The following is a 55452-nucleotide window of genomic DNA, read 5'->3' as shown; positions in this document are numbered from 1 at the left end:
ACCTCGCGGTCGGTCTCCACGTCCTGACAGGCGTAGATCAGGTCGAATCCGCCGATCCAGACACCCACCGCGAGCCCGAGGATCACGGCCTGCCACGACCACTCGCCGGTGATCGCGATCCACGCGCCGACCGGGCCCATCGCCTGGGCGAGGCCGAGGATCGCCTGCGGGAAGTTCGTGAACCGCTTGCCGTACGGATAGACGACCATCGGGATCACCGCGACGGGCGCGAGCGCCAGGCACAGCGGGTTGAGCAGGGCGGCCGCGCCGAGGAACACGGCGAGCGCGATCAGCGCGCCCGTCCACGCGGACTTCACGGACACCGCGCCCGTCACCAGCTCGCGGTGGGCGGTGCGCGGGTTACGGGCGTCGATCTCGCGGTCGATGATGCGGTTCGCCGCCATGGCGAACGTCCGCAGCCCCACCATGCAGATGGTGACCAGGAGCAGCCGCCCCCAGTGGATGTTCTTGTCCAGCTGGAACATCGCGGAGAGGGAGGCGATGTAGGCGAAGGGCAGCGCGAAGACGGAGTGCTCGATCATGACGAGCCTGAGGAACGCTTTGGTGCGCCCCGGCTGGGGGATCGCGGCGGAGGCGCTGCTCACAGTCCGTACTCCTTCCAGCGGCGGTCGACCTTCGAGGCGGTCTCCGGATCGGACACCACCATCTCGGGCCAGCCCCCGTCGCGTGTGTAGCCCTCCTCGGGCAGCTTCCGCGTGGCGTCGATGCCCGCCTTGCCGCCCCAGAACTGCTGGTAGGAGGCGTGGTCGAGGTGGTCGACCGGGCCCTCGACGACGGTGAGGTCGCGGGCGTAGTCGGTGTTGCCGAGGGCCCGCCAGGACACCTCGTGCAGATCGTGGACGTCACAGTCCTTGTCCACGACGACGATCAGCTTCGTCAGGGACATCATGTGCGCGCCCCAGATGGCGTGCATGACCTTCTGCGCGTGCTTCGGGTACTTCTTGTCGATCGAGACGATCGCGCAGTTGTGGAAGCCGCCCGACTCCGGAAGGTGGTAGTCGACGATGTCCGGCACGATCACCTTGAGGAGGGGGAGGAAGAACCTCTCCGTCGCGCGGCCCAGCGGGCCGTCCTCCGTCGGCGGGCGGCCGACCACGATCGACTGGAGCAGCGGCCGCCGCCGCATCGTCACGCAGTCGATCTTCAGAGCGGGAAACGGCTCCTGCGGCGTGTAGAAGCCGGTGTGGTCGCCGAAGGGGCCCTCGGGGAGCATTTCGCCGGGCTCCAGCCAGCCCTCGATGACGACCTCGGCGTGCGCGGGCACCTGGAGCGGGACCGTCTTGCAGTCGACCATCTCGACGCGCTTGCCCTGGATGAACCCGGCCAGCATGTACTCGTCCATGTCACCGGGCAGCGGCGCCGTCGAGGCGTACGTGACGGCCGGCGGGCAGCCGAAGGCGATCGCGACGGGCAGCTTCTCGCCCCTGCGGGCGGCCACCTGGTAGTGGTTGCGGCTGTCCTTGTGGATCTGCCAGTGCATGCCGATGGTGCGCTTGTCGTGGCGCTGGAGGCGGTACAGGCCGAGGTTGCGCACCCCGGTGTCGGGGTCCTTGGTGTGGGTCAGACCGAGGTTGAAGAAGGAGCCGCCGTCCTCGGGCCAGGTGAAGAGCGCGGGCAGCTGCTCCAGGTCGACGTCGTCGCCGGTCAGGACCACCTCCTGGACGGGGGCGCTCTCCGGCTTCACCTTCTTCGGCGGTACGTGCGTCATCGCGCCGAGCTTGCCGAACGCCTCGCGGATGCCGACGAAGCCGTGCGGCAGCTCCGGCTTGAGCAGACCGCCGATCTTCTCGCTGATCTCGCCGTACGACTTCAGGCCGAGCGCCTTCAGCAGGCGCCGGTCCGTCCCGTACACGTTCATCGCCAGGGGCATCGCGGAGCCCTTGACGTTCTCGAAGAGGAGCGCGGGGCCGCCGGCCTTCTGCACCCGGTCGACGATCTCACCGACCTCCAGGTACGGGTCGACCTCGGCCTTGATGCGCTTGAGATCGCCCTCGCGCTCCAGTGCACGGAGCAGGGAGCGAAGATCGTCGTAAGCCATGCGTTCCAGTATCCGGCACCGGCTACCCTGGCCCCGTCACCGGGGGCTCGCTCGCCTCCCGCCGTCACCGCTTGGGGGATCGCGCCACCATGCTCAGGTATCTGCCGTTCCTGCTGGTCCTGGCAGTGTGGATCTACGCCTTCATCGATGTCCTGAACACTCCCGAGAAGGAGGTCAGGCATCTGCCCAAGGTGGTGTGGGTCATCATCGTGCTGCTCTTCGGCGAGGTGCTGCTCGGCCCGATCGCCTGGTTCGTCACGGGCAAGGAGCGGCACGCCCCGGGCTCCGGTACCGCGCGGGGCCGTACGCGCTGGGTCGCGCCCGACGACAACCCCGAGTTCCTGAAGTCCCTGCGGGACGAGGACAAGGACCCGGGCGAGGACAAGAAGGACAAGGGCACCGACGGCTGATGGAGCTACGGCTGCTCGTGACCTTCGAGAAGGTCGCCACCGTCCTCAGCTTCACCCAGGCCGCCACCGAACTGGCGTACGCGCAGTCCAGCGTGACCAGTCAGATCCGCTCCCTGGAGTCCTCCCTCGGCACGGAACTCTTCGACCGGCTCGGCAGCCGCATCCGGCTGACCGAGGCGGGGACGCGCCTGCTGCCCTACGCCCGGCAGATCATCGAGCTGACCGACGAGGCGCGGGCCGCGGTCGTCGGCGCCGGGGAACCGTCCGGGGCGATCGCGGTCGGCACCATGGAGTCCCTGACCTCCTACCGGCTGCCGCCGCTCCTCGAACTCTTCCACCACCGCTACCCGAAGGTGCGGCTCTCGCTGCGCCCCACGCTGGGCGACGAGACCCGGCAGGCGCTGCGGCAGGGGACGTACGACGTGGGCTTCCTGATGGAGCCGGGGACCGAGCACCAGGGCCTGGAGAGCGAGGTCCTCGCCGAGGAGCCGCTGGTCCTGGTCTGCGCCCCCGGTCATCCGCTGGCGGCGCGCGCGGCGGGCGCGCTCGCCACGGCCGATCTGACGGCGGTGCAGCTCGTCGGCACCGAGCCGGGCTGCCCCTACCGGGATCTGTTCGAGGCGGAGCTGCGGGAGCGGACCGGTCAGCCCCCGCCGTTCATGGAGTTCGGCACGATCGAGGCGACCAAGCAGGGCGTGGCGGGCGGGCTCGGGGTGGCGCTGCTGCCGGCCGTGGCGGTGGCGCGGGAGCTGGCGGCGCGCGCCCTCGTACGGCTGCCCTGGGAGCCGCCGTTCACGTTGTGGACGCAGCTCGCGTGGCGGTCGGGGAAGCGGCTTCCGGCGCATGTCCGGCTGTTCGTGGAGCAGGCCGTGCGGCTTGTGCGGGAGCAGAGCGCGTCCCCGGCGCCAGGGTCACCTTGAGGCTCGCCAGGACGATCAGCGGGACGCCGAGCGCCTGGACGAGCCCGATGTGGTGGCCGTAGACCGCCCAGTCGGCGACCATCGCGACCGCCGGGTAGGTGAAGGCGAGTACGGCGATCTTGGGCGTGGGGAGCTTCGCGTACGCCGCGTACATCAGGACGTACATCAGACCGGTGTGGATCACGCCGAGGCCGACGAGCCAGGCCCAGCCGGTGCCGGTGCCGCGCATCGCGCCGAAGTCCGTGAAGGGCAGCAGCAGCGGGATGCCGACCAGGACCTGGACCAGGGCGATCAGATGGGGGCGTACGCCCGTGACGCGCTTGGTGACGAGGGTGGACAGGGCGTAGAGGACGGCGGCGAGGAGCGCGAGCCCGATGCCCGCGAGGGAACCGGTGTCGCCGGGGCGCACCCCCGAGACCAGCACGAGCCCGGCGAACGCGGCGGCCAGCCAGCCCAGTTGGGACCGCGTCAGGCGCTCGCGCAGGACGACGGCGCTGAGCAGCACCAGGAAGAAGGGCTGCGTGTGGTAGACGACGGTGGCCAGGGAGATCGAGGTGGCCTCGTACGCCTTGAAGAGGAACACCCAGTTGAAGACGATGAACAGGCCGCCGAGCGCGGCGAGTCCGAGCCTCTTGGGCGTGAGCCCGTGGTCGCGGAAGTAGCCGCGGGCGAGGGCGTACGCGCCGAGGGCGAGGGCGCCGAACAGGACGCGGAAGAAGACGACGTTGAAGACGTCGGCGCCGGACTCGACGACGAAGACGCCGAGGGTGCCGGAGAGCATCATGGCGGCGGTGAGCTGGGCCGTGCCCTTGTTCTCAGAAGCGTTCCTTGAGGTCATGGCAGGAACGTACGAGCGGGCGAAGGCGCAGGTCCACGCGCTGCTGGGGCGTCCTTCCGATGGGCCGATCGGCGCTGTCGATGACGCCTGACCGGCGGCTCGCGTGGGCACGATGGGAGTCATGAGCAGCGCATCGGGCACCCCCCGCATCCCCACCGTCGACCTGCGGCCCTGGCTGTCCGGCGACCCCGAGGCCCGCGCGCGCACGGCACGGACCGTCGACGCGGCCCTGCGCACCGCCGGTTTCCTCCTGGTGACCGGGCACGGCGTCGACCCCGGCCTGCGTACGGCGATCAGGGAGTCGGCCCGCGGCTTCTTCCGGCTGCCCGCCGAGGTGAAGCGGCCCTACGCGGTCAAGGTCGGCGGGCGCGGCTGGCTCGGGCCCGGCGCGGAGGCCAACAGCTACGCGGAGGGCACGGCCGCTCCCCCGGACCTCAAGGAGTCGCTGTCCTTCGCCGCCGACGAGCCGACCGGGGACGCGCGAGTCGACGCCGAGTGGTTCGCGCCGAACACCTGGCCGGGCGAGGTCCCCGGGCTGCGGGGTCTCGTGGAGACGTACCTGCGGCAGACGCGAACGCTCGCCGACCGCCTCCTCGAACTGCTCGCCGTCGCGCTCGGCGAGGACGGGGACTTCTTCACCCGGCACACCGGGCACCCGACCTGGGGCTTCAACATCAACTGGTATCCGGGGCGGGACACCGTGGGCGCGCCCGAGCCGGGCCAGTTCCGCATCGGCCCGCACACCGACTTCGGGACGGTGACGGTCCTCGACCGGCAGGCGGGCCGGGGCGGGCTCCAGGTGTTCACGGACGAGGGCGGCTGGCAGGACGCGCCGTTCGACCCGGCGGCGCTCACGGTCAACATCGGCGACCTGATGGCGCGCTGGACCGGCGGCCGCTGGCAGTCCGGCCGGCACCGGGTACTGCCGCCGCCCGCCGAGGCGCCCGCCGAGGAGCTGATGTCCCTCGTGTACTTCTACGAGTGCGACCCGGGCACGGACGTCCGGGGCATCGACTCGCACACGTATCTGCGCAAGCAGCTCGACGCGATCGCTGTGGAGGACGGCACGGGGGCCAATCCCTAGCCGGGGGCGCCCTCCGCGGCGGCGTAGCCCTCGCGCAGCTCACGCCAGCGGTCCGGGGTCCACTTCGACCAGTCCTCGGGGCGGCCCCGGAGCGCCTCGACGAGCAACTCGAAGTGGTCGTGCCAGCCGGCCAGGCAGTCGAGGCGCAGCGCGTCGTCGCCGTCGAACTCGTTGGTGAAGCGCAGTGTGGTGCCTTCGTGTCCGGCCGTCGGTTCGAGGTGGAAGCGGCACCGGCCGTGCAGGTCGATCGTGTACTCGGCGACGACGTCCGGGTCCCAGGCCGTGATGTGCCCGGAGTGCACGGACTGCTCCGGGTCCTGGGCGCCGTTCAGCCAGCGCAGCGTGATGGCGCCGCCGAGCCGGGGCTCGAACACGTCGGCGGCGGCCAGCCACCCCGGCAGTCCTTCGGGGGTGGCCACCGCCGCCCAGACCTTGTCCACAGGGTGGGGAAGGTGCAGCTCGTAGTGCAGGTGCTGGGTGGAGCCCTCGGCCCGTCCTGTGCCCTGCCCGATCGTCTCGGTCATGGCTCCAGCGTGGCCCGGTAGGACCCATTCCGCACCCCTTGTGCGCGCGGCGGGGTGCGGAACGTGTCTCAGACCCCGGCGTACGAGTGCTTGCCGGTGACGAAGATGTTCACGCCGTAGTAGTTGAAGAGCCAGCACGCGAAGGCGATCAGGGCCAGGTAGGCGGCCTTGCGGCCCTTCCAGCCGGCCGTCGCGCGGGCGTGCAGGTAGCCGGCGTAGGCGACCCAGGTGATGAAGGACCAGACCTCCTTGGGGTCCCAGCCCCAGTAGCGGCCCCAGGCGTCGCCCGCCCAGATCGCGCCCGCGATGATCGTGAACGTCCACAGCGGGAAGATCGCCGCGTTCAGTCGGTAGGAGAACTTGTCGAGCGAGGCCGCGGCGGGCAGCCGCTCCAGCACGGACGTGGCGAACTTGCCGGGCTGTCCGCCGCTCTGGAGCTTGGCCTCGTAGCTGTCGCGGAAGAGGTAGAGCATCGTCGCGACGAAGCCGACGTAGAAGACCGCGCCGCAGAAGATCGCCGTGGAGACGTGGATCCACAGCCAGTACGAGTGCAGGGCCGGGACCAGCTGGTCGCTGGAGGTGTACAGGACGGTGACGGCGAGACCGAGGTCGAGCAGGATCGTCGTCACCAGGGGCAGGCCGAGCCAGGCGATGTTCTTCTTCAGCGCCATCAGCACCAGGTAGACGCCGACGGCGACCGTAGAGAAGGTGATGCTGAACTCGTACATGTTGCCCCACGGGGCCCGCTGCACCGACAGGGCGCGGGTGAGCACACCGCCGAACTCCAGCAGGAACGCGAGGACGGTGAGGGACACCGCGATACGGCCGTACAGGTCGCCCTTCTCGTCGCCCGCCGCGGCGCCGGGCCCGTCCGGCACGTCGCGCGCACCGGTGACCGACCGCGTGACGACCTGGGGGCGCTCCAGGGTGGCGGTACCGCCCTTGGCCCTGGTGGTCACCGCGGGCGCCGCCGCCGCGGCCTTGCTCGGGGTGAGCGCGGCCGCGGTGCGGGCGACCTTGCTGCGGCTGCCGAAGAGCCACTCCGCCATGTGTGCGAAGAAGGCCAGGAGGTAGACGGCCATCGCGGAGTAGATCAGCACATTGCTGATGTGCGCGAGGTCCTCGTTCGGTTCGGCGGCCAGGGTGGTGGCGAGATTCACTTCTCAGCCCCTTCGGCAGGAACAACATCGGGGTCGGCGTCGGAGGCGGCTTCCGCGTCCGGGTCTGGGTCCGCATCGGGCGCGCTCGGCGCCTTCTCGTGCAGGTGGGCGGCGAGGTCGGACAGTTCCTCGGGGAGTTTGGAGGACTCGCTGCGGCCGAGGCCCGCCATCTCCACGACGGTGACGCCGTCGGCGCCCCGCACCGCGCGCACCCACACGCGGCGGCGCTGGATGAACAGCGATCCGGCGAGGCCCGCGATCGCGGCGATCGCGCCGCCCAGCGCCCACACGGAGCCGGGCTCCTGCGAGATCTGGAAGGTCGCCCACTCCTTGAGGTCCTTCTCGAAGGTGATCGACCCGGCGCCGTTCGGCAGCTTCATGGTCTCGCCGGGCAGCAGCCGCTTCTTGAACAGCTCGCCCTGGGCGTCCTTGAACTTGGTCATCTTCCGGGTGTCCAGCTGGTACACGTTCTGCGGGACACCGGAGTCGACGCCCAGGCTGCCGTGGTACGCGGACAGCGCGAGCACCGGGAAGTCGGGCGCGGGGAACTGCGAGAACATCTGGCCCTTGCCCTCGCCCGCGAAGGTCGGCACGAAGAAGGCGTTGAAGCCGAGCTGCTCCTTCTTGCCGCTCTTGTTCTTGTAGTTGTCCAGGACCTTGATGGCGCCGGTCGCGGTGCCGTTCTGGTCGATGGGCAGCAGCGGCACGGCGGCCTCGTAGATGACCTCGCCCTTGGGGTCCCTGACGGTGACCTTGGGGGCGTAGCCGTGGCCGATGAGGTAGACCTTCGAGCCGTCGACCTCCAGCGGCTTGTTGACCTCGATGGCCTGCTTCTTCTCGGGGCCGTCGGCGCCCTCGCTGTAGGTGACGTTCGCCCGGTAGGTGCGGGGCGTGCCGCGGTTGGGGCCCGACTTCTCGTACGTCCCCTCGAAGTCGTCGAGCTTGAAGCTGAACGGCGCCAGGTCGTCGGTGTCGAAGAGGCTGCCGGACTTGAAGTCATCGTACTGGCTGAGGGTGTTGGAGAAGCCGTCACCCTCCATGACCAGCTTGCCGCCCTCGGACTTGAGGAGCTGCCCGGCGGCGAAGGCGATCAGCATCACGATCAGCGCGACGTGGAAGATCAGGTTGCCGGCCTCGCGCAGATAGCCCTTCTCGGCGGCGACCGAACCGGCGGCGGTGTGCGCGCGGAAGCGGCGCTGCTTGAGCAGCGCGAGCGCGGCCTCGTGCACCTGCTCGGGCTCGGCGGCGGTGCGCCAGGTCGTGTACGCGGGCAAGCGCGTCAGCTTCTTGGGGGCGCCCGGCGGGCGGCCGCGGAGCTGGCCGACGAACTGCCAGGTGCGGGGCACGATGCAGCCGATGAGGGAGACGAAGAGCAGGATGTAGATCGCGGAGAACCACACCGAGCTGTAGACGTCGAAGAGCTGGAGCTTGTCGTAGAGCGGGCCGAGCGTGGTGTGCCGGTCCATGAAGTCCTGGACCTTCAGCTCGTCCACGTTGCTCTGCGGGATCAGCGAGCCGGGGATCGCGCCGAGCGACAGCAGCAGGAGCAGGATCAGCGCGACCCGCATCGAGGTGAGCTGCCGCCAGAACCAGCGGATCCAGCCGATGACGCCGAGGGAGGGGAGGTTCGGCGACTCCTCCCTGGGGGCGGTCGAAAGCTGCTCTCCCGCGGCGCCGAGATCGGACTGTCCCTCGGGGGCTTCGGTCTTGCTCATGGATCAGATCCCCACGCTGTACTTGCTGGTCCAGACCTGCATGTCCTGCACGATGCTGTCCCACACGCCGGTGACCAGGAGCACCCCGGTCACGATCATCATGGTGCCGCCGACGCGTATCACCCAGACATAGTGCCGCTTCACCCAGCCGAAGGCGCCGAGCGCCTTGCGGAAGGCGACGGCGGCGAGGATGAACGGAAGACCGAGCCCCAGGGAGTACGCGACACCGAGGATCGCGCCGCGCTGCGGGTCGGCGTCCTCGGTGGACAGGGCGAGGACCGACGCGAGGGTCGGGCCCACGCACGGCGTCCAGCCCACCGCGAAGAGAGCGCCGACTATCGGTGCGCCGGCCAGCCCGATGGCGGGCCGCTTGTGGAAGCGGAACTCGCGCTGGGTGAGCCACGGCATGAGCCCCATGAAGAACAGCCCGAGCACGATCATCACCACGCCGAGCGTGGTGTTGACGGTGCTCTGGTGCAGCTTGAGGGTGCGGCCGATGGCACCGAAGGAGGTCGTGACGGTGACGAAGACGACGGTGAACCCGGCCACGAAGAGACCGGCCCCGGCGGCCATCCGGCCGCGCCGCGCCTCCCCGAGGTCCTGGCCGCTGATCCCGGTGACGTACGACAGATAGCCGGGCACGAGCGGCAGGACGCACGGCGAGAAGAAGGAGACGAGCCCGCCGAGCACGGCGATCGGGATCGCGAGGAGCAGGGCCCCGCTCATCACGGTCTCGTTCGGACCGACGACGGCCGCGAGCGTGGACATCACTTCTCCGCGAGGACGGGGTCGATCATCTTCCGCAGCTTCTCCTCGCTCAGTGGCGTCTGCGCGCGGGCCGCGATCTTCCCGTCCCGGTCGACGACGAGCGTGGAGGGGATGGCGTTCGGGTTGAGCGAGCCCGGGGGGAAGCGCAGCATGAGCTTGCCCGTCGGGTCGTAGAGGCTCGGGTAGGGAACCTCGTGGTGCTTCTCGAACTGGATCGCGGGGCTGCGCTCGGGGTCACGCGTGTTGATCCCGACGAATTCGACGCCCTTGGACTTGGTCTCCTTCGCGAGCTTCACGAAGTTCGGCGCCTCGGCCCGGCACGGAGCGCACCAGGAACCCCAGACGTTGATGACCACGATCTTGCCCTTGTAGTCCTTGGTGATGTTTAGCTTCTTGCCGTCGAGGGTCTCCCCGTCGAGCGAGGGGTTCGGCTTGCGGTCGCCCTTCTTGACGGTGGCGATGCCGTCTTTCCCGGCGACGAAGTTGGTGTTTCCGGAACCGCCCGACATGCCGCCGGAGCCGCAGGCGGACAGAGTCAGCGCCGCGACCGCGGCGCCTGCGGCGAGCAGGGCAGCACGGCTGCGACGGCGACTGCTGCTGTCAACGCGGTGTGGGGCACGGCAGGCGGCACTCATGTGAAAAGTTTCGCATGTCTGTTTCAGGGATCTTCCGCACCCCCCGCGGTTGCGGAAAGCCCCATTTCAGGCGGCCTTTTTGAGCCCCTTCCAGCCACCTGCGGGCTGCTGGCCGACATCGAGGCCCTGGAGCTGCTTGAGCACCTGGGGGTCCTGCACGTCGAGCCAGTCGACGAACTGCCGGAAGGAGACCAGACGTACGTCCTTCTTGCCCGCGATGTGCTTCAGGGCCTCCTCAACGGCGTCCATGTAGATGCCGCCGTTCCACTCCTCGAAGTGGTTGCCTATGAAGAACGGGGCGCGGTTGGTCTCGTAGGCCCGCTTGAACCCGGATATGTAGGCCTCGGTGGCCTGCTTGCGCCAGCCCGGGTAGTTGTGGGGCGGCGCCTTCGTGGAGTTCTGCGACTGGTTGGCGAGGATGTTGTAGTCCATCGACAGGACCTCGAAGGAGTGCCCGGGGAAGGGCACCGCCTGGAGCGGCAGGTCCCATACGCCCATCTTCTTCTCGGGCCAGCGCTGGCGGCCGCCCGGCGAGGACGCGTCGTAGCGCCAGCCGAGCTTCTTCGCGGTCGGCAGCAGATTGTTCTGGCCGAGCAGACAGGGCGTGCGGCCGCCGACGAGTTCCTTGTCGTAGTCGAAGGGCAGCGACGGCAGATCGGTCCAGCCGGTGTTCGTACGCCACTTCTTCACAAAGGACTTGGCCTGGTCGATCTCGTCCTGCCATTGCGCGGACGTCCAGTTGGCGACCGTTCCCGTGCCCGTGCAGAAGTGCCCGTTGAAGTGCGTGCCGATTTCATGGCCCTCAAGCCAGGCCTGCCGGACGTACTTCAGCGTGTCCTTGATGTGACCGTCGGTGAGATAACCGATGTCGGAGGCGCCGACCGCATTGTTCGGCGGACGGTACATGCGCTTCTTCGATTCCGGGAGCAGATAAAGCCCGGAGAGGAAGAACGTCATGTGCGCGTTGTGGTCCTCGGCCAGCTTCAGAAAGCGCGGGAACAGACCGTTCCCGACCTCGCCCGCACCGTCCCAGGAGAAGACCACGAACTGCGGGGGCGTCTCGCCGGGCTCCAGCGGAACCGGCTTGCCCGGCTGGTTGGGCTGCTTGCCGGTGTAGGAGGTCGACCCGTCGCCGATCGGCCTCGCCGGGCGCTTGCCCGTGTCGGCCTGCCCGTCCTTGGCCTTGTCCGCGGGCCCCGAGGAATCCCCGTCGCCCCCGGTGCCGCATGCCGCGAGCCCGAAAGCGGCCGCGGCACCTGCCCCGAGTCCGAGCATTCCCCGGCGGCTGAAGTCGCGCATTCCCAATCCCCATTTCGTCGCGCCCTTGGCTCCCGTACTGCCGTATCTGACTCGGCAAGAGGGACGCCCTGTTAGAGGGCGCGACGAACAACGGGGTTCCTGCACATCGCGGATTATTTGCCGCTCTTTGCCCGAAAGGGACTTACAGTCGCGACGCGATCACACGACGTCAATCAGCGCAATTGAACTCGGCTACTCGGGCCTCAGGCCCCGAAGGCCTTGCCCTTGCCCTTCACCGGCTTGGCGCCCGCGAGGAGATGCGCGGGGACCAGGTCCCGGGCCGGTTCCGAGTAACCGACCGAAACGATTTTGTCGCCGCGGTAGGTGAACGTCGTCAGCGAGGCGAGCGTGCACTGCCGCTTGCGCGGGTCGTGCCACAGGCGCCGCTTCTCCACGAAGCTGCGCACGATCCAGATCGGCAGCTGGTGGCTGACGCAGACCGCCTCGTGCCCGCGGGCCGCGTCCTTGGCCGCGTCCAGGGCGCCCATCATCCGTACGACCTGCTCGATGTACGGCTCGCCCCAGGACGGCTTGAAGGGGTTGACCAGGTGCCGCCAGTTGTCGGGGTTCTTCAGCGCGCCGTCGCCGACCCCGAAGGTCTTGCCCTCGAAGACGTTGCCCGCCTCGATGAGCCGGGCGTCGGTCGCGAGGTCCAGGCCGTGCGCCTTGGCGATCGGCGTGGCCGTCTCCTGGGCGCGGTCGAGCGGGGACGCGACGACGTGCGTGACGTCACGCTGGGAGAGGTGCTCGGCGACCCGGTCGGCCATCTGCCGGCCCAGCTCCGAGAGGTGGTAGTCGGGCAGCCGCCCGTACAGGATCCCGTCGGGGTTGTGCACCTCGCCGTGGCGCATCAGATGGACGACGGTCAGCTCGCCGCCCGCTGCCGTGGCGCTCATGCGGCGACCTCCGTCGCTTCGGCGGCGGCACGCGCGGCGGCCGGCAGGGCGGCGGCGATCCGCTCGATCGCCCGCTCGTCGTGGGCGGTGGACACGAACCAGGACTCGAAGGCCGAGGGCGGCAGATAGACGCCCTGCGACAGCATCGAGTGGAAGAAGGCGGTGAAGCGGAAGGACTCCTGCGCCTTGGCGTCGTCGTAGTTCCTCACTTCGTCCGCGGTGAAGAAGACGGAGAACATGTTGGAGGCGTTCTGCACGGTGTGCGCGACGCCCTCCTTGCCCAGCGCCTCACTCACCAGGCCCCGCACCTGCTCCGAGACCGCGTCGACCTTCCCGTACGCGGCATCGTCCAGGAGCCGCAGCTGCGCCAGGCCCGCGGCCGTGGCGACGGGGTTCCCGGAGAGCGTGCCCGCCTGGTAGACGGGGCCGGCCGGGGCGAGGTGCGCCATGACGTCGGCACGCCCGCCGAAGGCCGCGGCGGGGAAACCGCCGCCCATGACCTTGCCGAAGGTCATCAGGTCGGGCCGCACACCGTCGACGCCGTACCAACCGGCCCTCGACGTGCGGAAGCCGGTCATGACCTCGTCGGAGATGTACAGCGCGCCGTTCTCCCGGCACAGGTCCGCGAGCCCCTGGTTGAAGCCCTCACCCGGCGGTACGACGCCCATGTTGCCCGGCGAGGCCTCGGTGATGACGCAGGCGATCTGCCCCTCGTTCGCGGCGAACGCGGCGCGCACGGCGTCCAGGTCGTTGTACGGGACGACGATGGTGTCGCCCGCCTGGGCGCCGGTGACGCCCGGGGTGTCGGGCAGCCCGAGGGTCGCCACGCCCGAACCGGCGGCGGCCAGCAGGGCGTCGACGTGCCCGTGGTAGCACCCGGCGAACTTGATCACCTTGGCGCGGCCGGTGAAGCCGCGGGCGAGGCGGATGGCGGACATGGTCGCCTCGGTGCCGCTGGAGACGAGCCGCACCTGCTCCACGGGCTCGATCCGGGCCACGATCTCCTCGGCGAGCGCGACCTCCCCCTCGCCGGGCGTACCGAAGGAGGTGCCGCGCGAGACGGCCTCCTGCACGGCGGCGATCACCTCGGGGTGGGAGTGCCCGAGGATCATCGGACCCCACGAACACACGAGGTCTACGTACTCGCGGCCGTCGGCGTCAGTCAGGTACGGACCGGTACCGGACACCATGAAACGGGGCGTACCACCCACAGCGCGGAACGCGCGCACGGGAGAGTTCACACCGCCGGGCGTCACGGCCGCCGCACGGTCGAAAAGAGTCTGCGAAACTGGGGCGCTATACGGGAAGCTCACACGAGCCATGGTGTCAGAGCGTCCGGGCATCCTGCGGACAGGTGTTTCACTCCACGTTTTAGAGGGTGACCGTGGGGGAGGTCACTGACACGATGATCGGGTTGCGTGGCGGGGGCCGCGAGGCCTAGAAAAGACAGGGCCGTGCCGCCCTGGAAAGCAGTCGGGTGGAGATATGCAGCGCGGTGGCGGACTGGGCGAGGGGACCGACGGCCTGGGCCCGCGGCGTGCCCGGCGGGGCAGGCACCGACGCGAGGCGGATCCGCAGCCGGCGCAGGCGCCCGACCAGGTGCACGGCGAGACCACCGAGCCGGGGCGGGACCGGGTGAGCAGCAGGAGTGGCGGGGTGGGGGTGACCTACAAGTACTTCGGGGCTCCGAACGGCGCGACGGCCGCCCGCGTGCCCATCTCGATGCGGCCCGAGGAGCTGGGCGGCGACGAGCTGGGCATGGGCGGCATGTTCACGAAGATCAAGCCGGAGACGATGGCCGCGATGGTCCTGACCGGCATCGAGGGCATACCCCTGCACCAGGTCCCCCCGCTGGAGCTGGTCGTCCTCCACCCGGACTACGCCGTGGTGAAGCTCCCCATGACCGTCGTCGACCCGCTGCGCGGCATCGGCGAGGAGTCGGTAGGCGCCGCCGCCTTCATATGGTCCACGGTCCCGGACCGCGGCGGCCCCCGCGACGCCTTCAACGTCTACCAACTCCTCCACGAGTGGCAGGACTTCAGCCACCGGTTGCATGATGCGGGGCATCAGGCTTATTGCTTGGTGTGGCCCTGAGGCACGTGGTGGTGGGCAGCGCAGGTGGCTCCCGCCGTGATCGTCAGCGGCCGGGGAACGTACCGGGCGCGGCTTGCAGGTGAGCGTGCAAGGCGACCGCATGGGCGGCCATCACAGCCTTCCAGGGTGCGGCATCGGCGCGAGCGATCTCCCGCCACGTCGCAGCGTTGGCGGCGGCGAATGCCTCCTTGGCCTCCGCCGGCGCAGTGCGCCAGGAGGCGAATCGGTTGGCGAAGGCGTCCGCCTCAACGAGCGTGTGTCCGGCTTCGAGCAGGCGCAGGATGAGGATGGCGGGGTCAATCCAGGCTGCGCCGCGTGTGGGCCAGGCCCAGTCGATGATGTGGGCACGGTCGTCCACGATCACGTTGTGCGGGGCGAGGTCGGTGTGCAGGAGGGTGTCGCCGGCGAAGAGGGCGGCAGTTCCTGGCGGGGCGTAGGCGGCCCAGCGCTGTTCGGCGGCCTTGATGAGGAGGTCTGGAGGAACGGTGGTGTTCTGGAGTTCCGCAAGGGCCCCGGCGACGAGGGAGAGGTCTGGGGAGCACGTGCTGTAGTCAGCGTGCCGCCCCGGAAGGACTTCGTACCCGAGGAGATCCCAGCCGGCTGTCTCGATGTGCCAGTACAGGCGGGGGCAGGCGCGGGGGAGGTGTGGGTTGATCGCGGCCTCTCGACGCTGGGCCGGGGCCTGTGAGTGGCCGGTGGGGATGCCCTTGACGAAGACCGGCCCCTGATCGGTGTCGAGGAACGCGGCGATGCCCGAGTTCAGCCCTCCGTCGGCGGTGCGGGCGGCGTGGACGGGGCCCGCCTTGTCGGCAATGGCCTGGCGTGCTTCCAAGGGGAGGTCGTGGAAGTGGCGGCGGATCATGGACACGGCGCGGTTCCTAGGAGAAGGCGATGGGCTGCCCCGGCCAGCGTACGGCCAGGGCAGCGCGCCGGAGCGGGCCCCGGTCTAGTAGGGCTGGTCGTCACCGGCCGAGCAGCTGCACCCGGCGGACTCGGCGACGTCGACGTCCAGGTCACCGATGATCTGGAACGTGCCCTCAGGGACCGGGGGAACGGAGATCGGCACGGGCAAGGCGCCGGTAGCCCCTGGGGGCGGGCACAGGCCGATGGTGACCGGGACCGGTGCGGGTCGGGTCAGGGTGGTGCTGGTGGGAGTCATGCTCCGTAACCTCCGTGTTGGCAGTAGAGCGATCGGTTGTCCCCCGCCTCCTGGTGGAGCTTGGCCAGCGGTCGGCATGTCCTGCATGAGCCGACCTTCGAGCAGCCGGAGCATCCACCGGTGCGGAGCTGTAGGGACTCGGCGATGCCGCCGAGTCGGGGGAGGGCGGTCAGGCCCTGGGTCATGAGGTTCACACTGGGGTCGCGGCCGATCTTGCAGACCGAGGCGATGCCGTGCGGGTCGACGTGGAAGAAGGTATGGCCGGCGTTGCAGCCGGTGAAGACACGGCGGGCTCGGACGTACTTCTCGGCCTGTGAGGCGAGCGGCTTCGCCTCTCCGTCGATCGTCGGGGACATGTTCGTGAAGACCTGGTACGGGAAGCCCCAGCGGTCTTCCACCAGGCGGACCATGTCGTCAATCTCGTGGGCGTTCTCCTCGGCGACGATGATGTTGATTCGCACGGGCAGGCCCGCCGCACGGGAGGCGTGCAGACCGCGGCTGAAGCGGTCGAAGGCGCCGCGGTTGCGGGTGACGGCGTCGTAGGTCTCCGCGGTCGCCCCGTAGAGGCTCACCGTCAGTCGGTAGGGCCGCAGGCGGGCGAACAGCTCCTGCATCCTCACTTTGTGGAGCTGGCTGCCGTTCGTCGATACCTGGATCATCATCCCGAGCCCGGTGGCATATTCGTACGCGGCGGCGAACTGCGGGTCGATCAGCGCCTCACCGCCGGTGATCTGAAGCCACAGGACCCCGGCGTCTCGCACCATCGTGAGCAGGCGCGTCTTGTCGTCCCAGTCCAGGCCCTCGAACCGCTTCTCGCCGAGGTAGCAGAAGCCGCAGTCGTGGTCACAGCCGAGGTTGATCTCCCATGACGCCTTCGCGTACCCGTAGGTGGAGCGCTCGCGGACAAGGAGGGACTCCCGCAGTGGCCCGGAGGGCATGGACATCTGCCATGCAGCCGTGGTCGCCTCGGCGAGCCAGGCCGGGGCCGACTGGTTTTCGGTGACCACCGTGTGCAGTTCCTCGAAGCGGGACTCGGGGATGGCCACTCCCTTGGCGTGACCGGGCCGGAGGAGGAGGTACTGGCCCAGGAACGGACTCGCGATCAGTTGGTGCACGTTGCCTCCAAGTCGTCGGGCAGAAGGTGGGGCGGGTCCGCGCAGAGGTGACCTTGATCCGTCCCCTCTGGCACAGCGAGGCGGAGCCGGTAGGTAGCTCGTACGGGGGCGGGAACGGTGACCTCCTCTACGCGAAGTCGGCGACTCGGACGCCCCTGGAGAGGGCTGGCCGTCGGCTTCGAGGCTCCCGTTGCGGGAGGGGCGTTTCCACGCCGTCGACACGCCGTCTCCCCGCCGTCTGGACGGCGGAGAAGGGTCGGTCGGACGGCGTGGAGACGCGTTGCGGACAAGCGGAACCTGTGGGGTCACGCCCATTCGTACGACCGGAAGAGCGACCGCGATGCAGAAAGACTCAAGCCCGGCAGGCCACCGTCCGCACACGCACTGGATGGCCCTGGCCGGTCGGTGCGAGCCACTCGCCCCGGCCCGTGACCGGGTTCGTACCGTGCTGGCCGACGTCGCCCCCTGCGTGGACGACGCTGTGCTGGTCGTATCCGAGCTGGTAGGCAACGCCGTGCGACACACGACTGCCGGCCCTGACTGTCTGACCATCGAGATCGACGGGGACCAGGTCGTCGTCGCGGTCCACGACCCGGAGCCTGACGACGGTCGTGTGCACCTGTCGGAGACGGCTGCCGATCCGCTTGCCGAGTCCGGCCGTGGGCTATGGCTGGTGCAGACGCTGGCACGTCGGTGGTACGTGGAGACCACCGCCGTCGGCAAGGCGGTCGTTGCCGTCCTGCCGCGCGGGAAGGCGGCGGTCAGCTGAGCGGCAGGCTCGTGACGACATCCCACCGATAGGCGCGGTCCTCGCGTCGCAGCTCCACCAACTGCACTTCCTGGACGTGCAGATCGAGTGGTGCAAGGCCCCGGAGTGGGATGACGGCCTCGATGACCGGGGCAGCGGGGCGTGGCCGGTTGTTGTAGGCCAGGCTCAGGTGGGGGCGGAACAGCGCGGTCGGCTTGCGGGGTGCCAGCCCCAACGGAGCCATGGATTCGCTGAGGGCGGCGTGCAGCGCCAGTACCGGGCTCCAAGGGGCGACCGTCAGGCGTACGGCTCCCCGAGAACCCGCGAGCGGGACCGCCCGCAGGCGGAAGGCTGCCGGGAGAAGCGGGGCCGCCACGCTGATGACGTCATCGAGACGGGGCAGCGGTAGCGCTGCGGAACCGACGCGTGTCAGCGTGATGTGCAACCCGTCGTCAGGGACCGGGTCAAGGCCGAGCGGCGCGAGATGCTGCTGGCAGCGAAGAGCGAGGTCGGTCAGCGCTGGGCTGTCGGAGAAGGTGAGCATCCAGTAGTACGCCCGGGTCTGTGCCGTCCAGCCGGGCCGGTCCCAGTGATCGACCATGGTCTCCACGGCGTCGAAGGCGGCCTGGTCGTGCGCCGTGATCACCGCCGGGTCCCTCAGGTCGGCCGGCGGGTGGGCAGGGAAGGCTGCGGGGTCGGCGCTGAGCTGGATCTGCGGCCAAGGCACCCGGCGAACTCCTTTGTGATCACCCCGCCTCGGCAGGCGGGAGCTGACGGCCCCAGACCTGGAGCTGTTCGCCATACTCACGCACCGCCGGCCGGGACCGCCAAGGGGCTGCTCGCTCGTACAGGTCCCGAGAGCGTTGCCGCACCGAGCTGATAGGCAGCGGGCTGGCCAGAGTGATCGCCTGTTGCCCGAGGAACATGGCGTGCTCCACGTCCGGTGCTTGCTGTTGAAGCACCGCGGTGGCCACATCGAGGCGGACCAGCGAGCGGCTCCACACGGAGTCGGACTTCTCGACCAAGTCGTCGAGGTCCTCGGCGTCTCGCAGCACGTGCCCGGTGTTTTGCAGAGCGACACGGGCGGTCAGCGCATTGGCCAAGGTGCGGGCCCGCCCATACGGCAGGAAGGAGATGCAGGAGGTCAGGCCGGGGGCCACGTCATGCCGGTCGGAAAGCTCCAGCGCCTGCCCGATCGCCCGCTCGGCCTGATGCCGGTCACTGAGCTTGCCGAGCGCCCGGGCCCGGCCGTTGACCAGGAGTCGGATGGCCTGCGGGTGGTTCGGCGCCCGGTCCACTGCGGCGGCGGCCCGCGCGTCGGCCTCGTCGTAACGGCCTGTGTAGTACGCCGCGAAGGACTGGGTGCCGGAGGCCCACATCTCGGTTTCGAGATCGCCGATCGCCCGGCTCAGTTCCAGCGCTTCGGCGCAGTACGCCTCAGCCAGGGGGGAACGCGCCGGTATTCACCGCCATGTAGCCGAGCAGACCGCCGGCGCGTGCGGTGATCCGGAACAGTTCCCTGCGTGCGGACGGAGGTTGCTGACCGGCGAGCAGAGTATGCCCCATGCTGCGCAGGCTCTTCGTCTGTCCCCACAGGCCGTCCGGTCCGTCCTTCTCGTATCGCTCGGTAATCCCCTCGATCCGGGAGGCGAAAAAGGACAGAGTGGTCTGGTCGACGTTGCCACAGGCCAGCTGGCGGCCTCGGGCGACGATCTCCGCCGGGTCTTCGTCGTTGGCAGGCGGGCCTGCTTGGGGAGAAGCCGGAACGTCCGCAGGTAGAGGTTCTGGGGCGCCCAGCGGATAGGCCGAGGCGGAAGCAAACAGGTCGCGGGCAGCCCTGCCCAGCAACTCCTCCAGAATGCGGCACGTGTCGGGGCGGGGAAGTTGCTTCAGTTCCCCACTCATCCACCGGTCGAACTGTCGCGATGAGACCGCGACCGAGGCCAGCCGAGGGTCACCCGCCTCCTTGGCCAGGATCCGGGCCGCGCGGGAGAACTGCACCTCGAACGCCGCGTAGGTCGTGAGGTGGCGCTCTTCGAGTAACTGCCGAAGCAGCGTGTTCCGGGGCATAAAAGACCTCCCAACACGTCGGCGGAACCGGGGGCTCCTCGGCGAACGGCACGCACGCCGGACCGTGCGGCGTATGGGGCGTCCTACGCAAGAGTGCCGACGCGAAGAGCAACTAGGCAGTGAATTTGGCTAAGTTGGCCCGTTCGGGTTGTCCGCCAACGGGTGGATGGACTGACTGCCTCCACGGCACTGAAGAGGAAGCTGGTCCCTCAGTCGGTCCACCGATGCCAGCTCGCCACAGGGCTGCGCGAGTTACGGGAGGCGTCCCGGCCTGACCCTCATCGAGGTGTCGAGGCAGATCGAAGTAAATCAGGGGTCTCTCAGCAGAAGTCCTGGTGGTGCAAGTACGAGTCGTGGGGGTGCGTCAAGGCCGGTGAGCAGGTTCCGTTGTCGGACCCCGCCCTTAGCGTGAGGGCATGGAGCGATCACAGCAGCCGGACCTGCGCCTCGAACCCTGGTCGGACGAGGGGGGCCTGGAACTCCTTACGGGCCTCAACACCCCCGAAATGACGGAGCACTTGGGCGGCCCCGAGACGCCCGAGAAGCTCGCGGACCGCCATCTGCGCTATCTGCGCCTCGGCGGGCTCGACGGCCCCACCGGCGGGGGCCGGATGTTCCGCATCACGCTGGGCGGCGAGACGGCCGGTGCGATCGGGTACTGGGAGACGACCTGGCAGGGCGAGGCGGTCTGGGAGACCGGGTGGGGGGTCCTGCCCGAGTTCCAGGGCCGGGGAGTCGCGGTGGGCGCGGCGCGGCTGGTCGCCGAGGAGGCGAGGGCGGCGGGGCGCCACGCCTTCCTCCACGCGTTCCCCGCGACGGGGCACGGGGCGTCCAACGGGGTGTGCCGCAGGGCGGGCTTCACCCTGCGGGGCGAGTCGACCATCGAGTACCCGAAGGGGAACTGGCACCCCTGCAACGACTGGCGCCTCGCCTTGAGCACCGGCTGACCTTGCTCGGCGCCTTGCGCGACGCAGGGGGCCTGGCGTTACTCCATTGCCAGCACCTCGCCGTTGGGGCGACCCTGTCCCGCCGTTTCGCGGCGGATGCTTCGCCACCCGCCCGCCCGTCTCGCGGCACCGGGTGAGGTGCCGTACGGGCGGGGGCGGGTGGGTGGGGAACTCCCCCGCAACGCAGGGGACGGGCACGCCAAGCTGCCCCGCCAGTCCAAGGCGCCCACGCCAGCCATGCCACCCTGTCCCCCATGCTGATCGCCCGCTCCGCCCTCCTCTTCGTCCTCGCCGCCCTCTTCGAGATCGGCGGCGCCTGGCTCGTCTGGCAGGGCGTCCGTGAGCACCGCGGCTGGGCCTGGATCGGCGCCGGCGTCATCGCGCTCGGCGTGTACGGCTTCGTGGCCACGCTTCAGCCCGACGCCGAGTTCGGCCGCATCCTCGCCGCGTACGGCGGAGTCTTCGTCGCGGGCTCGATCGCCTGGGGCATGGTCGCGGACGGCTACCGCCCCGACCGCTGGGACGTCGTCGGCGCGCTGATCTGCCTCGTGGGCATGGCCGTGATCATGTACGCCCCGCGAGCCCGCTGAGCAGCCCGCCTATCCTGGCTCACGGACGGGCGAACATCACGGGCACAGGCCCGCCTCGGCCTCCAAGGACCCGCCCCACGACCAAGGAGCGCACCATGACCGCCGCCGCCAAGCGCATCGCGATCGTCACCGGGGCCAGCAGCGGCATCGGCGCCGCCACCGCCCGCGGCCTGGCCGCCGCCGGCTACCGCGTCGTCCTCACCGCGCGCCGCAAGGACCGCATCGAGGCGCTCGCCGCCGAGCTGACCGAGGCGGGGCACGACGCGATGGCGTACGCGCTCGATGTCACCGACCGCGCGGCGGTGGACACCTTCGCGACGGCGTTCAAGAAGATCGCCGTCCTGGTGAACAACGCGGGCGGCGCGCTCGGCGCGGACACCGTCGCCGCGAGCGACCCCGCCGACTGGCGCCGGATGTACGAGACGAACGTCATCGGCACGCTGAATGTCACCCAGGCCCTGCTGCCCGCGCTCACCGCGAGCGGCGACGGCACGGTGGTGGTCCTCTCCTCGACCGCCGGGCACGGCACGTACGAGGGAGGCGGCGGATACGTCGCCGCCAAGCACGCCGAGCACGTCCTCGCCGAGACCCTCCGCCTGGAGATCGTCGGCACCCCGGTCCGCGTCATCGAGGTCGCGCCCGGCATGGTCAGGACGGAGGAGTTCGCGCTGACCCGCTTCGGCGGCGACGCCGAGAAGGCCGCGAAGGTCTACGCGGGCGTCGCCGAGCCGCTCACGGCCGACGACGTGGCGGAGACGATCACCTGGGCGGTCACCCGCCCGCCCCACGTCAACATCGACCTGCTGGTGGTCCGCCCCCGGGCGCAGGCCTCCAACACCAAGGTGCACAGGGAGCTTTGATGCCGAACCCGCCCCACGACGCCGCCTCCCCCCGCGACGCGGCCTCCCGCCACGACGCCGCCTCCCGCCGGGCGGCCGAAGCGCTTCAGGCGTACACGCTCTCGGAGGAGGGCTGGCGCGACAGCCCCAGCGAAACCCTCCAGCGCGTCCTCGCCGACCTGCTCCACTGGTGCGACGACACCCAGCGCGACTTCGACAAGGCCCTCACCGCCGCCCGCACCCGCCACGCGGCGGAACGCGACGGCGGCGCCTGACGGATCGCCCGGCCCCCGCGGCGGCCGGGCGGCCCGCGGTCACCCCTTGACGCAGATGACCTGCTTCAGCTTCGCCACGACCTCGACGAGGTCACGCTGCTGATCGATGACCTGCTCGATCGGCTTGTACGCACCCGGGATCTCGTCCACGACGCCCGAGTCCTTGCGGCACTCGACGCCCCGCGTCTGCTCCTCCAGGTCCTTCGTCGAGAAGCGGCGCTTGGCCGCGCCCCGGCTCATGCGCCGGCCGGCGCCGTGGGAGGCCGAGTTGAAGGACGCCTCGTTGCCGAGGCCCTTCACGATGTACGAGCCCGTGCCCATCGAGCCGGGGATGATCCCGAAGTCACCGCCGCCGGCCCGGATCGCGCCCTTGCGGGTGACCAGCAGGTCCATCCCGTCGTACCGCTCCTCGCTGACGTAGTTGTGGTGGCAGGAGATCACCGGATCGAAGGTCACCTTCGCCTTCCGGAACTCCTTGCGGACCACGTCCTGGAAGAGCGCCATCATGACGGCGCGGTTGTGCTTCGCGTACTCCTGCGCCCAGAACAGGTCGTTGCGGTACGCCGCCATCTGCGGGGTCTCCGCGATGAAGACGGCCAGGTCGCGGTCGACGAGGCCCTGGTTGTGCGCGAGCTTCTGGGCCACGCCGATGTGGTGGTCGGCCAGCTCCTTGCCGATGTTCCGCGAACCGGAGTGCAGCATCAGCCACACCGAGCCCGACTCGTCGAGACAGAATTCGATGAAGTGGTTGCCCGAACCAAGCGTTCCCATCTGCTTCGCGGCTCGTTCCTGACGGAATTTGACCGCTTCGGCGACCCCGTCGAAGCGGGACCAGAAGTCGTCCCACCCCGCCGTCGCCATCCCGTGGAAGCGCCCCGGCTCAACGGGGTCCTCATGCATGCCCCGCCCCACCGGAATCGCCTGCTCGATCTTCGACCGCAGCCGCGACAGATCCCCCGGCAGGTCGTTGGCGGTCAGCGAGGTCTTGACCGCCGACATGCCGCAGCCGATGTCGACGCCGACCGCCGCCGGGCAGACCGCGCCCTGCATGGCGATCACCGAGCCGACCGTCGCGCCCTTGCCGAAGTGGACGTCCGGCATGACGGCCAGTCCCTTGATCCACGGCAGCGTCGCCACGTTCTGTAGCTGGCGCATCGCCGATTCCTCGACCGCCGCCGGGTCGGCCCACATCCGGATCGGCACCTTCGCACCCGGAACCTCTACATACGACATATCGCCCTCTTTCCCCCGTAATCCACTACAAGCCTAGAAGCATCTGAAGCGCAAATACCGGAGCCAAGGTCAACGAAAGGGGTATCGGACCGGCGTCCACGGCAGCGCGTGCGATAGACATTGTGTCCACCGGTCGCCCACCAGCGGCAACCGAATATCCCCCACGAGAGGAGCCATCACGGTGCAGCGGAAGGTCTACCTACCCGGTGTCGCCGCGCTACTCGCGGCGCTGCTCGCCGGCTGCACCTCAGGCTCCGGCACGGGCGACGCGTCGGACGACTCCAAGCCTGGCGACAGCGGCAGCTCGGCCGCCGCCGCCGAGCCCGGCAGGTACCGCACGCTCCCCGAGCCCTGCGGCGAGGTCGAGCCCGGCACGCTCGACGCGATGCTGCCCGGCCTCAAGGAGATGGACGACGGCGAACAGCGCGAGAAGGCGTACGAGGGCACGCCCGCGGTCACGTACGACACCGACCGGCGCGTCGGCTGTAGCTGGAAGGTGGAGTCGTCCGGCGCCTCCCACCGCCTCCTCCTCGACTTCGAGCGCGTCGTCTCCTACGACAGCACGGTCAGCGACGACGACCGCGCCGCGGAGGTCTACGCGACCAAGCTCCGGGGCGCGGACCTCTCCCGGCCCGCTTCCTCCGAGCCCGGGGACGAGGAGGACGGCGAGAGTTCCGGCACCCGCTCGGCGAAGGAGTCCGACGACGCGGCGGGCGACAAGGCCCAAGGCGGAGTGGCCCAGGACGGGAAGGCCGCCAGGACCGCGCGCCGCGACGACGACAAGGGCAAGTCCGGTGAGTCGGGCAAGTCCGAGAAGGGCGACAAGAAGGACGGCAAGAAGGGCGGCAAGGGCGACGCGGACGCCACCGCGCCCAGCACCACCCCCGCCACCCCGCCCGCCGGCCTCGAACCCCGCACCCTCGACGACCTGGGCGACGAGGCCTTCCTCGACGACGCCCTCACGACCGCCGCCTCGGCCACCCGACACCGCACCGTGACTGTGGTGTTCCGCACGTCCAACGTCATCGTGACCATCGAGTACGACGAGCAGCCCGGCCGCCGCACGGACGTCCCCGACAGCAAGGAAATGCAGGACAAGGCGCAGGAACTGGCCGAGTCGCTCGCGGGCGCGTTCGACGAGTAGCCGCCGGTCGCGGCGGGCCCCGGCGGGGTCCGGGCTCCGGTGAATCGAGCCACCCGCCGCCCCATGCGCGTACCGTGGCCCCTCGGACCCGACGACGTCACGAGACGAACTGGACGTCACGAGACGAACTGAGTGAAGGAACCATGCACCGACCTGCACAGCGACAGCGACAGCGCCTCAGCCGCATCATCGTCTGCGCGGCCGCCGTACCGGTGATCCTCGTCGCCTCCGGCTGCTCCTCCGACTCCGGCTCCGACTCCGGCTCCGAGGGGGCCAAGAAGGACACGGGCTCGAAGGCCTCGGCCTCGAAGAAGCCCGGGGACAAGCCCGCGAGCGTGGAGAAGGCCGCGTACAGCAAGCTTCCCGAGCCCTGCGAGGTCCTGTCGAAGAAGACGCTCGCGGACCTGGTGCCGAAGGCCAAGGACAAGGGCAAGGCCGGCACGTCCACGGACACGGCGCTGCGCGGCAGCTGCTCGTGGGACAGTCTCGACAACAACGGCGTGGACGGTTCCCAGTTCCGCTGGCTGCGCGTCTCGCTGATGCGCTTCGACTCGGACGCCTCGCTCGGCAGCGGCGCGAAGCGTGCGCAGGACAACTTCGCCAAGCAGGTCGCGGACGCCCAGGCGATCAAGGACGCCAAGGGCGTCAAGGCGGAGCCGGTGCAGGGCGTGGGCGACCAGGCGACGCTCGTGCGATACGACTTGAAGAAGGACAAGGACACCTTCAAGCAGCAGACGTTCGTGACGCGCGTGGAGAACGCGGTCGTCACGATCGACTACAACGGCGCGGGCCTCGCGGGCGACAAGTCCCCCGACGCCGGTGACCTGTCGAAGGCCGCGCAGAAGGCGGCGAAGGAGGCCGCGGCCTCGGTCGTCTCCGCCAACGAGGGCGGCGGCAAGGCGCCGTCCGGTTCGAGCGAGAAGCCCAAGTCCGACGACGCGAAGAAGGACGACGCGAAGAAGGACGAGCCGAAGGCGGGGGACTCGAAGTCGGACGACCCCAAGGCGGACGACTCCAAGGCCGACGACTCCAAGTCGGCCGGCGACAAGCCGAAGTCCAAGTCCTGAACCAGCCGCGCAGGCACAGCAGTTGACGGAGCCCGGCCCCCTGGGGCCGGGCTCTTGGCGTACCGGCCGTCAGGCGGTCCGCACACATGTGCCAGGCTGTCGCTCGCAACGAGCCGATACAGGCTGAACAGGGAGGGGTTCGCGGGTGGCCGCGATGCAGCTGACACGCACGCACCGGATACTCATCGGGGTGGTCGTCGCCGGTGCGGTCGTCATCGCCGGGATCGGCTTCGCGGGGTCGTACGCGGCCGTGCGCGAGCTGGCCGAGAAGAAGGGCTTCGGCGGCTTCTCGGTGGTCTTCCCGATCGGCATCGACGCGGGCATCTGCGTCCTGCTGGCCCTGGACCTCCTGCTGACGTGGATCCGCATCCCCTTCCCGCTGCTGCGCCAGACGGCATGGCTGCTGACGGCCGCGACGATCGCCTTCAACGGCGCGGCGGCCTGGCCCGACCCGCTCGGCACTGGCATGCACGCGGTGATCCCCGTGCTCTTCGTGGTCGCGGTCGAGGCGGCCCGGCACGCGGTGGGCCGGATCGCCGACATCACCGCCGACAAGCACATGGAGGGCGTACGGATCACGCGGTGGCTGCTGTCGCCGCTGCCGACGTTCCTGCTCTGGCGGCGGATGAAGCTGTGGGAGCTGCGCTCCTACGACCAGGTGATCAAGCTGGAGCAGGAACGCCTGGTCTACCAGGCCCGGCTGCGCTCCCGCTTCGGCCGCGCCTGGCGCCGCAAGGCCCCGGTGGAGTCGCTGATGCCGCTGCGCCTGGCCCGCTACGGCGTCCCCCTGGCGGAGACCGCCCCCGCGGGCCTGGCCGCCGCCGGCATCGAACCGGCCCTGCTCCCCCCGGTCCCCCGGCAGCCTGAGCTGACGACGCCCGCGCAGCAGGAACTCCCCCAGGCCTCGCGCCGCCCCCAGCCGGACCCCGCGCCGCAGCCCGAGACCCGGCCCGAACCGCAGCCCGAGCCGCAGCCCGAGGCGGACGCCCTGCCGCACACGAGCCCGTGGTTCGCCCGGCACCCCGCGTCGTACGCCCCCGAGGAGCCGTACGACCAGTGGTACGAGGAGCAGGCGCCCTACGACGACCACGGACCGCACGGCGACGAGACGCCCGAGCCCCACGAGGCGCCGCAGCCGCAGGCCCCCACGGAACCCGAGCCCGAAGCCGAGGCCGAAGTTGAAGCCGAGGCCGAGCCCGAGGCCGAGGCCGACGTCCTCGGGCTCCCGGAGGACCTCAGCCGCGAAGAGGCGTACTTCATGGCGTTCCGCAAGTACGTCAGCGAACTGGGCGACTACCCCAACGCCCGCCAGTTCAGCCTCTACTTGATGGACCTGTACGGCGTGACGGGCCAGGCGGGCGGCCCTCTCACGGAGAGCACCCTGCGCCCGTACCTGCGCGACTTCCGCTCCCGCTACCAGCAGGACCTGGACGCGGGCGCGGAATACATCGCGTAGCCGCGGAGCACCCGGTCCGGGTCAGGAGACCTTCGGCGGAACGAGGTTGATCTCCCGGCCGGGCTTCGTCGTGGTGTCGGCGTAGAGGGTGACCTCGCCGTCGCTCCACCGTACGAGCAGGTCGTCGGGCCGGCCGTTGGCGGTGAAGGCGCCCGCCGTGACCGCCTTGGCGTGCTTCCACAAGGCGGCGGAGGTCTTCCACCGGGTCTCCTTGCCGAGGCCGCTCTTGCTCACGTCCTGGTAGAGGGAGCGCCGGCCGTCGGCCCAGCGGACGACGATGTCCCAGGAGGCGTTGCCGGTGAAGTCGCCGCTGGTGAGCAGGGTGGCGCCCTTCCAGGTGGCGTTGGCCCGCTGAAGCCGGGTCTCCCTCTTGAAGCCGCCGCCGTCCACGTCGGCGTAGAGGCTGACCTCGCCGTCGCTCCACCGCACGACCACGTCGTCGAGCCGCTTGTCCCCGCTGAAGCGCCCCGCGGTGATCTGTCCGGCGTGCGTCCACACGGAACGGGCCGCGGCGAGCTTGGTCTCCCTGCCGAGGCCGTCGGCGGACACGTCCCGGTACAGGGTGACCTCGCCGTCGGACCAGCGCACGATCAGGTCGGAGAGCGGGCCGCCGGTGAAGTCGCCGCCGGTGATGGTCGTGGCGTGCTTCCACGTGGCGTTGGCCTTCTTCAGGCGGCGCTCGCCGGTGAAGCCGCCCTTGCCGTCGCCGGGGCGGAGGGTGACCTCGCCGTCGTCCCACACCACGAGGAGGTCGGCCTTGCCGTCACCGGTGTAGTCGCCGCTCGCCGTGCGCTTGGCGTGCTGCCAGGTCTCGCCGGTGCCGAGTGAGGCGGGCAGCGGGGGCCGCTCGACCACGGCGGCGTCGTTGACGGCGTCGTCGTAGAGCTTGAACACCTCGCCGTCGTAGTACGGCGCGTAGGAGACGGAGTCGGTCGCCCCTCCGCCGCCGACGCCGCCGAGGTTGCCGACGACCTTGCCGGTCCCGGTCCGCTCGTCGTAGTCCATCAGCCACGGGCTGCCGGACGTGCCGCCGTAGAAGCCGCCGCACTCCATGCGCAGCTGCTTGTATCCGGAGAGCCGGGTGGTGTTCACCCGGCACTTGATGGCCTGGTCCCTGGGGGCGTTCCTGGCCGAGGGGTAGCCGATGACGGTGACGGCCACCCGGTAACCGGGCGTGCGCGTCAGCGTGTTGGCGCCGGTGACCTGCTCGACCTGCCGTCCGTCCTTGTCGGCCTTGACGGTCGCGAAGGCGAAGTCGAGGTCCGAGCCGGGGCCGCGGTCGGTGTGCCGCGGGTCCCGGAAGACCCGGTCGACCGCCCAGATGCCGTGGGGCTGCTGCGCCGGGGTCTTGCCGGTGCGGTACTGGGGCACGAAGGCGTACTTGTCGCCGTTGCCGCAGTGCCCCGCGGTGAGGATGAGGTTGCCCTTGGGGCTGTGCACCACGCTGGCCGTGCAGTTGTGCGTGGACATGTCCTTGTCGACGAAGTAGAGGACGCCGATGGTCTTGGAGCCCGCGTAGCCGGTCTCGGCGGTCGGGGCGGCGGGCGCGACAGCCGGCGCGGCGGCAGGCGCGGCGGCAGGCGCGGCGGCAGGCGCGGCAGCGGTGTACGCGGCCGGGGAGGCGGAAGCGGCCGGGGAACTCCCCGCACTTCCCGCGTCCCCCGCACTCCCCGTCACCGGTTCCGGCGGAGTCGCCGACTCCATGCGCTCGGCGGTCCAGAACCGCTCCGCGGCCGCCGCCCCCCACTTTTCGCCGCTCTCTTTCGGAACGGCCGTGCTTTCACTGTCCTTTGACGGGCCCGGTGGTGGCGGGTCCAGCGTCGCGGCGGAAGCGCCGGCCGCCGAAACGGCGAGCAATCCGCCGCCTATCCCCATGGTGAGGGCCCTGGCCCAACGGGAAATGCGCACTCTTGCCTTTCTGCTGGAACACCCGAGGTCGGCGGGTGTCCAGACTCCCCCTGGTTAAGATCGCAAAGAACGGACCCAGCGAACCGGAAATGAACGCCGGCCGGCCGAACCCGAGGACTGCACCTTATGCCACGTAAACTCGCCGCGGCCGCTGGAGCGCTCGCCCTCGCCCTTTCACTGGCGGGAATTCCGAGCGCCGCCGCGGAGGCGGGTGAAAAGGGTCAACTCAGCGTCACACCCGGCTCGGTGGCACCCGGGGAGAGCGTCACGCTGTCCGTTCTGAACCCGGAACTGATGGACCAGATGGACGACGACCACCGCGTGACCGTCCATTCCGACGCCTTCGCGCGGCCGGTGAGACTGGCCCCTTCCGGAAAGGTCTCCTGGAAGGGCCGGGCCATGGTCCGCTGCGATGCCGAGCCCGGCAGCCACACCCTGCGCTTCGACCAGCCGGTGCCGCCCGACGAGGCGCGGACGAACGGCAGGGTGACGGTCGAGGCGCGCGGCGCGACACCCCGTCCCGAGTGCGCCACGGCGGCCAGGGGGTCCACCGGGTCCACGGGCGACGACTGGACCCCGGCGACCGTCACCATCACCGCCGCCGCCCTCGCGGTCATGGCCGGGCTGGCCTTCTTCGCCGTACGCCGCCACCGACGACGCCCCTGATACGCGAACGGGTGGGGGCCGTGCCGTCGCGAAGCAACGACACACGCCGCAGTGATGGGGTCTCCCCTGCTCGAGCGAAGCCGAGAGCTTGGGGAAGTGCCAGACCCCGCGGCCCGCGGCATGATCCGCCGGACAGGCCCTACGCGCCGAGCAGCTTGCGCACCCGCTCGGCGCCCACGGCCAGCAGCAGCGTGGGCAGCCGCGGACCCGTCTCCCGGGTCACGAGCAGCCGGTAGAGCAGCGCGAAGAACGTCCGCTGCGCGACCTTGATCTCCGGCGGCAGCTCCTTGGCCGTCGCGTCCGCCGAGAACCCGGCCCGCACCTTCGGCACGCCGTACACCAGGTGCGTGAGGCCGTCCAGGGACCAGTTCTCGTCCAGGCCCTCAAGGAGCAGCCGCAGCGAGTCCCGCGACTCGTCGTCCAGGGACGACAGCAACTCGGTGTCGGGCTCGGAGCGCACGATCGTGCGGGCGTCCGCCGGGACCTGCGTGGTGATCCAGTTCTCGGCGCGGTCCAGCCGCGGCCGGACCTCGTCGAGCGAGGTCAGCGGCGCGGAGGGGTCGAGGTCGCGCAGGATCCGCAGCGTCTGGTCCTCGGCACCGGCGGTGATGTCGGCGACGGAGGCCAGCGTGCGGTACGGCAGCGGCCGCGGGGTGCTCGGCAGCTCACCGGCGGCGGTGCGCACCGCGCGGGAGTGCGCGGACGCGTCGGCGGGCAGCGCGGAGCCGTCGGCGACCTTGGCCGCCAGCTTGTCCCACTCGTCGTAGAGCCGCTGGATCTCCTGGTCGAAGGCGATCTTGAACGACTGGTTGGGCTTGCGGCGCGCGTACAGCCAGCGCAGCAGCGGCGCCTCCATGATCTTCAGGGCGTCGGCCGGGGTCGGCACGCCGCCCTTGGAGGACGACATCTTCGCCATGCCGCTGATGCCCACGAAGGCGTACATCGGGCCGATCGGCTGCACGCCGTCGAAGATCTGCCGCACGATCTGCCCGCCGACGACGAACGACGAACCGGGCGAGGAGTGGTCCACGCCGCTCGGCTCGAAGACGACGCCCTCGTACGCCCAGCGCATGGGCCAGTCGACCTTCCAGACCAGCTTGCCGCGGTTGAACTCGCTCAGCCTCACGGTCTCGCCGAAGCCGCACGCCGTGCAGGTGTAGACCAGCTCGGTGGACTCGTCGTCGTACGACGTGACGGTGGTCAGGTCCTTCTCGCACTGTCCGCAGTAGGGCTTGTACGGGTAGTACCCGCCGCTGCCGCCGCTGCCGTCGTCCTCGCTCGCCGCGCCGGACCCCTCGGCGGCCTCCAGCTCGGCCTCGTCGACCGGCTTCTGCTGCTGCTTGCCCTTGCCGTTCTGCCCGGCCTTGGCGGGGTCCTTCTTCGTGCGGTACTGGTCGAGGATCGCGTCGATGTCACCGCGGTGCCTCATCGCGTGCAGGATCTGCTCGCGGTAGGCGCCCGAGGTGTACTGCTCGGTCTGGCTGATCCCGTCGTACTCCACGCCCAGCTCGGTGAGCGCCTCGGCCATGGCGGCCTTGAAGTGCTCGGCCCAGTTCGGGTACGCGGAGCCGGCCGGGGCGGGCACGGAGGTGAGGGGCTTGCCGATGTGCTCGGCCCAGGATTCGTCGACGCCGGGGACGCCGGCCGGCACCTTGCGGTAGCGGTCGTAGTCGTCCCAGGAGATCAGGTGGCGGACCTCGTGTCCGCGGCGGCGGATCTCGTCGGCGACCAGGTGCGGGGTCATGACCTCGCGGAGGTTGCCGAGGTGGATCGGGCCCGAGGGGGAGAGGCCGGAGGCGACGACGATCGCCGGTCCGGCGGTGCCGTGCTGTTTCGCGCCCGGGGCACGACGCTCCGACTCGGCGATGACCTCGTCCGCGTAGCGGGAGACCCAGTCGGTGGTATCGGTGCTCTGAGCCACGATCGGCACGCCCTTCTTCTTCTACGTGAGTACGTGAGTACCGCTTGACGCAGCCATTCTCCCAGGTCGCCCCGTAACCGCGAAAACCGCTTTTCACCGCGTGGGATACTCGGCTTCTGTAGCTTCAGCACGCCCAGGCACCCGAGCAGAACGGCACCCATTCATGGCCTCGGTCACGTCCCTCACCGACTCCGTCCACCAGCGCCTCGCGGACGCCCTCTCGGCTGCCCTGCCGGAGGCCGGTTCCGCGGACCCGCTGCTGCGACGTAGCGACCGGGCCGACTTCCAGGCCAACGGCATCCTGGCGCTCGCCAAGAAGCTCAAGGGCAACCCGCGGGAGCTGGCCACGCAGGTCGTGTCCCGGATCGAGAGCGGCGACCTGCTCGCCGACATCGAGGTCTCGGGCCCCGGTTTCCTGAACGTGACGGTGACCGACAAGGCGATCCTGGAGACGCTCGCGGCCCGTGCCGCCGACGGCGACCGGCTCGGCGTCCCGCTGAACCCGCGGGCGGGCACGACGGTCATCGACTACGCCCAGCCGAACGTGGCCAAGGAGATGCACGTCGGCCACCTGCGGTCCGCCGTCATCGGTGACGCCCTGCGCCACATGCTGGACTTCACGGGCGAGAAGACGATCGGCCGCCACCACATCGGCGACTGGGGCACCCAGTTCGGCATGCTCATCCAGTACCTGATCGAGAACCCCGGCCAGCTGGCCCCCGCCGCCGACGTCGACGGCGAGCAGGCGATGAGCAACCTGAACCGCGTCTACAAGGCCTCGCGCGCGGTGTTCGACGCGGACGAGGAGTTCAAGGACCGAGCGCGCAAGCGGGTCGTCGCCCTCCAGTCCGGCGACAAGGAGACGCTGGAGCTGTGGCAGCGCTTCGTGGACGAGTCGAAGGTCTACTTCTACTCGGTCTTCGAGAAGCTGGACATGGAGGTCCGCGACGACGAGATCGTCGGCGAGTCCGCGTACAACGACATGATGGCCGAGACGGCGCGGCTCCTGGAGGAGTCGGGTGTCGCGGTCCGCTCGGAGGGCGCGCTCGTCGTGTTCTTCGACGACATCAAGGGCAAGGACGACAAGCCGGTCCCGCTGATCGTGCAGAAGGCCGACGGCGGCTTCGGGTACGCGGCCTCGGACCTCTCGGCGATCCGCGACCGCGTCCTCGGCCTGCACGCCACGACCCTGCTGTACGTGGTGGACGTACGCCAGTCGCTGCACTTCAAGATGGTCTTCGAGGCGGCCCGCCGGATGGGCTGGCTGAACGACGACGTCACGGCCCACAACATGGGCTACGGCACGGTGCTCGGCGCGGACGGCAAGCCGTTCAAGACGCGTGAGGGCGAGACGGTGCGCCTGGAGGACCTGCTCGACGAGGCGGTACAGCGCGCCGCCGAGGTCGTACGGGAGAAGGCGCGCGACCTCACCGAGGAGGAGATCCAGGAGCGGGCCTTCCAGGTCGGCATCGGCGCCGTGAAGTACGCGGACCTGTCGACGTCGGCGAACCGCGACTACAAGTTCGACCTCGACCAGATGGTGTCCCTGAACGGCGACACGTCCGTCTACCTCCAGTACGCGTACGCCCGTATCCAGTCGATCCTGCGCAAGGCGGGCGCGCAGTCGGGCCCGGTGGCGCACCCGCAGCTCGCACTCGCCCCGGCGGAGCGGGCGCTCGGCCTCCACCTGGACGCCTTCGGCGACACGCTGGCGGAGGCCGCCGCGGAGTACGCCCCGCACAAGCTGGCCGCGTACCTCTACCAGCTGGCGTCGCTGTACACCTCGTTCTACGACAAGTGCCCGGTCCTCAAGGCGGACACCCCGGCCCAGATCGAGAACCGCCTGTTCCTGTGCGACATCACGGCCCGCACCCTGCACAAGGGCATGGCCCTGCTGGGCATCCGGACCCCCGAGCGCCTCTGAGGTCGCAGAAGTCACCCCACCAGCGCGCCCCTGAGCCTGTGCAGTCCCTCGGCGATCTCGTCGGGGGACTGCGTCACAAAGCACAGCCGCAAGGTGGAGACGTCCGGCGCACCCGCGAAGAACGGCGCACCCGGGACGTACGCCACGTCGTGCGTGACGACCCGCCGCAGCAACTCCCCGCTGTCCCATCCCTCGGGGAGCCGCGCCCAGATGAACATGCCACCCTCGGGCCGCCCCCAGCCGGACCCTTCCGGCAACGCCTCCGCGAGGCCCGACAGCATCGCGTCCCGCCGCTCGCGGTAGACCCCCGCGACACGGGCGACGTGCGCGTCAAGATCCGAGTCCGCCAAGTACCGTGCGGCGGCGAGCTGGTTGACGGTCGGCGTATGCAGATCCGCCGCCTGCTTGGCCACCGCACAGGCCCGCAGCAGCGCGCCCGGCGCCCGCAGCCAGCCGAGCCGCAGCCCCGGCGCCATGACCTTGGAGAAGCTCCCGAGCAGGACCGAGCGCTCCTGGGCCCCCGGGTACGTGGCGATCCACGGCACCCGCTCCCCCTCGAACCGCAGCTCCCCGTAAGGGTCGTCCTCCACGATCCACACCCCGCGCCGCTCGGCGATCCCGGCGACCGCCGCGCGCCGCCCCGCGGGCAGGGTGCGGCCGGTCGGGTTCTGGAAGGTGGGCACGGTGTAGAGCAGCTTCGGCCGGTGCAGGGCGACGAGTTCGTCGAGGGCGGCCGGGTCCATGCCGGACTCGTCGCAGGGCACCGGCACCACGCGCGCGCCCGCGAAGGCGAAGGCCTGGAGCGCCGCCAGATAGCAGGGGTCCTCGACCAGGACGGTGTCGCCGGGCTCCACCAGCACGGTCGCGAGGAGCGAGAGGCCCTGCTGCGATCCCGTGGTGACCAGCACGTCGTCTGGGGCGGTCGCGAGCCCGCGCGCGGAGGTGCGCGCGGCTATGGCGGTACGCAGGGCGGGCTCGCCCTCGGTCGTCGAGTACTGGAGCGCCCGCTCGGGTATCTCGGCGAGGACCGCGCGGAAGGCGGCCGCTATGCCCTCGCCGTCGAAGAGGCCGGGGGCGGGCAGGCCGCCCGCGAAGTTGATGACCTCGGGCCGCGCGGTGACCGCGAGGATGTCCCGTACCGGCGAACCTCCGACCGCGGCGGCGCGCGCGGCGAGCGGCGGCATGGGGGCGGCGGCTCGGGGTGGCTCGGTGACGGTCATGGCGGCGGCTCCTTCGGCTCGGACGGCTCTGCCCGCACCCTAAGCCCTCTTAGTGACAGTTCAACTGTCCAGCTGCCGGTACCACTTCGAGCTGCCGGGCGGCCAGCCGTACGAGGGGCGCTCCTCCCGGCCGCTGGTGCGGAACGGCTTGCCCTGGTCGTCGACGCGCAGCGTGCCGTGCCGCTTGCCGCTCGACCACTCCAGCTCCAGGTACCAGCGGACGTCGTGTGACGTGGTGTGCGCCTTGATGTAGAAGACCTCGGGGTCGTTCTCGCTCACCTTGTACGGGAAGTCCCGCTGGCCCCCCTTGGGTGTGGTGCGCGGCGCGTTGTCGTCGAGGTCGACGCCGAAGGACTTGGTGTTCACCTTGCCGCCGCAGCCGGTCTCCATCGCGTAGTCGTTCCAGGCCAGCGGCGCGCTGGTGCTCCGCACACGGACGTCCATGTCCTGGAGGACGACGGTCTCCTCGCCGATGCCCTGCACGGTGACCTCGATGAACTGCTCGCCGGACGAGACGGCGCCGAGGTCGGCCACCCAGGCGGGCGCGTCCTGCTCGGACGGCGGCTGCGGCACCTCATGGGCCTTGCGGTTGACCAGGAAGTGCTGGGTGCAGGCGTCTTCGTAGACGTACGGGCGGGTGCGTGTCGTCAGCGGTTCGACGAGGTCGTCGGTCGCGGAGCCCCCGGCGGACGAGGTCTCGTTGCCGCCGCGTCCGCCACCGCTGGCCCGGGGCGCGCCCGATGGGGGGCTGCCCTTCTTGAACGGCGACGCGGAGGGACCGCCCCCCTTCTTGGTGCCCTTGCCGTCGCTCCGGTCCTTGTCTCCCTCGCCCTCGCCGTCCCCGCCGTCCGGGGCGGCGCTCGGGTGGGCAGGGGCGGCGGCCTTGTCGTTCCGCTTGGGCCCGCCGTCGTCGCCGTTCATGGCGAGGGCCACGGAGCCGACCCCGATGACGGCGACCCCGGCGGCCGCGGAGACCAACGTGACCAGGCGCCGCCTTCCCGCTTTGAGGGGGCGGTGGGCAACAGCGGCCTCAGCCTCCGGACCCTGCCCCGCTTCCGCTTCCGCTTCCGGTGCCGGTTCCGGTTCCGGTTCCGGCCGGGGCTCGGCCTTCTGCCCCTTCGCCGCGTCCGCCAGGATCCACCGCCGATGGACCTCGACGAGTTCCTCGGGCGACGCCTTGCAGAGCCGGGCGAACCGCTCCACGGGGGCGAAGTCCACCGGCACCGCGTCGCCGTTGCAGTACCGGTGCAGGGTGGACGTACTCATATGGAGCCGCTTGGCCAGCACCCCGTAGCTGAGCCCCGACCGCTCCTTCAGCTCCCGCAGCAGCTCCGCGAGAGACGCCATCGCCACCCTCCACCCTTCTCTCCAGACGGTCCACGGGCACCGCGCGCGGCAACACCCGTGGCACAGACGACGATTAAGCACAGCACGGTTCCGCATCCCGCCACCAACCGGCACACCGCCGCCTTTTCCGATTCGGCCCACACACCGTTCGGTAAGTACCGCACTAATTAGTCAGTACTTGTCGCGTCCCAAGGGCAGCCCGAGGATCGAGGTGTACGCGGAAAACACGCCACGCCTCCCGAGGAGCCGTCATGCCCGAGAAGAACAATTCCGTAGCCGTACTGGGCCTCGGCCTCATGGGTACGGCCCTGGCCTCCGCTCTGCTCAAGGCGGGCCATGACACCACCGTATGGAACCGCACCGCGGCCAAAACAGGCCCCTTGGCCGCCCAGGGCGCGAGACCCGCCGAGACCGTCACGGAAGCCGTCGAGGCCGCCCCCCTCGTCATCGTCTGCCTCACGAGCAACGACCGCGTCCGCGCCCTTCTGGAGCCCGAGGCGCCCGCCCTCGCCGGCCGCACCCTCGTGAACCTCACGAACGGAACCCCCGACCAGGCACGGGAGTTCGCGGACTGGGCGGCCGAGCACGGCATCGCGTACATCGACGGCGGCATCATGGCCGTCCCGCAGATGATCGCCACGCCCGGCGCGTACATCCTCTACAGCGGCACCGACGAGCAGGCGTACGAGACGCACCGGCCCACGCTCGCGGCCCTCGCGGAGACCAAGTGGGTCGGCAAGGACCCGGGCGCCGCCGCCCTGTACGACCTGTCCCTGCTCACCGGCATGTACGGCATGGTGATGGGCGTCGCCCAGGCGTACGCCCTGATCGGCAGCGGAGGCGTACCGGCCCGCGAGTTCGCGCCCCTGCTCAAGGACTGGATCAACGCGATGACGGCCGGCCTCGTGCCCGGCATGGCCGAGGCGCTGGACTCCGGGCGGCACCTCACGGACGTGTCGTCCCTGGCGGTCAACCAGGCCGCGCTGCCGAACTTCCTGAACGCCTTCACCCAACAGGGCCTGAGCACCGAGCTGTTCGAGCCGCTCCAGACCCTCCTGGACCGGGCGATCGACGAGGGATACGCGGCCGACGGCCTCTCCCGCCTCGCCACCCTGATCAAGGAGGACCGGACCGCGGCCAAGAAGGACTGACCACCACAACCGAGGGGGCACCGCGGTCGTATGGAGGGACCTGTCCGACTGGATTTCTATTAACCCCAACGGGTGGCCGGAATTCAGATAGTCGGCGGCGGTCCACAAGAATGACGAGCCTCACGGCCGTTGGAGGTCTCGTGTCCCGCTCTGCCCCGCCCCCGTCGAACATGACCACTCTGGGGTGCGCCCTCTTCGCGACCCGCTGGCTCCAAGCACCTCTGTATTTCGGCCTGGTGGCCGCACAGGGCGTGTATGTCTACAAGTTCTTCAACGAGTTGTGGCACCTCATCCATCACGTCATCAGCGGCCGGGCGGACGAGACGCACGTCATGCTCGCCGTGCTCAAGCTCGTCGACGTGGTGATGATCGCCAATCTGCTGATCATGGTGATCGTCGGGGGGTACGAGACCTTCGTGTCGCGGATCGGCCTCCAGGGCCACCGCGACCAGCCCGAGTGGCTCTCGCACGTCAATTCCAACGTGCTGAAGGTCAAGCTGGCCACCGCGATCGTGGGGATCTCGTCGGTCCACCTGCTCCAGATGTTCGTCGACGTGCACCACACGCCCCGGCACGACCTCATGTGGGGGACGGTCATCCACATGGCGTTCATCGCCTCCGCGGCCATCCTCGCCTATATGTCCGGGCCCATGGCCGCGCACGAGAGCCGTGCGCGGGCCGCGAGCGCGGGCCCGCGGCCCGCGGCCGTTCCCGCCCAGCGGGGTCCCGGGGCGGCCGAGGCGGCGGGTCCCGCGTCCGGCGCCGAGGAACGCATCGAGGCCGCCGGGTTCCCGGCCAGGAAGGTCCTCGAACTGTTCGACGAGGGGCATCTGCGGGCGCCCGAGCCGGGGGTGATCACCCGGCTGGGAAAGGTCGACTTCGTCACCCGCAAGGCGAACGTGGTGCTGCTCGGCGGCCCCGGCACCGGCAAGACGCATCTGGCGGTCGCCCTGGGCGTACGGGCCTGCCAGGCCGGCCATCAGGTGCTGTTCGCGACCGCTGCCGAGTGGGGCGCCCGGCTCGCGGACGCCAAGGCCGCGGGGCGGCTGCGCGAGGAGCTGGCCGGGCTCGACGCGTACCCGGTGCTCGTCGTGGACGAGGTCGGCTATGTGCCCCTCGACCCGGAGGCCGCCCGCCTCCTCTTCCAGCTCGTCTCGCACCGCTACGAACGGGCCTCGCTCATCGTCACCAGCAACCGCCCGCTGGGCCGCTGGGACGAGGCGTTCGGCGACAGCGCGACGGCGTCCGCGACGGTGGACCGGCTGGCCCATCACGCGGAGGTCGTCACGCTCGACGCCGACAGCTACCGCACGCGCCGCCTGGACGGCGCGGCCACCACGGGCTGGGCCTAGGGCGTGTCCGCAAAGTCCCGCCTGCGCCGCGACGCCCGGCACGCACTCTCGCCGCGTCGGCCGAAAGCCCAAGTACGCCCAGTACGAGGGCCTCCCAGCGGGAACGCCTGCCACGAGGGGACCAACTCCCCCTTGGCGGCGGCCTCCAGGGCCTCCCGCTCGCGCGCGGGCCCGCCCTCGGGGTGCCCGAGCAGCTCCATGAGGGCATTGGCATACGACACGCCCCGCTCGGCAAGGACCTCCGGCGTCGGCTCGAAGGCCTCCTGCGAGGACCAGCCGATGACGACGTACCGCCCGCCCCGCCCGATCAACTCGAAGGCGGCCGCGGCCTTGTCGCCGCCGACGCCGTCCAGGACGGCGGTGACCGGTCGCCCGCCGAGCCGTTCGCGGACGGATTCGGCCCACCCGGGCACGTTGTAGTCCACGGCGACATCGGCGCCGAGCGCCCGCACCGCCTCGACCTTGCCGGGTCCGCCCGCCGCCCCGACGACCGTCGCGCCGATGGCGTGCGCGTACTGCACGACGAGCCGCCCCACTCCCCCGGCGGCGGACGTCACCAACACCACGTCGTCCGGCCGCAGTTGGGCGACTCCGAGCAGCCCCATGGTGGTGGCGCCGGTCATCACCATGGTCACGGCGTCCTCGAAACCGAGCCCGTCGGGGACGGCGTGCAGCTCGTCGACGGCGGCGACCGCCAGTTCGGCGTACCCGCCGGGCGCCCCGTGCGAGGTCACGACGGGCCGGCCGAGCCAGGAGGCGTCCACGCCGGGGCCGACCGCGTCGACGACGCCCGCGACCTCGCCGCCGAGGACCGCGGGCAGCTCGGGCAGCGGCGGCGCCTTGTCCGACGCCTCACCGGCCCGCATCACGGTCTCCACGAAGTGCGCCCCGGCCGCCCGTACGGCGATCCGCACCTGGCCGGGGCCCGCGACGGGGTCCGGCCAGGTCTCGTACCGCAGGTTCTCGGCGGGACCGAACTCATGCAGAACAACGGCGTGCATCATGCCCTCCTCGGACCGGTCCTCCGTGGACCGCTGTGCACACCACTCTGAGATCTCAACCGAAGTCGAGGTCAAGCCCCGACCGGCCCGGGATCGCGGCCGGGGTCACAGCTGCCGCGCCACCTCGGTGGCCCAGTACGTGAGGATCATGTTGGCGCCCGCGCGCTTGATCCCCGTGAGGGACTCCATGATCGCCTTGTCCCGGTCGATCCAGCCGCGCTCGGCGGCGGCCTCGATCATCGCGTACTCACCGCTGATCTGGTACGCCGCCACCGGCACGTCCACCGACTCGGCGACCTTCGCGAGGATGTCGAGGTAGGGCCCGGCGGGCTTCACCATCACCATGTCGGCGCCCTCGGCCAGATCGAGCGCCAGCTCCCGCAGGGACTCCCGGGCGTTCGCCGGGTCCTGCTGGTACGTCTTGCGGTCGCCCTTCAGCGACGAGCCGACCGCCTCGCGGAAGGGGCCGAAGAACGCCGAGGAGTACTTCACGGTGTAGGCGAGGATCGACACGTCCTCGTGGCCGACCTGGTCCAACGCGTCGCGGATGACGCCGATCTGACCGTCCATCATGCCGCTCGGGCCGACCACGTGGGCGCCCGCGTCGGCCTGGACCTGGGCCATCTCGGCGTACCGCTCAAGGGTCGCGTCGTTGTCGACGCGCCCCTCGGAGTCCAGCACCCCGCAGTGTCCGTGGTCGGTGAACTCGTCCAGGCACAGGTCGGACATGACGATGAGGTCGTCGCCGACCTCGGAACGCACGTCCCGCAGGGCGAGCTGCAAGATCCCGTCGGGGTCGGTGCCCACCGTCCCCGCGGCGTCCTTCTTCGACTCCTCCGGCACCCCGAAGAGCATGATCCCGGAGACCCCGGCCTCCAGCGCCTCGACGGCCGCCTTCTTCAGGGTGTCGCGGGTGTGCTGGACGACACCGGGCATCGACCCGATCTCCACCGGAGCGCTGATCCCCTCGCGCACGAACGCGGGCAGGATCAGATCGGCCGGATGCAGCCGCGTCTCGGCGACCATGCGCCGCATGGCCGGAGTCGTCCGCAGCCGCCGCGGCCGCGTACCGGGGAAAGATCCGTACTTCGTCACTGACGTCACCTGGATTCGTACGCTGCTGTCGTTGTGGGCGGGCCCGGAAGCCCGCCCACAAGAACCTACGGCGCGGTGCGTCGCCGACGCGAACCGGGCCGCCGCTCACTCGGCCGCGTCACGGGGTCCCCGGCGTCCAGCGCCGCGGCCCGCCGCTGCGAACCGAAGTCGGCCAGCGCCTGGGCCAGCTTGTGCACCGAGGGCTCCGGAGCCATCACGTCCACCCGCAGCCCGTGCTCCTCCGCCGTCTTCGCGGTGGCGGGGCCGATACACGCGATCACGGTCACGTTGTGCGGCTTGCCCGCGATGCCGACGAGGTTGCGCACGGTCGAGGAGGACGTGAAGAGCACGGCGTCGAAACCGCCGCCCTTGATGGCCTCCCGCGTCTCCGCCGGCGGCGGCGAGGCGCGCACGGTCCGGTAGGCCGTGACGTCGTCGACCTCCCAGCCCAGGTCGATGAGACCGGCGACCAGCGTCTCCGTGGCGATGTCGGCCCGCGGCAGGAAGACACGGTCGATCGGGTCGAAGACCGGGTCGTAGGGCGGCCAGTCCTCCAGGAGGCCCGCGGCCGACTGCTCGCCGCTCGGCACCAGGTCGGGCTTGACGCCGAAGGCGATCAGCGCGGCGGCCGTCTGCTCACCGACGGCCGCGACCTTGATCCCGGCGAAGGCACGCGCGTCGAGCCCGTACTCCTCGAACTTCTCCCGCACCGCCTTCACCGCGTTGACGGACGTGAAGGCGATCCACTCGTACCGCCCGGTGACCAGGCCCTTGACCGCGCGCTCCATCTGCTGGGGCGTGCGCGGCGGCTCGACCGCGATGGTCGGCACCTCGTGCGGCACCGCGCCGTAGGAGCGCAGCTGGTCGGAGAGCGAGGCCGCCTGCTCCTTCGTACGCGGGACGAGCACGCGCCAGCCGAAGAGGGGCTTCGACTCGAACCACGACAGCTGGTCGCGCTGGGCGGCGGCGGAGCGCTCGCCGACCACGGCTATGACGGGCTGCCCCCCGTCGGGCGAGGGCAGCACCTTCGCCTGCTTGAGGACCTGCGCGATGGTGCCGAGCGTCGCGTTCCAGGTGCGCTGGCGCGTCGTCGTACCGGCGACGGTCACCGTCATCGGGGTGTCCGGCTTGCGGCCCGCGGCCACCAGCTCGCCCGCGGCCGCCGCGACGGAGTCGAGCGACGCGGAGACCACCGCGGTCCCGTCGGAAGCGCCGACCTCGCTCCAGCAGCGGTCGGACGCCGTACGGGCGTCGACGAACCGGACGTCCGCGCCCTGCGAGTCCCGCAGCGGCACACCGGCGTACGCGGGCACACCGACCGCGGCCGCGACACCCGGCACGACCTCGAAGGAGATGCCCTCGGCGGCGCAGGCGAGCATCTCCTGCGCCGCGTCCGTGTCGAGGCCGGGGTCGCCGCTGACCGCGCGCACGACCCGCTTGCCGCCCCTCGCGGCCTCCATGACAAGATTGGCGGCGACTCGGATCGTCGTCGTGTCCGCGGTTGCTGACGTGTCGTCAGTGGTCGGCGGCAGGGGTGTGTCCACACCTCCCTTGGCATGCACACGGACGACGTCGAGCACATCAGGCTCGGCGATCAGCACATCCGCTCGGGCCAGCGCCTCGACGGCGCGCAGGGTCAGCAGTCCCGGATCTCCGGGTCCGGCACCCAGGAAGGTGACGTGCCCGTGTGCGGGAATGCCGGGAAGGTTCGAGGTGGGGCTCAAAGTGCTCGCTCCCCCATCAGACCGGCCGCGCCCTTGGCGAGCATCTCGACCGCGAGTTCGCGACCAAGCGCCATGGCTTGCGTCTCCGTCTCGGGCACGGGACCGGTGGTGGACAGCTGCACCAGCGTCGAGCCGTCGGTCGTACCGACGACGCCGCGCAGGCGCATTTCCTTGACAATCTGCCCGTCGGCCAGCAAGTCGGCCAACGCACCCACAGGTGCGCTGCAACCGGCTTCCAGGGCGGCGAGCAGGGACCGCTCGGCGGTGACGGCGGCCCGGGTGTACGGGTCGTCGAGTTCGGCGAGCGCGGCGGTGAGTGACGCGTTGTGCGCGGCACACTCGATCGCCAGTGCCCCCTGGCCGGGGGCGGGCAGAACGGTGTCGACCGACAGGAAGTCGGTCACCTCGTCGGTCCGGCCGATGCGGCTCAGTCCGGCGGCGGCGAGCACGACGGCGTCCAGCTCTCCGTTGTGCACGTATCCGACGCGGGTGTCGATGTTCCCGCGGATCGGCACGGTGTCGATGGTCATGCCGTGGCTGCGCGCGTAGGCGTTCAGCTGCGCCATGCGGCGCGGCGAGCCGGTGCCGACCCGAGCGCCGTCGGGCAGCTCGGCGAAGGTCAGCCCGTCGCGCGCGATCAGGACGTCGCGGGGGTCCTCGCGCTCCGGCACGGCGGCGAGGACGAGTTCCTCGGGCTGCGCGGTGGGCAGGTCCTTGAGCGAGTGCACGGCGAAGTCGACCTCGCCCCGGACCAGCGCGTCGCGCAGGGCGGCCACGAAGACGCCGGTGCCGCCGATCTGCGCCAGGTGCTCGCGCGAGACGTCGCCGTACGTCGTGATCTCCACGAGTTCGACGGCACGGCCGGTCAACTGCCGCACTTTTTCGGCCACTTGGCCCGACTGGGCCATGGCCAGCTTGCTGCGCCTGGTCCCGAGCCTCAGAGCCCTCTCGGTCATGCCCGGCCTCTATTCGGGTCGTCGTTCTCGTTGTTCAAGTGGTCGGGGTTCGGGCGGTCCGCGGTCAGGTGGTCGGCCCTGCTGACCGCCGCGACCGTCTGCGGGTCGAGGTCGAACAGCGTGCGCAGCGCGTCCGCGTACCCGGCGCCGCCCGGCTCGCTCGCCAGCTGCTTGACCCGCACCGTCGGCGCGTGCAGCAGTTTGTCCACGACGCGGCGCACGGTCTGCGTGATCTCCGCGCGCTGCTTGTCCCCGAGGCCCGGCAGCCGTCCGTCGAGCCGCGCGATCTCGCTCGCCACCACATCGGCGGCCATGGTGCGCAGGGCGACCACGGTCGGCGTGATGTGCGCGGCGCGCTGCGCGGCACCGAAGGCGGCGACCTCGTCGGAGACGATGCCGCGCACCTGCTCGACGTCCGCGGCCATGGGGGCGTCGGCGGAGGCCTCGGCCAGTGACTCGATGTCGACGAGCCGTACGCCGGGGATGCGGTGCACGGCGGCGTCGATGTCGCGGGGCATGGCGAGGTCGAGCAGGGCCAGCACGGCCGGGCGGGCCGCACTCGCCGACGGCAGGGGCCTGCGCCGCTCGGGCAGCCGGCCCGAGACACGCGCGGCCGCCACCAGCGCGGCGATGGCGTCCGCCTCGGCCTGCGGGTCGGACTTCTCCTCGCGGCGCTCGGCCGGGGCGTTGTCCACCCAGGCGGCGTGCTGCTCCAGGGACGCGGCGTCCATCCCGGCGACGGCGGCCTCACCGGCGACGGAGAAGCCGCGCGGCGCGGAGAGGTCGACGGGGCAGCCCTCGTCGGCCACGGTCGGCTGCGCCGCGCCCTGGCCGGCCGAGCCGTTCCTGGCCTGCGCCGGGACGTCACCCGGCCAGGCGGCGCCCGCGGGCAGGCGCCCCTCGACGGCCGCGGCGACCGCGTCCGCCGTCAGCACCAGACCGGTGGCGCCCGTGCAGGACACCGCCACATCTGCACGTGTCAGTTCGTGGGCCACCTGGTCCATGGGCACGGCTCGCGCCCGCACGCCCGCGTCGCCCTGCTCCCCCAGGATGGCGGCGAGCCGCTCGGCGCGCTCCAGCGTGCGGTTGGCGACCACGACCTCCTCGACCCCGGCTCGCGCGAGCGTCGCCGCGGCGAGCGAGGACATGGAGCCCGCGCCGATGACCAGGGCCCGCTTGCCCTTGGCCCACGTCTCGACCGGCTCGCGCACGGCGAGCTGTTCGAGGCCGAAGGTGACGAGCGACTGCCCGGCCCGGTCGATCCCGGTCTCGGAGTGCGCGCGCTTGCCGACCCTGAGGGCCTGCTGGAACAGGTCGTTGAGGAGCCGGCCCGCGGTGTGCAGCTCCTGCGCACGCGCGAGGGCGTCCTTGATCTGCCCGAGGATCTGCCCCTCGCCGACGACCATCGAGTCGAGCCCGCACGCCACCGAGAAGAGGTGGTGGACGGCCCGGTCCTCGTAGTGGACGTACAGATAAGGAGTCAGCTCGTCCAGGCCCACCCCGCTGTGCTGCGCGAGCAGCGTCGACAGCTCGGCGACACCCGCGTGGAACTTGTCGACGTCCGCGTACAGCTCGATGCGGTTGCAGGTGGCGAGCACGGCCGCCTCGGCCGCGGGCTCGGCGGCCACCGAGTCCTGCAACAGCTTCGCCTGCGTGTCCGCGGGCAGCGCGGCGCGCTCCAGGACGCTCACCGGAGCGCTGCGATGACTCAGCCCTACGACCAGGAGACTCATGCCGGCATCACGGCGGGGACGTCCCCGTCGGGTCCCTTGCGGTGCGGCTTGGCCGCGACGGGCGGCGCGACACCGTCCGCGGCGGCCTCCTCACCGGCCTTGCGCTGCTCGTGGAAGGCGAGGATCTGCAACTCGATGGAGAGGTCGACCTTGCGTACGTCGACGCCGTCCGGCACGGAGAGCACGGTCGGCGCGAAGTTCAGGATGGAGGTCACACCCGCGGCGACGAGCCGCTCGCAGACCTGCTGGGCGGCCCCGGCCGGGGTGGCGATGACACCGATCGAGACGCCGTTGTCCTCGATGATCCGCTCAAGGTCGTCGGTGTGCTGCACGGGCATGCCGGCGACGGGCTTTCCGGCCATTGCCGGATCGGCGTCGATCAGCGCGGCGACCCGGAAACCACGCGAGGCGAACCCGCCGTAGTTGGCCAGGGCGGCGCCGAGGTTGCCGATGCCGACGATGACAACCGGCCAATCCTGCGTCAGGCCCAGTTCACGGGAGATCTGGTAGACGAGATACTCGACGTCGTAGCCGACGCCTCGCGTCCCGTACGAACCGAGGTACGAGAAGTCCTTGCGCAGCTTCGCGGAGTTGACCCCCGCGGCGGCCGCGAGCTCCTCGGAGGAGACCGTGGGCACCGAGCGCTCCGACAGTGCGGTGAGGGCTCGGAGGTACAGCGGAAGCCTGGCGACAGTGGCCTCGGGAATCCCTCGGCTGCGGGTCGCCGGTCGGTGAGTTCGGCCAGTTGCCACGGTGCTCCTGCGGGTAGAGCGGGGCTGTAGGCGGTCACTCGTCCCCAGACCGCCCCGTCGACAGCAGGCTATGTCTTTGTGAACGCGTGCACAAAGATTGTGTCCGATTTGCCCGGCCAACGTGACCGGGGTCACGCGCCCCCGGCGCACGATCGTGGAACCGGAGCGCGGGCGGCGCCGTTGCTTATTGGATGGGGGCAAAACCGCACACTCTCCCTCACGATCATCGCCCCCGAGACCAAAACCGCCCCAAAGCGTAAACGACTTCGCGGCCAGTTTGGACTACCCGGTCAGTAACTCCCGACGGTCAGCCGGCCAGCTCGCGCCGCAGCCGAGCCTCGTCCACCCGCCAGAAGGTGTGCTGCTCCCCGTCCACCAGGACGACCGGGATCTGCTCCCAGTAGGCCCGGTGCAGCTCCTCGTCCTGCGTGATGTCCTTCTTCTCCCACGCGGCCCCCAGCTCCCCGCAGACCTTCTCGATCACCAGCTGTGCGTCATCACACAGATGACAGCCCGGCTTCCCGATCAGGGTGACCGTGCGATCCGCGGGCTTCTTCTTCTCCGTACGACGAAAAATCGGGCTCATGCCCCCATTCTCGCCCCGCCGACGCGCCCGGCGCCCGCACCGGGCCCGCGCCGTTTAACGGCCCCGCCGCGAAGAGTTCACGGGGCGGCATCCCACCGACTCCGGAACCACCGAACGAACTAGCTATGCTCACGGCATGGCCGCTCTCGGATGGCTCACCCCCCGTAGGCGCTCCGCCACGGCGCGGAGCGTGTTGGCAGGCGAGGCCTCGGCCGAGGCCGCCCGCAAATCCTCCCAGGAGCTGGAGGAACTCACCGGGCGGACCGTGCCCGAGGAACGCCCCGGCGAACCGGAGTTCCCCGTCGTCGGCGACGTGGAGGCCGCCGCCTTCTTCGACCTCGACAACACCGTGATGCAGGGCGCCGCGATCTTCCACTTCGGCCGCGGCCTGTACAAGCGGAAGTTCTTCGAGCGCCAGGAACTGGTCCGATTCGCCTGGCAGCAGGCGTGGTTCAGGCTCGCGGGCGTCGAGGACCCCGAGCACATGCAGGACGCCCGCGACAGCGCCCTCTCCATCGTCAAGGGCCACCGCGTCGCCGAGCTGATGACCATCGGCGAGGAGATCTACGACGAGTACATGGCCGAGCGCATCTGGCCGGGCACCCGCGCCCTCGCCCAGGCCCACCTCGACGCGGGCCAGAAGGTCTGGCTGGTCACCGCCGCCCCGGTGGAGATCGCCACGGTCATCGCCCGCCGCCTCGGCCTGACCGGCGCCCTCGGCACCGTCGCCGAGTCCATCGACGGCGTCTACACCGGCAAGCTCGTCGGCGAACCCCTGCACGGCCCCGCCAAGGCCGAGGCCGTCCGCGCCCTGGCCGCCGCCGAGGGACTGCACCTCGGCCGCTGCGCCGCGTACAGCGACTCGCACAACGACATCCCGATGCTCTCGCTCGTCGGGCACCCGTACGCGATCAACCCCGACGCCAAGCTGCGCAAGTACGCCCGCGAGCGGGACTGGCGGCTGCGCGACTACCGCACCGGCCGCAAGGCCGCGAAGGTCGGCATCCCCGCCGCGGCGGGCGTCGGCGCACTCGCGGGCGGCACGGCCGCGGCGATCGCCCTGCACCGCCGCCGCCACTGACTCACCGTCACCGGCCCCCGCCCGTAACGCCGCCGGTCACCGCGCATTCCCCCGCTCCTACCCCGCCCCGCCTCCGGCCAGTCCCGCGGGTTGAACTCGGGCACAACACGCCCCACGTGGCGACGGAATGTGAACCGTTCTGATCAACAAGCGCTCACTCTCTGATACTTGAAGCGCCGCAAATCGGTTACAGAAGCGACGTAATCGATGATTTGAGCAACTGGGTGTAGCACTGCCTGTACGAAGCGTTATTCTCCTCAAACGCATGAGGGACCCCGCACGTCGCTACGACGAGTGAACGGTTCCGTACTGCACGTGATGGAAGCTCTGCCTCTGGGAGTCCCGTGTACCCACACGTCGGGGTTGACGCCTCGGGCCTGGCTACGCTGCGCGCAACGGTCATCGACCGCTTGCGCGGCTTCGTCCCCACCGCGTACGCCGTCCCCGCCGTCCCCGTCTTCGCCGTCCCCGCACCCGCCGGGCCCTGCTATGCCCTGGCGGACGGCGGTGCGGCAGTCGGCAGACGGTCCCGCTCCGCCGCCGGCGCCGCCGCCTCAACGCCCACCCCCCGCCGTCCCGCCGCCGACAGCGACAGTGCCCGCATGATGGACCTGGTCGAGCGCGCCCAGGCCGGCGAGTCCGACGCCTTCGGCCGCCTCTACGACCAGTACAGCGACACGGTCTACCGCTACATCTACTACCGCGTCGGCGGCAAGGCGACCGCCGAGGACCTCACCAGCGAGACCTTTCTGCGCGCCCTGCGCCGCATCGGCACCTTCACCTGGCAGGGTCGTGACTTCGGCGCCTGGCTGGTCACGATCGCTCGCAATCTGGTCGCCGACCACTTCAAGTCGAGCCGCTTCCGCCTCGAAGTGACCACCGGCGAAATGCTCGACGCCAACGAGGTCGAGCGCAGCCCCGAGGACTCCGTCCTGGAGTCCCTGTCGAACGCGGCACTGCTCGAAGCCGTCCGCCGCCTCAACCCCCAGCAGCAGGAGTGCGTGACCCTGCGGTTCCTCCAAGGCCTCTCCGTCGCCGAGACCGCTCGCGTCATGGGCAAGAACGAAGGCGCGATCAAAACCCTCCAGTACCGGGCGGTGCGCACGCTCGCCCGCCTCCTCCCGGACGACGCGCGCTAGCGCTCCGTAGCGGTCCGTAGCGCTCAACTCACCATCCGTGGCGACCAGATGGCCGCCACGGCCCCTCGCCGATTCTTCGCGGTCCGATCATCCTCCGTCCGTAACCCAAGTGCCGCGACGCTCGTTGTGCGGGATGCAGGCTCCCTGTGGTCGCCACCCCGAACACCCACACTCACTCGATCGTGTGGAACCGTTCAGGGCAGGCAACCCTCAGGACCCCCTGGGGAGTCGACCGTCATGACGAGAGGAGGTGCCGCCAGTGATCGCGAACGTATCGGCCCACCGGCGGGCGAACGCCTTCGCCCAGGCCCTGGAGGAGCATTCCGACCAGGACCCGGCGGCCGAGCAGTCCGAGCAGTCCGAGGACTCCGCGTCCACCGCGCCCGCGGCCGCATCCGTGGAGTCCACCGAAACCACCGTGGCCCGCGCCGAGCCGACCGAGCAGGGCCGCATGCTGGCCCTGGCGGACAGCCTCGACGCGCTGCCCAAACCCGCCCTCGACCCCGAGGTCAAGGTCGTCCAGCGCGCCCAGCTCGTGGCCGCGATGGAAGCCATGTTCCTCGAGGGCGGCAGCCGTGCCTCGGTGCCCGAACAGCGCTCCCGCAAGGGCGCCCACCGAGCGGGCCCGCTGCACAAGCTGCGGCCCCGCTCCCGCCTCTCCAAGGGCATCGCGGCGGGCGGCCTCACCGTCGGCGTCGCGGCCGGTGCCTTCGGCGGAGTCGCCGCCGCCAGCTCGGACGCCCTCCCGGGCGACTCGCTGTACGGCCTCAAGCGCGGCATGGAGGACCTCAAGCTGGGCATGGCCGACGGCGACGCGGACCGCGGCCAGCTCTACCTCGACCAGGCCTCCACCCGGCTGAGCGAGGCCCGCAGGCTCATGGAGCGCGGCCGCACCGGCCCGCTCGACCACGAATCCGTCGGCGAGGTCAGGCGTGCCCTCTCCGGCATGCGGCACGACGCCACCGAGGGCCACCGTCTGCTCCTCGAGGCGTACGAGCGCGACGGCTCGCTCGGCCCGATCCAGGCGCTGTCCGCGTTCTCCCGGTCGCACCGCGAGAGTTGGAGCGACCTCCAGGACCGCCTGCCGGTCCAGCTGGGTGACGTGGGCGCGCAGGTGGACTCGGTCTTCGACGCCATAGACGAAGAGGTCGAGCCGCTGCGCGCGCTGCTGCCGCGCCCGCCCGCGAAGGGCGGCCCGTCCGGCCGGGCCCCGCAGAGCCCCACCGGCTCGGACGGCGCGGACGGACACTCCTCCACCCCCTCGGGCAGCGGCAGCGGGCACCGCGGCGATCCGGGCGGAGGCGGCAAGCCCAGGCCCTCCTCGCCGCACAGCCCGGACGACGACGTCCTCGGCGGCAGCGTCGGCGATCTCCTCGACCCGCCCGCCGACAGGAAGACACCTCCGGCCCCGTCGGACGGCAGGAGCAAGCCCGGCAAGACCCGCCCCTCGGCCAAGCCGGACGTCACTCTGCCCCCGCTCCTGCCCGGTCTGCTCCCGGAGCTGGGCATCGACGAGGAGGACGCAAGGTAACCCTCGTCAGTACGTACGTGAGGGGGGCGCCCTCCTGATGTGGAGGGCGCCCCCCTCACGTACGTACGCGAGAAACCCACGCGTCACCAGAGCCTCAGAAGAACACGGACCGCCGCTGCACCAGCAGCTTGTACAGCGAGTGCTGTATCTGCTCCCGCACCTGGTCGGTGAGGTTGAACATCAGCATCGGGTCCTCCGCCGCCTCCGGCGGATAGCCGTCCGTCGGGATCGGCTCACCGAACTGGATCGTCCACTTCGTCGGCAACGGCACCGCGCCCAGCGGACCGAGCCACGGGAACGTCGGCGTGATCGGGAAGTAGGGGAAGCCCAGGACACGCGCCAGCGTCTTGGCGTTGCCGATCATCGGGTAGATCTCCTCCGCGCCGACGATCGAGCACGGCACGATCGGGGAACCCGTCCGCAGTGCCGTCGAGACGAAGCCGCCGCGGCCGAACCGCTGGAGTTTGTAGCGCTCGCTGAACGGCTTCCCGATGCCCTTGAAGCCCTCCGGCATCACCCCGACCAGCTCGCCCCGCTCAAGGAGCCGCTCCGCGTCCTCCGCGCAGGCCAGCGTGTGCCCCGCCTTGCGGGCCAGTTCGTTGATGACCGGCAGCATGAAGACGAGGTCGGCGGCGAGCAGCCGCAGATGCCGGCCCTGCGGGTGGTTGTCGTGCACCGCGACCTGCATCATCAGGCCGTCCAGCGGCAGGGTCCCGGAGTGGTTGGCGACGATCAGCGCCCCGCCGTCCGCGGGTATGTTCTCGACGCCCTTCACCTCCACCCGGAAGTACTTCTCGTAGAAGGGGCGGAGCAGCGACATCAGGACCTGGTCGGTCAGCTCCTCGTCGTAACCGAAGTCGTCGACCTCGTACTCACCGGTGAGCCGCCGCCGCAGAAAGGCCAGGCCCCCGGCGACGCGCCGGTCCCAGCCACCACCGCGCGCCGGCGGCGGCGCCGCCTCCTGCGGTTCGGGCCGCTCGACCCGCGGCTTAGCCTCCTCCCGGCCGTCCTGCTGGCCCGGCAGCGCCTTGACCTCGCTCACGGGCGCGGGATCGCCCGTGAGCCGGGGCGCGGACCTGCGGCGCGGCGTGCGCTGCGCACCCCCGCGCGACCGGTCGTCGTCGAACGGAATGACCTTGGCGTCCGCCATCGTTGCCGCTCTCCTCAGTTGGCGCATCGGTTGCCACCCGCGACGGGCAGCGCGGCGATCCGGTCCACAGCCCCCGCGAGGGCACCCGGCGGCAGCAGGCCGGGGCCCCGGCTGCGCACGAAGTCCGCGAACGTCTCCGCGGTCGTGTACTTCGGTTCGAATCCCAGTGTCTCGCGCATCTGCCGGGTGGCCACGACCCTGCCGTGCGTGAGCAGGCGGATCTGCTCCGGCGAGAAGTCCGTCATGCCGAGCGTGCGCAGCGCCGAACCGACCCAGGTGACGGCCGGCAGCAGCACCGGCACGGTGGGGCGGCCGAGCCGCCGCGAGCACTGCGAGAGCAGCAGTTGCCCGTCGCCAGCGATGTTGAACGTGCCGCTGTTGAGGGTCCCGCGGCGCGGCTCGTGCGAGCCCAGGCGCAGCACCTCGACCGCGTCGTCCTCGTGGACGAACTGGAGGCGCGGGTCGTAGCCGAACACGGTCGGCAGGACCGGCAGCGAGAAGTACTCGGCGAGCGGGGACTCCGCCGCGGGACCCAGGATGTTCGCGAAGCGCAGCACGCACACCGCCACGTCGGGGCGGCGCCGCGCGAAGCCGCGCACATAGCCCTCGACCTCGACGGTGTCCTTGGCGAAGCCACCGCTGGGCAGCGACTTCGGCGGTGTGGTCTCGGTGAAGACCGCGGGGTCCTTGGGCGCGGAGCCGTACACGCTCGTACTGGACTTCACCACGAGCCGCTTCACCGTCGGCGACTTCTGGCAGGCGCCGAGCAGCTGCATGGTGCCGATGACGTTGGTCTCCTTGACCGAGCCCCGGCCGCCCCGGCCGAGCGCCGTCGCCGTCACGTCCATGTGGACGACCGTGTCCACCCCGTACTCGGCGAGCACCTTGGCGATCGCGGGCTGCCGGATATCGGCCTGGACGAAATCGGCGCCGCCGAGATGGTGCTCGGGTGGGATCGCGTCGACGGCGATCACCCGGTCGACCTCCGGGTCGCGCTGGACGCGGCGGACGAACCGCCCGCCCAGCTGTCGGGCCACTCCGGTCACGAGCACGACCTTGCCCAAGATCAGCGCCTGCCTTTCCCCAACCCTCGCCGCACACAGCCGACTGTGTCCCGGCCCACGCTAGCGGGTCCGTGTTGCGCTGTGATGACCGCGTGCTGCGGGAAGTGACGACGGCCACAGGGGTACGTACGGACCAAGTCGACGCCCCTCAAGTACCGCGCAGGAGGGCTCCAAACATGCCGAAGCCCCCCACCGGTGGTGAGGGGCTTCGAAATTCGCTGTGCAGCGATCGCCTACTTCTTGTTGCGACGCTGAACGCGAGTGCGCTTCAGCAGCTTGCGGTGCTTCTTCTTGGCCATCCGCTTACGCCGCTTCTTGATAACAGAGCCCACGACTACCCTCGCTCACTTCTCTTCACTCGGTGCGGGGCAGCAGACTGGGCCCACACGACCTACGTCGGCCTAGCCTACCTGCCCCCGCGTGAGGGACGTAATCGAGGGCCATCGATCCTTCGCGGACCCTGCGGCGAGGGGCCCTCGGGCCCCTGCGCTCAGCCTGCCTCGACCCCCACATAGGACTCGCGGAGGTACTCGTGAACCGCCTGCTCCGGGACCCGGAAGGACCTTCCGACCCGAATGGCGGGCAGATGACCGCTGTGCACCAGGCGGTACACGGTCATCTTGGACACTCGCATCACCGAGGCGACTTCCGCCACGGTCAGAAACTGAACCTCGTTCAGCGGCCTCTGGTTCTCAGCCATGACACCCCACCTGAACCTTCCGCACATGACGGGCACCGGCTTCCCCTTCCGGTGACTCTTCGTCGCTGCGCGCTCACTCCCCAGACTAGGGGCGGATGATGCGAGTGGGGAAGAGGAGCAGCCATCGGCCGCCTACTGTGACAGACACGCTCGATTGAGTACATAGCGAGTAAGCGGTCGGTAGTAATCAGACCGCACAGCGTCATCAAGTGGAACGACGACGGACACCCGCCCCTCGGCCTCTCCTACGAACAGCGCGGGATCGTCCGTATCCGCCAGACCGATCGCCTCGAACCCCAGCTGACCTGCTCCGCAGACCCATCCGTGATCTCCGACGACCAACTCGGGAAGCGGTCCGCCGGCCTGTGCCGCGGCATCCAGAACGGCCCGAACCGGGAGTGGTGAATGGGTGTGTGCGCCGGTCTCACTCCCGGTGGAACGCGCGCCGGGTTCGCGCACCAGCGCGACTCCTTGTACGTAGTCAAGGTTGTACGTACGTAGGCCGAACCGGGTCGTTATGTCGACACTGTTGCCCTGCGCGGGGGTGAGGACCGTGCACCCTGCCGCCGACATGGCGTCCGCCAACGCGGCGTAGAAGCCCAGTAACCGGTGCGGGTGCCCGGTTCCGAAGAGTACCGGCAGCCGCCGTCGCGCCGCGTCGGCCAGCCGCTCCGCGAAGGCGTCGAGGGCCCGCAGTGTCCGCTCCGGATCGATGACGTCGGCCCCCGTGGTGTGCCGCGGATCCGCCGAGACCCCGCATTTGTCGGCCATCAGCCGCAGCAGGTCCGCACACCCCCAGCTCCACTCGGGGTCGAGCCCGAGCAGCATCCGGGGATCCCGGGCCGCGAAGAGCCGATAGCTCCGCAGGCTCTCTTCCCTGGAGGTGGCCACGGGCCCGGCCAGCCGAGCCGCCAACAGGTGCGCGCGCAGGGCGCCGGTGGTCAACACGGTCCGATGCTGGCGCATCGCGGGCATACGAGCCGTCAAAACCCCGGAAAACCCCCACAGTTGGGCTAACGGGGGCACAATACCGGCCAATCCCCGCCCCGGGTCGGGGAGGAGCCGTTCTACGCCAGCAACCCCCGCAGGGGGAACACCGCACGCCGCGCCGCGAGGACGGCCTGGTCGAGCCGGTCGGCGGGGTCGTACCCCGACTCCCATTCCTTCCAGCCCACCGGCCATCGCCCGTCCGTCATCCGGCCGGGCGCCAACTGCCGTGTACGGGCGTACACTTCCTGCCGCCAGGACTCGGGGACCGGGCTCTCGGGCGCCACGGGCCGCCCCGCGGCGACAGCCACGAGATGCGTCCAGGACCGCGGCACCACATCCACCACGGCGTATCCCCCGCCGCCCAGCGCGACCCACCGTCCTTCGGCGTACTCATGGGCCAGCTCGTGGCAGGCGACCTGCACGGCCCGCTGGGCGTCCAGCGAGACGGCGAGGTGCGCGAGGGGGTCCTCGAAGTGCGTGTCGGCGCCGTGCTGCGTCACGAGTACCTGCGGGCGGAACTCCGCGAGGAGTTCGGGTACGACGGCGTGGAAGGCCCGCACCCAGCCCGCGTCGCCGGTTCCGGCCGGCAGCGCGACATTCGCGGCGGATCCCTCGGCCGTGTCTGCCGCGCCTGTCTCCTCGGGCCACCCGGTCTGCGGAAACAGGGTCCGGGGGTGCTCGTGCAGCGAGATCGTCAGAACGCGCGGGTCGTCCCAGAACGCGGCCTGGACCCCGTCCCCGTGGTGTACGTCGACATCCACGTACGCGACCCGTTCGGCGCCCAGCTCCAGCAGGCGCGCGATCGCCAGCGCCGCGTCGTTGTAGATGCAGAAACCCGAGGCGCCGCCGGGCATGGCGTGGTGCAGCCCGCCCGCGAAGTTCACGGCGTGCAGGGCCTCGCCGCGCCACACCGCCTCGGCCGCCCCCACCGACTGTCCGGCGATCAGCGCCGACACCTCGTGCATGCCGGCGAAGGCCGGGTCGTCCTCCGTCCCGAGGCCGTACGCGCCGTGCGCGGAGCCCGGGTCGGCGGAGGCCGCCTTGACCGCCGCCACATAGTCCTCGCGGTGCACGAGCCGCAGCGTCGAGTCGCCGGCCCGCTTGGCCGCGACCACGTCCAGCTCCTGGTCGAGCCCGAAGGCGCCGACGAGACTTCGGGTCAGCCCGAGTCTGACCGGGTCCATGGGGTGACCCGGGCCGAAGTCATAGCCCGTTACTGCCTCGTCCCACATCAGCTGTGCGCGGCCGCTCATGCCCGTCACCGTATCGGTCCGCTCCGGAACCGAAGGAACGGGTGTACAACAAAAACGCGAACAGAACGCAGAAAACCCCCGCACCATAAGGTGCGGGGGTTTCCCATTCAAAATTAGTTCGGCGGCGTCCTACTCTCCCACAGGGTCCCCCCTGCAGTACCAT

At 70.6% G+C, this 55452-nt stretch carries 53 protein-coding genes and 1 pseudogene (1 of these 54 only partly in view); 19 read left to right on the top strand and 35 right to left on the bottom strand.

The features are described from left to right. A protein-coding gene (gene mqnP, locus IG54_RS0130470; RefSeq protein WP_030791833.1) for a menaquinone biosynthesis prenyltransferase MqnP crosses the window boundary here: on the bottom strand, positions 1–605 show its 5' portion. The gene continues 298 nt to the left of window position 1, outside the view; 605 of the gene's 903 nt are visible here — the first part of the coding sequence; the start codon lies at positions 603–605; its stop codon lies beyond the left edge, outside the window. Continuing rightward, positions 602–2059 (bottom strand): menaquinone biosynthesis decarboxylase, encoded by a 1458-nt coding sequence (locus IG54_RS0130465; RefSeq protein ID WP_030791830.1) that lies wholly within the window; start codon positions 2057–2059, stop codon positions 602–604. Before IG54_RS0130465 ends, mqnP begins: the two co-directional genes overlap by 4 nt. Positions 2060–2148: 89 nt before the next feature. Here IG54_RS0130465 and IG54_RS0130460 point away from each other — a divergent pair, with 89 nt between their 5' ends. Together IG54_RS0130460 and IG54_RS40765 are read left to right on the top strand one after the other, a co-directional pair. Further along, the gene (locus IG54_RS0130460) at positions 2149–2469 is read left to right on the top strand and encodes a PLD nuclease N-terminal domain-containing protein (protein ID WP_030791827.1); all 321 of its coding nucleotides are present in this window, start codon (positions 2149–2151) and stop codon (positions 2467–2469) included. Further along, positions 2469–3359 (top strand): annotated as a pseudogene (locus IG54_RS40765) (LysR family transcriptional regulator); the annotation flags it as partial. The gene IG54_RS0130460 and the pseudogene IG54_RS40765, both read left to right, overlap by 1 nt. Here IG54_RS40765 and IG54_RS0130450 read toward each other — a convergent pair. Beyond that, a complete protein-coding gene (locus tag IG54_RS0130450; RefSeq protein ID WP_030791820.1) occupies positions 3262–4227 on the bottom strand; it encodes a DMT family transporter in 966 nt (321 codons plus the stop codon). The pseudogene IG54_RS40765 and the gene IG54_RS0130450 overlap by 98 nt on opposite strands. A 121-nt stretch (positions 4228–4348) precedes the next feature. Between IG54_RS0130450 and IG54_RS0130445 the strand changes: the two genes are divergently transcribed. Beyond that, complete coding sequence (locus IG54_RS0130445) at positions 4349–5311, top strand: isopenicillin N synthase family dioxygenase (protein WP_030791817.1); 963 nt, start codon at positions 4349–4351, stop codon at positions 5309–5311. Here IG54_RS0130445 and IG54_RS0130440 read toward each other — a convergent pair. The 8 genes from IG54_RS0130440 to hemL form a co-directional block, all read right to left on the bottom strand. Beyond that, positions 5308–5835, bottom strand: coding sequence for an SRPBCC domain-containing protein (locus IG54_RS0130440; protein ID WP_030791814.1), 528 nt, complete (start codon positions 5833–5835; stop codon positions 5308–5310). The genes IG54_RS0130445 and IG54_RS0130440 overlap by 4 nt on opposite strands. Before the next feature lie 68 nt (positions 5836–5903). Then, positions 5904–6995 carry a c-type cytochrome biogenesis protein CcsB gene (ccsB, locus tag IG54_RS0130435; RefSeq protein ID WP_030791811.1) on the bottom strand — a complete coding sequence of 364 codons (1092 nt, stop codon included), beginning with the start codon at positions 6993–6995 and terminating at the stop codon, positions 5904–5906. Next, entirely contained in the window at positions 6992–8710 is a 1719-nt protein-coding gene (gene resB / locus IG54_RS0130430) for a cytochrome c biogenesis protein ResB (protein WP_030791808.1), read from the bottom strand. Before resB ends, ccsB begins: the two co-directional genes overlap by 4 nt. Before the next feature lie 3 nt (positions 8711–8713). After that, positions 8714–9478, bottom strand: a complete 765-nt coding sequence (locus tag IG54_RS0130425; RefSeq protein ID WP_030791805.1) for a cytochrome c biogenesis CcdA family protein — start codon at positions 9476–9478, stop codon at positions 8714–8716. Then, complete coding sequence (locus IG54_RS0130420; protein WP_030791802.1) at positions 9478–10113, bottom strand: TlpA family protein disulfide reductase; 636 nt, start codon at positions 10111–10113, stop codon at positions 9478–9480. Before IG54_RS0130420 ends, IG54_RS0130425 begins: the two co-directional genes overlap by 1 nt. 66 nt (positions 10114–10179) lie before the next feature. Beyond that, positions 10180–11412 (bottom strand): hypothetical protein, encoded by a 1233-nt coding sequence (locus tag IG54_RS0130415; protein WP_030791799.1) that lies wholly within the window; start codon positions 11410–11412, stop codon positions 10180–10182. A gap of 203 nt (positions 11413–11615) precedes the next feature. Next, positions 11616–12308: a histidine phosphatase family protein gene (locus IG54_RS0130410; protein ID WP_030791796.1), complete on the bottom strand. Its 693-nt coding sequence runs from the start codon at positions 12306–12308 to the stop codon at positions 11616–11618. Further along, on the bottom strand, positions 12305–13630 hold the full coding sequence (hemL, locus tag IG54_RS0130405; RefSeq protein ID WP_030791793.1) for a glutamate-1-semialdehyde 2,1-aminomutase: 1326 nt from the start codon (positions 13628–13630) through the stop codon (positions 12305–12307). The genes IG54_RS0130410 and hemL overlap by 4 nt, the downstream gene beginning before the upstream one ends. 163 nt (positions 13631–13793) lie before the next feature. Here hemL and IG54_RS0130400 point away from each other — a divergent pair, with 163 nt between their 5' ends. Next, positions 13794–14402: a hypothetical protein gene (locus tag IG54_RS0130400; protein WP_199809615.1), complete on the top strand. Its 609-nt coding sequence runs from the start codon at positions 13794–13796 to the stop codon at positions 14400–14402. Positions 14403–14445: 43 nt separating this feature from the next. Here IG54_RS0130400 and IG54_RS0130395 read toward each other — a convergent pair whose 3' ends face one another. From IG54_RS0130395 to IG54_RS0130385, 3 genes are all read right to left on the bottom strand, one after another. Next, positions 14446–15264: an aminoglycoside phosphotransferase gene (locus tag IG54_RS0130395; RefSeq protein WP_106977132.1), complete on the bottom strand. Its 819-nt coding sequence runs from the start codon at positions 15262–15264 to the stop codon at positions 14446–14448. A gap of 84 nt (positions 15265–15348) precedes the next feature. Beyond that, on the bottom strand, positions 15349–15561 hold the full coding sequence (locus tag IG54_RS0130390; RefSeq protein WP_030791786.1) for a hypothetical protein: 213 nt from the start codon (positions 15559–15561) through the stop codon (positions 15349–15351). Continuing rightward, positions 15558–16676 (bottom strand): radical SAM protein, encoded by a 1119-nt coding sequence (locus IG54_RS0130385; protein WP_030791785.1) that lies wholly within the window; start codon positions 16674–16676, stop codon positions 15558–15560. Before IG54_RS0130385 ends, IG54_RS0130390 begins: the two co-directional genes overlap by 4 nt. Positions 16677–17016: 340 nt before the next feature. On the opposite strand from IG54_RS0130385, the gene IG54_RS0130380 reads away from it, so the two are divergent. Next, positions 17017–17445 (top strand): ATP-binding protein, encoded by a 429-nt coding sequence (locus IG54_RS0130380; protein ID WP_078594703.1) that lies wholly within the window; start codon positions 17017–17019, stop codon positions 17443–17445. Here the strand turns inward: IG54_RS0130380 and IG54_RS0130375 are convergent. The 3 genes from IG54_RS0130375 to IG54_RS43175 are packed head-to-tail and all read right to left on the bottom strand — an operon-like array spanning position 17438 to position 19494. After that, positions 17438–18151, bottom strand: a complete 714-nt coding sequence (locus IG54_RS0130375; RefSeq protein ID WP_030791783.1) for a 2'-5' RNA ligase family protein — start codon at positions 18149–18151, stop codon at positions 17438–17440. The two genes, IG54_RS0130380 and IG54_RS0130375, sit on opposite strands and share 8 nt — an antisense overlap. Positions 18152–18170: 19 nt before the next feature. Then, a complete protein-coding gene (locus tag IG54_RS43180) occupies positions 18171–18803 on the bottom strand; it encodes a hypothetical protein (protein WP_051820164.1) in 633 nt (210 codons plus the stop codon). 58 nt (positions 18804–18861) lie between these two features. Then, a complete protein-coding gene (locus IG54_RS43175; protein ID WP_051820163.1) occupies positions 18862–19494 on the bottom strand; it encodes a hypothetical protein in 633 nt (210 codons plus the stop codon). Between the two features lie 416 nt (positions 19495–19910). Between IG54_RS43175 and IG54_RS0130365 the strand changes: the two genes are divergently transcribed. From IG54_RS0130365 to IG54_RS0130350, 4 genes are all read left to right on the top strand, one after another. Further along, entirely contained in the window at positions 19911–20441 is a 531-nt protein-coding gene (locus IG54_RS0130365) for a GNAT family N-acetyltransferase (RefSeq protein ID WP_030791781.1), read from the top strand. A 254-nt stretch (positions 20442–20695) separates the two neighbouring features. Further along, positions 20696–21031 carry a YnfA family protein gene (locus IG54_RS0130360; RefSeq protein WP_030791779.1) on the top strand — a complete coding sequence of 112 codons (336 nt, stop codon included), beginning with the start codon at positions 20696–20698 and terminating at the stop codon, positions 21029–21031. 95 nt (positions 21032–21126) lie between these two features. Then, positions 21127–21891: an SDR family NAD(P)-dependent oxidoreductase gene (locus IG54_RS0130355; protein WP_030791776.1), complete on the top strand. Its 765-nt coding sequence runs from the start codon at positions 21127–21129 to the stop codon at positions 21889–21891. After that, positions 21891–22145 carry a hypothetical protein gene (locus IG54_RS0130350; RefSeq protein ID WP_051820161.1) on the top strand — a complete coding sequence of 85 codons (255 nt, stop codon included), beginning with the start codon at positions 21891–21893 and terminating at the stop codon, positions 22143–22145. Before IG54_RS0130355 ends, IG54_RS0130350 begins: the two co-directional genes overlap by 1 nt. Before the next feature lie 39 nt (positions 22146–22184). Here IG54_RS0130350 and IG54_RS0130345 read toward each other — a convergent pair whose 3' ends face one another. Next, positions 22185–23378 carry an RtcB family protein gene (locus IG54_RS0130345; RefSeq protein WP_030791770.1) on the bottom strand — a complete coding sequence of 398 codons (1194 nt, stop codon included), beginning with the start codon at positions 23376–23378 and terminating at the stop codon, positions 22185–22187. A gap of 181 nt (positions 23379–23559) precedes the next feature. On the opposite strand from IG54_RS0130345, the gene IG54_RS0130340 reads away from it, so the two are divergent. From IG54_RS0130340 to IG54_RS0130330, 3 genes are all read left to right on the top strand, one after another. Continuing rightward, positions 23560–24522, top strand: coding sequence for a hypothetical protein (locus tag IG54_RS0130340; protein WP_030791767.1), 963 nt, complete (start codon positions 23560–23562; stop codon positions 24520–24522). A 143-nt stretch (positions 24523–24665) separates the two neighbouring features. Continuing rightward, positions 24666–25589, top strand: coding sequence for a DUF3558 family protein (locus IG54_RS0130335; protein WP_063756280.1), 924 nt, complete (start codon positions 24666–24668; stop codon positions 25587–25589). Positions 25590–25743: 154 nt separating this feature from the next. Then, positions 25744–27045: a DUF2637 domain-containing protein gene (locus IG54_RS0130330; protein WP_420712299.1), complete on the top strand. Its 1302-nt coding sequence runs from the start codon at positions 25744–25746 to the stop codon at positions 27043–27045. 21 nt (positions 27046–27066) lie between these two features. Here the strand turns inward: IG54_RS0130330 and IG54_RS39730 are convergent, their stop codons facing one another. After that, complete coding sequence (locus tag IG54_RS39730; protein WP_234336399.1) at positions 27067–28749, bottom strand: trypsin-like serine peptidase; 1683 nt, start codon at positions 28747–28749, stop codon at positions 27067–27069. Positions 28750–29079: 330 nt separating this feature from the next. On the opposite strand from IG54_RS39730, the gene IG54_RS0130320 reads away from it, so the two are divergent. Continuing rightward, complete coding sequence (locus IG54_RS0130320) at positions 29080–29619, top strand: hypothetical protein (protein WP_158708955.1); 540 nt, start codon at positions 29080–29082, stop codon at positions 29617–29619. Positions 29620–29758: 139 nt separating this feature from the next. Here IG54_RS0130320 and lysS read toward each other — a convergent pair whose 3' ends face one another. Then, positions 29759–31549, bottom strand: a complete 1791-nt coding sequence (lysS, locus tag IG54_RS0130315; RefSeq protein WP_030791752.1) for a lysine--tRNA ligase — start codon at positions 31547–31549, stop codon at positions 29759–29761. Positions 31550–31703: 154 nt separating this feature from the next. Between lysS and argS the strand changes: the two genes are divergently transcribed. Further along, positions 31704–33464, top strand: a complete 1761-nt coding sequence (argS, locus tag IG54_RS0130310) for an arginine--tRNA ligase (protein WP_030791749.1) — start codon at positions 31704–31706, stop codon at positions 33462–33464. Between the two features lie 11 nt (positions 33465–33475). Here the strand turns inward: argS and IG54_RS0130305 are convergent, their stop codons facing one another. After that, positions 33476–34684 (bottom strand): PLP-dependent aminotransferase family protein, encoded by a 1209-nt coding sequence (locus tag IG54_RS0130305; protein ID WP_030791746.1) that lies wholly within the window; start codon positions 34682–34684, stop codon positions 33476–33478. 60 nt (positions 34685–34744) lie between these two features. After that, positions 34745–36031 carry a helix-turn-helix domain-containing protein gene (locus IG54_RS0130300; RefSeq protein WP_030791743.1) on the bottom strand — a complete coding sequence of 429 codons (1287 nt, stop codon included), beginning with the start codon at positions 36029–36031 and terminating at the stop codon, positions 34745–34747. 251 nt (positions 36032–36282) lie between these two features. Here IG54_RS0130300 and IG54_RS0130295 point away from each other — a divergent pair, with 251 nt between their 5' ends. Both IG54_RS0130295 and istB read left to right on the top strand, forming a co-directional pair. Beyond that, positions 36283–37182 (top strand): NAD(P)-dependent oxidoreductase, encoded by a 900-nt coding sequence (locus IG54_RS0130295; protein WP_030791739.1) that lies wholly within the window; start codon positions 36283–36285, stop codon positions 37180–37182. 140 nt (positions 37183–37322) lie between these two features. Next, on the top strand, positions 37323–38534 hold the full coding sequence (istB, locus tag IG54_RS0130290; protein ID WP_030791737.1) for an IS21-like element helper ATPase IstB: 1212 nt from the start codon (positions 37323–37325) through the stop codon (positions 38532–38534). Here the strand turns inward: istB and IG54_RS0130285 are convergent. From IG54_RS0130285 to IG54_RS0130255, 7 genes are all read right to left on the bottom strand, one after another. Next, complete coding sequence (locus IG54_RS0130285; protein ID WP_078594711.1) at positions 38531–39535, bottom strand: zinc-binding dehydrogenase; 1005 nt, start codon at positions 39533–39535, stop codon at positions 38531–38533. The two genes, istB and IG54_RS0130285, sit on opposite strands and share 4 nt — an antisense overlap. A 105-nt stretch (positions 39536–39640) precedes the next feature. Continuing rightward, positions 39641–40630, bottom strand: coding sequence for a porphobilinogen synthase (hemB, locus tag IG54_RS0130280; protein WP_078594699.1), 990 nt, complete (start codon positions 40628–40630; stop codon positions 39641–39643). Positions 40631–40695: 65 nt separating this feature from the next. Beyond that, on the bottom strand, positions 40696–42354 hold the full coding sequence (locus IG54_RS0130275) for a uroporphyrinogen-III synthase (protein ID WP_030791728.1): 1659 nt from the start codon (positions 42352–42354) through the stop codon (positions 40696–40698). Continuing rightward, positions 42351–43310, bottom strand: coding sequence for a hydroxymethylbilane synthase (hemC, locus tag IG54_RS0130270; protein ID WP_030791725.1), 960 nt, complete (start codon positions 43308–43310; stop codon positions 42351–42353). Before hemC ends, IG54_RS0130275 begins: the two co-directional genes overlap by 4 nt. After that, positions 43307–45043: a glutamyl-tRNA reductase gene (locus IG54_RS0130265; protein ID WP_030791722.1), complete on the bottom strand. Its 1737-nt coding sequence runs from the start codon at positions 45041–45043 to the stop codon at positions 43307–43309. Before IG54_RS0130265 ends, hemC begins: the two co-directional genes overlap by 4 nt. Next, the gene (locus tag IG54_RS0130260; RefSeq protein ID WP_030791719.1) at positions 45040–45795 is read right to left on the bottom strand and encodes a redox-sensing transcriptional repressor Rex; all 756 of its coding nucleotides are present in this window, start codon (positions 45793–45795) and stop codon (positions 45040–45042) included. Before IG54_RS0130260 ends, IG54_RS0130265 begins: the two co-directional genes overlap by 4 nt. Before the next feature lie 307 nt (positions 45796–46102). Next, entirely contained in the window at positions 46103–46381 is a 279-nt protein-coding gene (locus IG54_RS0130255) for a glutaredoxin family protein (protein ID WP_030791715.1), read from the bottom strand. A gap of 136 nt (positions 46382–46517) precedes the next feature. On the opposite strand from IG54_RS0130255, the gene IG54_RS0130250 reads away from it, so the two are divergent. From IG54_RS0130250 to IG54_RS0130240, 3 genes are all read left to right on the top strand, one after another. Further along, the gene (locus IG54_RS0130250) at positions 46518–47462 is read left to right on the top strand and encodes an HAD family hydrolase (RefSeq protein ID WP_030791712.1); all 945 of its coding nucleotides are present in this window, start codon (positions 46518–46520) and stop codon (positions 47460–47462) included. A 344-nt stretch (positions 47463–47806) separates the two neighbouring features. Then, a complete protein-coding gene (locus IG54_RS0130245) occupies positions 47807–48601 on the top strand; it encodes an ECF subfamily RNA polymerase sigma factor, BldN family (protein WP_030791709.1) in 795 nt (264 codons plus the stop codon). A gap of 259 nt (positions 48602–48860) precedes the next feature. Further along, positions 48861–50132 (top strand): DUF5667 domain-containing protein, encoded by a 1272-nt coding sequence (locus IG54_RS0130240; protein WP_030791706.1) that lies wholly within the window; start codon positions 48861–48863, stop codon positions 50130–50132. Between the two features lie 94 nt (positions 50133–50226). Here the strand turns inward: IG54_RS0130240 and IG54_RS0130235 are convergent, their stop codons facing one another. The 6 genes from IG54_RS0130235 to IG54_RS0130215 form a co-directional block, all read right to left on the bottom strand. Continuing rightward, entirely contained in the window at positions 50227–51282 is a 1056-nt protein-coding gene (locus IG54_RS0130235) for a lysophospholipid acyltransferase family protein (protein ID WP_030791703.1), read from the bottom strand. A 14-nt stretch (positions 51283–51296) separates the two neighbouring features. Continuing rightward, positions 51297–52346 carry an NAD-dependent epimerase/dehydratase family protein gene (locus IG54_RS0130230; protein WP_030791700.1) on the bottom strand — a complete coding sequence of 350 codons (1050 nt, stop codon included), beginning with the start codon at positions 52344–52346 and terminating at the stop codon, positions 51297–51299. A 233-nt stretch (positions 52347–52579) separates the two neighbouring features. Then, a complete protein-coding gene (locus IG54_RS40755) occupies positions 52580–52678 on the bottom strand; it encodes a 30S ribosomal protein bS22 (protein WP_003948845.1) in 99 nt (32 codons plus the stop codon). A gap of 158 nt (positions 52679–52836) precedes the next feature. Next, a complete protein-coding gene (locus tag IG54_RS0130225) occupies positions 52837–53046 on the bottom strand; it encodes a helix-turn-helix domain-containing protein (protein ID WP_062770509.1) in 210 nt (69 codons plus the stop codon). Positions 53047–53178: 132 nt separating this feature from the next. After that, complete coding sequence (locus IG54_RS0130220) at positions 53179–53994, bottom strand: phosphatase (protein ID WP_030791694.1); 816 nt, start codon at positions 53992–53994, stop codon at positions 53179–53181. 119 nt (positions 53995–54113) lie between these two features. Beyond that, positions 54114–55289: an acetoin utilization protein AcuC gene (locus tag IG54_RS0130215; protein ID WP_030791691.1), complete on the bottom strand. Its 1176-nt coding sequence runs from the start codon at positions 55287–55289 to the stop codon at positions 54114–54116. Between the last annotated feature and the right edge of the window lie 163 nt (positions 55290–55452).

It is taken from the genome of Streptomyces sp. NRRL S-920 (assembly GCF_000717945.1).
Lineage (GTDB): Bacteria > Actinomycetota > Actinomycetes > Streptomycetales > Streptomycetaceae > Streptomyces > Streptomyces alboniger.
This window is presented reverse-complemented; position numbering and strand designations above follow the sequence as displayed.

Coding starts and splice junctions, on each gene's coding strand:
- IG54_RS0130250 (WP_030791712.1), top strand. CDS start 46,518: ATGGCCGCTCTCGGATGGCTCACCCCCCGTAGGCGCTCCGCCACGGCG.
- IG54_RS0130420 (WP_030791802.1), bottom strand. CDS start 10,113: ATGAGTGCCGCCTGCCGTGCCCCACACCGCGTTGACAGCAGCAGTCGC.
- IG54_RS0130350 (WP_051820161.1), top strand. CDS start 21,891: ATGCCGAACCCGCCCCACGACGCCGCCTCCCCCCGCGACGCGGCCTCC.
- IG54_RS0130255 (WP_030791715.1), bottom strand. CDS start 46,381: ATGAGCCCGATTTTTCGTCGTACGGAGAAGAAGAAGCCCGCGGATCGC.
- IG54_RS0130285 (WP_078594711.1), bottom strand. CDS start 39,535: ATGCACGCCGTTGTTCTGCATGAGTTCGGTCCCGCCGAGAACCTGCGG.
- IG54_RS0130460 (WP_030791827.1), top strand. CDS start 2,149: ATGCTCAGGTATCTGCCGTTCCTGCTGGTCCTGGCAGTGTGGATCTAC.
- IG54_RS0130235 (WP_030791703.1), bottom strand. CDS start 51,282: ATGGCGGACGCCAAGGTCATTCCGTTCGACGACGACCGGTCGCGCGGG.
- IG54_RS0130345 (WP_030791770.1), bottom strand. CDS start 23,378: ATGTCGTATGTAGAGGTTCCGGGTGCGAAGGTGCCGATCCGGATGTGG.
- IG54_RS0130360 (WP_030791779.1), top strand. CDS start 20,696: ATGCTGATCGCCCGCTCCGCCCTCCTCTTCGTCCTCGCCGCCCTCTTC.
- IG54_RS0130380 (WP_078594703.1), top strand. CDS start 17,017: ATGCAGAAAGACTCAAGCCCGGCAGGCCACCGTCCGCACACGCACTGG.
- IG54_RS0130445 (WP_030791817.1), top strand. CDS start 4,349: ATGAGCAGCGCATCGGGCACCCCCCGCATCCCCACCGTCGACCTGCGG.
- IG54_RS0130425 (WP_030791805.1), bottom strand. CDS start 9,478: ATGTCCACGCTCGCGGCCGTCGTCGGTCCGAACGAGACCGTGATGAGC.
- hemL (WP_030791793.1), bottom strand. CDS start 13,630: ATGGCTCGTGTGAGCTTCCCGTATAGCGCCCCAGTTTCGCAGACTCTT.
- IG54_RS0130265 (WP_030791722.1), bottom strand. CDS start 45,043: ATGAGTCTCCTGGTCGTAGGGCTGAGTCATCGCAGCGCTCCGGTGAGC.
- IG54_RS0130395 (WP_106977132.1), bottom strand. CDS start 15,264: ATGATCCGCCGCCACTTCCACGACCTCCCCTTGGAAGCACGCCAGGCC.
- IG54_RS0130465 (WP_030791830.1), bottom strand. CDS start 2,059: ATGGCTTACGACGATCTTCGCTCCCTGCTCCGTGCACTGGAGCGCGAG.
- IG54_RS0130415 (WP_030791799.1), bottom strand. CDS start 11,412: ATGCGCGACTTCAGCCGCCGGGGAATGCTCGGACTCGGGGCAGGTGCC.
- IG54_RS0130335 (WP_063756280.1), top strand. CDS start 24,666: ATGCACCGACCTGCACAGCGACAGCGACAGCGCCTCAGCCGCATCATC.
- IG54_RS0130365 (WP_030791781.1), top strand. CDS start 19,911: ATGGAGCGATCACAGCAGCCGGACCTGCGCCTCGAACCCTGGTCGGAC.
- IG54_RS0130225 (WP_062770509.1), bottom strand. CDS start 53,046: ATGGCTGAGAACCAGAGGCCGCTGAACGAGGTTCAGTTTCTGACCGTG.
- IG54_RS0130390 (WP_030791786.1), bottom strand. CDS start 15,561: ATGACTCCCACCAGCACCACCCTGACCCGACCCGCACCGGTCCCGGTC.
- IG54_RS0130305 (WP_030791746.1), bottom strand. CDS start 34,684: ATGACCGTCACCGAGCCACCCCGAGCCGCCGCCCCCATGCCGCCGCTC.
- hemC (WP_030791725.1), bottom strand. CDS start 43,310: ATGACCGAGAGGGCTCTGAGGCTCGGGACCAGGCGCAGCAAGCTGGCC.
- IG54_RS0130330 (WP_420712299.1), top strand. CDS start 25,744: ATGCAGCTGACACGCACGCACCGGATACTCATCGGGGTGGTCGTCGCC.
- IG54_RS0130300 (WP_030791743.1), bottom strand. CDS start 36,031: ATGGCGTCTCTCGCGGAGCTGCTGCGGGAGCTGAAGGAGCGGTCGGGG.
- IG54_RS43175 (WP_051820163.1), bottom strand. CDS start 19,494: ATGCCCCGGAACACGCTGCTTCGGCAGTTACTCGAAGAGCGCCACCTC.
- IG54_RS0130320 (WP_158708955.1), top strand. CDS start 29,080: ATGCCACGTAAACTCGCCGCGGCCGCTGGAGCGCTCGCCCTCGCCCTT.
- IG54_RS0130440 (WP_030791814.1), bottom strand. CDS start 5,835: ATGACCGAGACGATCGGGCAGGGCACAGGACGGGCCGAGGGCTCCACC.
- IG54_RS0130295 (WP_030791739.1), top strand. CDS start 36,283: ATGCCCGAGAAGAACAATTCCGTAGCCGTACTGGGCCTCGGCCTCATG.
- IG54_RS0130450 (WP_030791820.1), bottom strand. CDS start 4,227: ATGACCTCAAGGAACGCTTCTGAGAACAAGGGCACGGCCCAGCTCACC.
- resB (WP_030791808.1), bottom strand. CDS start 8,710: ATGAGCAAGACCGAAGCCCCCGAGGGACAGTCCGATCTCGGCGCCGCG.
- IG54_RS0130400 (WP_199809615.1), top strand. CDS start 13,794: ATGCAGCGCGGTGGCGGACTGGGCGAGGGGACCGACGGCCTGGGCCCG.
- IG54_RS0130355 (WP_030791776.1), top strand. CDS start 21,127: ATGACCGCCGCCGCCAAGCGCATCGCGATCGTCACCGGGGCCAGCAGC.
- IG54_RS0130215 (WP_030791691.1), bottom strand. CDS start 55,289: ATGAGCGGCCGCGCACAGCTGATGTGGGACGAGGCAGTAACGGGCTAT.
- IG54_RS0130410 (WP_030791796.1), bottom strand. CDS start 12,308: ATGAGCGCCACGGCAGCGGGCGGCGAGCTGACCGTCGTCCATCTGATG.
- IG54_RS39730 (WP_234336399.1), bottom strand. CDS start 28,749: ATGGAGTCGGCGACTCCGCCGGAACCGGTGACGGGGAGTGCGGGGGAC.
- argS (WP_030791749.1), top strand. CDS start 31,704: ATGGCCTCGGTCACGTCCCTCACCGACTCCGTCCACCAGCGCCTCGCG.
- IG54_RS43180 (WP_051820164.1), bottom strand. CDS start 18,803: ATGTGGGCCTCCGGCACCCAGTCCTTCGCGGCGTACTACACAGGCCGT.